This window comes from Exiguobacterium sp. s125, assembly GCF_018618605.1.
Classification (GTDB): Bacteria; Bacillota; Bacilli; order Exiguobacteriales; family Exiguobacteriaceae; genus Exiguobacterium_A; species Exiguobacterium_A oxidotolerans.
Genome location: NZ_JACSMI010000005.1, coordinates 114,703 through 158,810, shown reverse-complemented (window position 1 = coordinate 158,810; position 44,108 = coordinate 114,703). Strand labels below are relative to the sequence as shown.

At 43.3% G+C, this 44,108-nt stretch carries 41 protein-coding genes and 1 pseudogene (1 of these 42 running past the window's edge); 31 read left to right on the top strand and 11 right to left on the bottom strand.

All coding sequences use genetic code 11. The annotated features are described in order from the left end of the window. A pseudogene (locus KNQ05_RS12770) lies at window positions 1-182 on the bottom strand (copper amine oxidase); the annotation flags it as partial. 321 nt (window positions 183-503) lie between these two features. Here KNQ05_RS12770 and KNQ05_RS12765 point away from each other — a divergent pair. The 7 genes from KNQ05_RS12765 (at window position 504) to KNQ05_RS12735 (ending at window position 6,913) form a co-directional block, all read left to right on the top strand. Then, entirely contained in the window at window positions 504-1,877 is a 1,374-nt protein-coding gene (locus tag KNQ05_RS12765; protein ID WP_251132508.1) for a PepSY-associated TM helix domain-containing protein, read from the top strand. Beyond that, window positions 1,874-2,326 carry a hypothetical protein gene (locus tag KNQ05_RS12760; protein WP_214805621.1) on the top strand — a complete coding sequence of 151 codons (453 nt, stop codon included), beginning with the start codon at window positions 1,874-1,876 and terminating at the stop codon, window positions 2,324-2,326. The genes KNQ05_RS12765 and KNQ05_RS12760 overlap by 4 nt, the downstream gene beginning before the upstream one ends. A gap of 125 nt (window positions 2,327-2,451) precedes the next feature. Beyond that, window positions 2,452-3,822 (top strand): copper amine oxidase, encoded by a 1,371-nt coding sequence (locus KNQ05_RS12755; protein WP_214805618.1) that lies wholly within the window; start codon window positions 2,452-2,454, stop codon window positions 3,820-3,822. 250 nt (window positions 3,823-4,072) lie between these two features. Further along, complete coding sequence (locus tag KNQ05_RS12750) at window positions 4,073-4,324, top strand: hypothetical protein (protein ID WP_214805616.1); 252 nt, start codon at window positions 4,073-4,075, stop codon at window positions 4,322-4,324. A gap of 168 nt (window positions 4,325-4,492) precedes the next feature. After that, window positions 4,493-5,530, top strand: a complete 1,038-nt coding sequence (locus KNQ05_RS12745) for a bifunctional transcriptional activator/DNA repair enzyme AdaA (RefSeq protein ID WP_214805614.1) — start codon at window positions 4,493-4,495, stop codon at window positions 5,528-5,530. 7 nt (window positions 5,531-5,537) lie between these two features. Next, the gene (locus KNQ05_RS12740; protein WP_251132509.1) at window positions 5,538-6,443 is read left to right on the top strand and encodes a DNA alkylation repair protein; all 906 of its coding nucleotides are present in this window, start codon (window positions 5,538-5,540) and stop codon (window positions 6,441-6,443) included. Between the two features lie 140 nt (window positions 6,444-6,583). After that, the gene (locus KNQ05_RS12735; protein ID WP_214805612.1) at window positions 6,584-6,913 is read left to right on the top strand and encodes a hypothetical protein; all 330 of its coding nucleotides are present in this window, start codon (window positions 6,584-6,586) and stop codon (window positions 6,911-6,913) included. Between the two features lie 53 nt (window positions 6,914-6,966). Here KNQ05_RS12735 and KNQ05_RS12730 read toward each other — a convergent pair whose 3' ends face one another. Together KNQ05_RS12730 and KNQ05_RS12725 are read right to left on the bottom strand one after the other, a co-directional pair. Continuing rightward, the gene (locus tag KNQ05_RS12730) at window positions 6,967-7,263 is read right to left on the bottom strand and encodes a hypothetical protein (protein ID WP_251132069.1); all 297 of its coding nucleotides are present in this window, start codon (window positions 7,261-7,263) and stop codon (window positions 6,967-6,969) included. A 22-nt stretch (window positions 7,264-7,285) separates the two neighbouring features. After that, the gene (locus KNQ05_RS12725; protein ID WP_214805610.1) at window positions 7,286-7,867 is read right to left on the bottom strand and encodes a DEAD/DEAH box helicase family protein; all 582 of its coding nucleotides are present in this window, start codon (window positions 7,865-7,867) and stop codon (window positions 7,286-7,288) included. A gap of 137 nt (window positions 7,868-8,004) precedes the next feature. On the opposite strand from KNQ05_RS12725, the gene KNQ05_RS12720 reads away from it, so the two are divergent. Continuing rightward, a complete protein-coding gene (locus KNQ05_RS12720; protein WP_214805608.1) occupies window positions 8,005-8,532 on the top strand; it encodes an NUMOD4 domain-containing protein in 528 nt (175 codons plus the stop codon). Window positions 8,533-8,598: 66 nt separating this feature from the next. On the opposite strand, the gene KNQ05_RS12715 is transcribed toward KNQ05_RS12720, so the two are convergent. Then, entirely contained in the window at window positions 8,599-8,778 is a 180-nt protein-coding gene (locus KNQ05_RS12715; RefSeq protein WP_239456898.1) for a hypothetical protein, read from the bottom strand. A gap of 165 nt (window positions 8,779-8,943) precedes the next feature. On the opposite strand from KNQ05_RS12715, the gene KNQ05_RS12710 reads away from it, so the two are divergent. Further along, entirely contained in the window at window positions 8,944-10,035 is a 1,092-nt protein-coding gene (locus KNQ05_RS12710; protein WP_214805606.1) for a GGDEF domain-containing protein, read from the top strand. A gap of 41 nt (window positions 10,036-10,076) precedes the next feature. On the opposite strand, the gene KNQ05_RS12705 is transcribed toward KNQ05_RS12710, so the two are convergent. The 3 genes from KNQ05_RS12705 to KNQ05_RS12695 form a co-directional block, all read right to left on the bottom strand. Next, the gene (locus tag KNQ05_RS12705; protein WP_214805604.1) at window positions 10,077-11,180 is read right to left on the bottom strand and encodes a DNA/RNA non-specific endonuclease; all 1,104 of its coding nucleotides are present in this window, start codon (window positions 11,178-11,180) and stop codon (window positions 10,077-10,079) included. Window positions 11,181-11,432: 252 nt separating this feature from the next. Continuing rightward, window positions 11,433-11,843: an NUDIX hydrolase gene (locus KNQ05_RS12700; RefSeq protein ID WP_214805602.1), complete on the bottom strand. Its 411-nt coding sequence runs from the start codon at window positions 11,841-11,843 to the stop codon at window positions 11,433-11,435. Then, window positions 11,786-12,499, bottom strand: a complete 714-nt coding sequence (locus KNQ05_RS12695; RefSeq protein WP_214805600.1) for a Type 1 glutamine amidotransferase-like domain-containing protein — start codon at window positions 12,497-12,499, stop codon at window positions 11,786-11,788. Before KNQ05_RS12695 ends, KNQ05_RS12700 begins: the two co-directional genes overlap by 58 nt. Before the next feature lie 146 nt (window positions 12,500-12,645). On the opposite strand from KNQ05_RS12695, the gene KNQ05_RS12690 reads away from it, so the two are divergent. From KNQ05_RS12690 to KNQ05_RS12680, 3 genes are read left to right on the top strand one after another with little or no spacing between them, the layout of a single operon-like run. Next, window positions 12,646-13,020, top strand: coding sequence for a hypothetical protein (locus KNQ05_RS12690; protein ID WP_214805593.1), 375 nt, complete (start codon window positions 12,646-12,648; stop codon window positions 13,018-13,020). Further along, window positions 13,017-13,400 (top strand): hypothetical protein, encoded by a 384-nt coding sequence (locus KNQ05_RS12685; RefSeq protein ID WP_214805591.1) that lies wholly within the window; start codon window positions 13,017-13,019, stop codon window positions 13,398-13,400. The genes KNQ05_RS12690 and KNQ05_RS12685 overlap by 4 nt, the downstream gene beginning before the upstream one ends. A gap of 15 nt (window positions 13,401-13,415) precedes the next feature. Continuing rightward, window positions 13,416-13,682 carry a hypothetical protein gene (locus tag KNQ05_RS12680; RefSeq protein WP_214805589.1) on the top strand — a complete coding sequence of 89 codons (267 nt, stop codon included), beginning with the start codon at window positions 13,416-13,418 and terminating at the stop codon, window positions 13,680-13,682. 36 nt (window positions 13,683-13,718) lie between these two features. Here KNQ05_RS12680 and KNQ05_RS12675 read toward each other — a convergent pair whose 3' ends face one another. Beyond that, entirely contained in the window at window positions 13,719-14,108 is a 390-nt protein-coding gene (locus tag KNQ05_RS12675) for a RidA family protein (protein ID WP_214805588.1), read from the bottom strand. Window positions 14,109-14,219: 111 nt separating this feature from the next. On the opposite strand from KNQ05_RS12675, the gene KNQ05_RS12670 reads away from it, so the two are divergent. From KNQ05_RS12670 to KNQ05_RS12655, 4 genes are all read left to right on the top strand, one after another. Continuing rightward, window positions 14,220-14,543, top strand: a complete 324-nt coding sequence (locus tag KNQ05_RS12670; RefSeq protein WP_214805586.1) for a nucleoside triphosphate pyrophosphohydrolase — start codon at window positions 14,220-14,222, stop codon at window positions 14,541-14,543. Continuing rightward, entirely contained in the window at window positions 14,540-16,861 is a 2,322-nt protein-coding gene (locus KNQ05_RS12665) for a DEAD/DEAH box helicase family protein (protein ID WP_214805584.1), read from the top strand. Before KNQ05_RS12670 ends, KNQ05_RS12665 begins: the two co-directional genes overlap by 4 nt. Window positions 16,862-16,955: 94 nt before the next feature. Then, the gene (locus KNQ05_RS12660; RefSeq protein ID WP_214805582.1) at window positions 16,956-17,369 is read left to right on the top strand and encodes a hypothetical protein; all 414 of its coding nucleotides are present in this window, start codon (window positions 16,956-16,958) and stop codon (window positions 17,367-17,369) included. Window positions 17,370-17,583: 214 nt separating this feature from the next. After that, on the top strand, window positions 17,584-19,248 hold the full coding sequence (locus tag KNQ05_RS12655) for a DNA cytosine methyltransferase (protein ID WP_214805580.1): 1,665 nt from the start codon (window positions 17,584-17,586) through the stop codon (window positions 19,246-19,248). Between the two features lie 73 nt (window positions 19,249-19,321). On the opposite strand, the gene KNQ05_RS12650 is transcribed toward KNQ05_RS12655, so the two are convergent. After that, the gene (locus tag KNQ05_RS12650; protein ID WP_214805578.1) at window positions 19,322-20,650 is read right to left on the bottom strand and encodes an IS3 family transposase; all 1,329 of its coding nucleotides are present in this window, start codon (window positions 20,648-20,650) and stop codon (window positions 19,322-19,324) included. A gap of 222 nt (window positions 20,651-20,872) precedes the next feature. On the opposite strand from KNQ05_RS12650, the gene KNQ05_RS12645 reads away from it, so the two are divergent. The 4 genes from KNQ05_RS12645 to KNQ05_RS12630 are packed head-to-tail and all read left to right on the top strand — an operon-like array spanning window position 20,873 to window position 28,026. Then, window positions 20,873-22,276: an ATP-binding protein gene (locus tag KNQ05_RS12645; protein ID WP_214805576.1), complete on the top strand. Its 1,404-nt coding sequence runs from the start codon at window positions 20,873-20,875 to the stop codon at window positions 22,274-22,276. 2 nt (window positions 22,277-22,278) lie between these two features. Beyond that, the gene (locus tag KNQ05_RS12640) at window positions 22,279-25,038 is read left to right on the top strand and encodes a Z1 domain-containing protein (protein WP_214805574.1); all 2,760 of its coding nucleotides are present in this window, start codon (window positions 22,279-22,281) and stop codon (window positions 25,036-25,038) included. Continuing rightward, complete coding sequence (locus KNQ05_RS12635) at window positions 25,031-25,972, top strand: PD-(D/E)XK motif protein (RefSeq protein ID WP_214805572.1); 942 nt, start codon at window positions 25,031-25,033, stop codon at window positions 25,970-25,972. Before KNQ05_RS12640 ends, KNQ05_RS12635 begins: the two co-directional genes overlap by 8 nt. Further along, the gene (locus KNQ05_RS12630; RefSeq protein WP_214805570.1) at window positions 25,972-28,026 is read left to right on the top strand and encodes an AIPR family protein; all 2,055 of its coding nucleotides are present in this window, start codon (window positions 25,972-25,974) and stop codon (window positions 28,024-28,026) included. Before KNQ05_RS12635 ends, KNQ05_RS12630 begins: the two co-directional genes overlap by 1 nt. Before the next feature lie 845 nt (window positions 28,027-28,871). Here KNQ05_RS12630 and KNQ05_RS15835 read toward each other — a convergent pair. After that, a complete protein-coding gene (locus KNQ05_RS15835; RefSeq protein WP_214805569.1) occupies window positions 28,872-30,899 on the bottom strand; it encodes a Z1 domain-containing protein in 2,028 nt (675 codons plus the stop codon). 849 nt (window positions 30,900-31,748) lie between these two features. Between KNQ05_RS15835 and KNQ05_RS12620 the strand changes: the two genes are divergently transcribed. The 8 genes from KNQ05_RS12620 to KNQ05_RS12585 all read left to right on the top strand — a co-directional run bounded on the left by KNQ05_RS12620 (window position 31,749) and on the right by KNQ05_RS12585 (window position 41,369). After that, window positions 31,749-32,762: a LacI family DNA-binding transcriptional regulator gene (locus KNQ05_RS12620; RefSeq protein ID WP_088836158.1), complete on the top strand. Its 1,014-nt coding sequence runs from the start codon at window positions 31,749-31,751 to the stop codon at window positions 32,760-32,762. A 206-nt stretch (window positions 32,763-32,968) separates the two neighbouring features. Further along, the gene (locus KNQ05_RS12615) at window positions 32,969-34,276 is read left to right on the top strand and encodes an ABC transporter substrate-binding protein (RefSeq protein WP_214767279.1); all 1,308 of its coding nucleotides are present in this window, start codon (window positions 32,969-32,971) and stop codon (window positions 34,274-34,276) included. Between the two features lie 60 nt (window positions 34,277-34,336). Further along, window positions 34,337-35,233 (top strand): carbohydrate ABC transporter permease, encoded by an 897-nt coding sequence (locus KNQ05_RS12610; RefSeq protein ID WP_214805567.1) that lies wholly within the window; start codon window positions 34,337-34,339, stop codon window positions 35,231-35,233. Window positions 35,234-35,236: 3 nt separating this feature from the next. Beyond that, window positions 35,237-36,157 (top strand): carbohydrate ABC transporter permease, encoded by a 921-nt coding sequence (locus KNQ05_RS12605; RefSeq protein ID WP_088836161.1) that lies wholly within the window; start codon window positions 35,237-35,239, stop codon window positions 36,155-36,157. Between the two features lie 26 nt (window positions 36,158-36,183). After that, window positions 36,184-37,530, top strand: a complete 1,347-nt coding sequence (locus KNQ05_RS12600) for a GH1 family beta-glucosidase (RefSeq protein ID WP_214805565.1) — start codon at window positions 36,184-36,186, stop codon at window positions 37,528-37,530. A gap of 64 nt (window positions 37,531-37,594) precedes the next feature. Further along, a complete protein-coding gene (locus KNQ05_RS12595; protein WP_214805563.1) occupies window positions 37,595-39,982 on the top strand; it encodes a carbohydrate binding domain-containing protein in 2,388 nt (795 codons plus the stop codon). Between the two features lie 127 nt (window positions 39,983-40,109). Then, window positions 40,110-40,583, top strand: a complete 474-nt coding sequence (locus tag KNQ05_RS12590) for a hypothetical protein (protein ID WP_214805561.1) — start codon at window positions 40,110-40,112, stop codon at window positions 40,581-40,583. A 486-nt stretch (window positions 40,584-41,069) separates the two neighbouring features. Then, the gene (locus tag KNQ05_RS12585) at window positions 41,070-41,369 is read left to right on the top strand and encodes an excalibur calcium-binding domain-containing protein (RefSeq protein WP_088836165.1); all 300 of its coding nucleotides are present in this window, start codon (window positions 41,070-41,072) and stop codon (window positions 41,367-41,369) included. 43 nt (window positions 41,370-41,412) lie between these two features. Here the strand turns inward: KNQ05_RS12585 and KNQ05_RS12580 are convergent, their stop codons facing one another. Next, entirely contained in the window at window positions 41,413-41,736 is a 324-nt protein-coding gene (locus KNQ05_RS12580) for a thioredoxin family protein (RefSeq protein ID WP_088836166.1), read from the bottom strand. Window positions 41,737-42,042: 306 nt separating this feature from the next. Here KNQ05_RS12580 and KNQ05_RS12575 point away from each other — a divergent pair, with 306 nt between their 5' ends. The 3 genes from KNQ05_RS12575 to KNQ05_RS12565 all read left to right on the top strand — a co-directional run. Beyond that, a complete protein-coding gene (locus KNQ05_RS12575; protein ID WP_088838402.1) occupies window positions 42,043-42,912 on the top strand; it encodes a cation diffusion facilitator family transporter in 870 nt (289 codons plus the stop codon). Between the two features lie 208 nt (window positions 42,913-43,120). Then, a complete protein-coding gene (locus KNQ05_RS12570; RefSeq protein WP_214805559.1) occupies window positions 43,121-43,609 on the top strand; it encodes a MarR family winged helix-turn-helix transcriptional regulator in 489 nt (162 codons plus the stop codon). Beyond that, window positions 43,602-44,108: the beginning of an ABC transporter ATP-binding protein gene (locus KNQ05_RS12565; protein ID WP_088836168.1), read on the top strand. 1,218 nt of this gene lie beyond the right edge of the window; only the first 507 of its 1,725 coding nucleotides appear in the window; it begins with the start codon at window positions 43,602-43,604; its stop codon lies beyond the right edge, outside the window. The genes KNQ05_RS12570 and KNQ05_RS12565 overlap by 8 nt, the downstream gene beginning before the upstream one ends.

Genomic DNA, 44,108 nt, shown 5'->3' with positions numbered 1-44,108 from the left:
TGCTCAGAAAGCAATTGGTCGAGTGTCGCACGAAGATCTGCTGCTTTCGTTTTGACCGTGACGTTTTTTGCTTTGTCCTCATGCATCATGTCGTCTGAACCGCCTGATGCAAACGCCGCCGTTCCTGGTAATACGAGTGCTGCTGCCATTGCTGATGCTGCGAATTTTTTAGTGTGTTTCATTTGTAATCATCCTTTCAAATTTGGGTTTTATTTTAACCAATCTGGTAATTCGTTTCCTCATCGTTCTGAACAGCATACGCACCCGGATTTCGTTTGGATTTAAAAAAACAAAAAAAAGTGAAATCTTTTTTAAGTCATTTGTGGAATCTATGAAAAAAGACTCCAGTATGTGTGCATTTTCTTCATAGGGACTACGCAGAAACAACACTGGATTGGCAAGAATTCGCCATAGTGTGTTAAAAGTTGGCTTGATGTAACCGCTTATAATTAAAGACGTGTTCACATGTGGGACATATATAGGAAAGAACGGGGGATATGATCATGAAAGAACGGAATCAAGCTTCGCGCGTGCAGCAGAGCTGGTACCAATCGATGTGGCGGTGGCATTTTTATGCAGGCATTATTTTTGCACCGATTTTTATCATACTTGCCGTCACAGGATCGATTTACTTATTTAAACCGCAACTGGAGGATATGTTGTACCGTGACATGATCTTCACGGAAGAGACAGGGCAACGTCTGCCGCTCGAAGATCAGATGAAAGCTGTCGCGGACAAATATCCAGAGGCGGGTATTTCTTCGCTTGGTCAGTTTGAGCAACAAGACCGGACGACACGGATTGGCGTGACGTTCAAAGAGGAGTCGGGATATGTCTATGTTGATCCATACACGGGTGAAGTGACGGGGAAACGACTCGGGGCAGGACCACTCGGCTTTATTAAAACAATTCATGGGGAATTGTTTGCTGGGAAAGCCGGAAATCTTCTCGTCGAACTTGCAGCGAGCTGGGCAATCATTTTATTGGTGACAGGAACGTATCTCTTTTGGCCACGAGGGAAAACGGGGAGCTTCAAGCGTGTATTTTTCCCGTCCTTCAGACAGAAAAACGGAGCACGTAATTTTTGGAAGGGGCTTCATGGTTCAGTTGCCGTCTGGTCAACGATTGGATTACTCGTGATCATCGGTTCCGGACTCGCATGGTCGGGTGTCGCAGGTCAGTGGATCAATACGATTGCGACGAAAGCCAATTCGAATTATCCACAGTTTGCGTACGGACCGGATGAAAGTATGGCGTCAAAAATCGTCACGAAGGACATTGCGACGGATATTCCTTGGGCGACACAAAACGACGTCGTTCCGAGTTCGGGACCAGCCCGACCGTTGACACTGTCTGTGACGGAAGTCGCGGCTGAAGCGAAACAGTTAGGGATGGGACGCCCGTATCAAATTACACTTCCACAAGGGGAGACAGGGGTCTATACGTTATCCTCTCTTCAAAGTGCGCCGACCAAAGAAGCGACGATTAATCTCGATCAATATTCGGGAACGGTCTTATCCAATGTCTCTTATGCAGACTACGGACTCCTCGCGAAGGGCATTACGCTTGGGATTGGGTTTCATGAAGGACGGTTGTTTGGTTTCTTGAATCAACTCGTCGGATTAGCACTGTGTCTAGGATTAATCTTCATCGTCGTCAGCTCATTTGTTCTATGGTGGAAACGCCGAAATGGCGCGGGAAAACTAGCGCCACCAAAACGGGCGAGTGATCAACGCGTGCAAAAAATCGTTGCCGGTTTGATTGTAGTGATCAGTTTGACGATGCCACTCGCGGCACTGTCGGTCATGACGATCCTCGTACTCGATTTCTTGATTTTCACGCGTCGACGTAAAGGAAATAAGGAGGCGGCAGCATGAAGCGGATCGTATTAACAGGTTTATTCGCCAGTAGTATGGTGTTACTGGCCGGCTGTCAGTTCGAGACAAAAGCGGCTGCGCCTGCGATGAAAGTCGGACTTTACGCACCGGAGAAAATCGCAGCAGACACGAACACGACGGTCGCGCTTGAAATTGAGAACCCGCAAGCCATCGATCAGGTGCATGTTCAAGTTACGCCAGTAGGAAGTGACGAGACAGAAACGTATATGGCAGAACAGAAACAGGGACATTATGTCAGCAGTATTCCTTTTAAAAAAGCCGGTGTCTATCTCGTCAATGGTATGGTCCATGTCGGTTCGCATGTCTACACACCAAAAGCACTCGTTCAAGTGGGGGATGTGTCAGAAAAAGAGCTCGAGGCGGCACAGAGCTTATTGAAACAGGCCGTACCGGCAGGGGAACAGACGGATCATCATGGACATCATTAATGGGAAATAAGGACTTCGCTGCCGAAGTCTTTATTTTTTTGGGAAAAATATTAAAAATCAAAACTATTTGTGAACTTCTTACGTTATCTATGTGTAGTCCAAAAAAATAAAGGGGTGTTTACAAGATGAAAATGAAAAAGTCGTTTCTCGCAGTTCCACTCAGTGCCGCATTGTTGATTCCGGCAACCGGCGTCAGTGCCCATGGTCATGAAGATCACAGCAAGATGGCCAGCTCCGGAAACATGTCTCTCGATGTCTCCTCACCAGCGTCCGACCTCCGGGCGACACTCGATCAGCTTTTATCGGAACATGCCTACCTCGCAGTCGTTGCAATGCAAAAAGGGATTGATGGGGCGGATGATTTTGATCAAGCAGCAGGTGCACTGAATCAAAATGCCGATGATCTCTCAGCAGCCGTCGGATCAGTTTACGGGGATGAAGGCGGAGAAGCCTTTAAAGAAATTTGGAAAAGTCACATCGGTTACTTCGTCGATTACGTGAAAGCAACAGGGGCAGAAGATGAGGAAGCAAAACAAAAAGCGCTCGATGACCTCGATTCGTACCGCGTCGAACAGGCAGCCTTTTTGGATAAAGCAACGGAAGGGCGATTGAAAGCAGCTGATCTCGAAGGTGGCTTAAAAGTCCACGTCACCCAACTCTTGACGTCGTTCGACAGTTACGTTGCAGGTGATTATGACGCCACGTACAGCAATTTGCGAAAAGCAATCGAGCATATGTACATGGTCGGGGAAGGCTTATCCGGTGCAATCGTCGATCAATACCCGGATAAATTTGAAAATACGAAAGTCGATACACCCGCAGCCGATTTACGTGCCGGTCTGAACCACAACTTCTCGGAACACGCGGCACTCGCAATACTTGCGATGCAAAAAGGGATTGAAGGAGCAAAAGACTTTGATGCCGCAGCCGGTGCACTCAGTGAAAACACGGACGACCTGACAGCATCAATCGGCTCGGTCTACGGTAGTGATGCAGCGAAAGAATTCAAAAAAATCTGGTCGAGCCACATCGGCTACTTCGTCGACTATGTCAAAGCAACGGGGGCGGAAGATGAAGACGCACGTGACATGGCCGTCAAAGAGCTCGACGAATACCGTGTCGAACAAGCTGCCTTCCTTGATGCAGCAACGGAAGGTCGCCTGAAGTCAAAAGACCTGGAAGAAGGCTTGAAGATGCACGTTGATCAATTGTTACTCGCCTTCAACAGCTACAATGAAAAAGACTACGATAAAACGTACCCGGCAATCCGTGAAGCTTACGGTCATATGTACGGAGTCGGTGAAGGAACAGCGACAGCAATCGTCGATCAATTCCCTGATAAATTCCAAGGGACGCCAGCAAGCATGCCGAACACAGGTCTTGGTGGAGCCGCTGAAACTCAATCGTCAGCCGGTATCTTATGGTCACTGTTCGGAATTGCAGCCGCTTCACTCCTAGGATTTTTTGCACTCCGCGGTCGTCGTGAACAACAATAAGCCGTCTGACGGAGATGACTCAAAAAAGTCGCCTGAAGCGCGTGCGTTCTTTTAGACGAGAGGAGGGTGGCGGATGTAACATCGGCCACCCTTGCCTCTGTAAAGACTGACGTTTAAGTCAGTTGCATTAGATTGCAGCCTCAATGATTTTGAAGGGTTCAAGATTCGTTCCTACTCCCGCATTCTTCGGGAAACGAATCTCTGTTAGAGGACGGTCACTAGAATAGAAGTCAGGAAAGGAGGAGGAACAATGAAACGAACCAGCGGCGTGGTAGTAGTACTCGTCTTCGTCGTCTTCATAGCTCTCATGACACCAGAACTGCATGCAGTGGCAGTTGAACATCTGTTGCAGGATCCATTGACATCGAGCGAGATCATCCCGGTCGAAGATCGTGCAGTCGAGCCAGGTATCGTCCCGCGTATCTTACCGTGGATTGTCAGTAGTCTATTGCTCAGTGCCTTGGTGACGTTCCTCCTCCTGCGACGTAAACCAAAGCGTTAAATGAAAGCACAATCCGTTTCTCAGCCACCTGCGGCTGAAGAGGCGGATTTTTTTGAAGTGGACACGCGTCCGGATCAGACACGCCGCAAAAACAAAAACATCGATGCCTGATTTTCGGCGACATCGCGACGAAAGAACTCGGTATACTGTAGAAAAGGAGGCGATCGCATGGAGGACCATCAAACAGAAGAGTATTATGCGGCACTCGTCCGCCGGGATGCGACCTATGAAGGGCGGTTCTTCGTCGGCGTCAAGACGACAGGCATCTTTTGCCGGCCGTCCTGTCCTGCCCGGAAACCGAAACGCGAGAACTGTGAATTTTACAAGACGGCGAAAGAAGCCTTACTCGCTTCGTATCGCCCGTGTCTCCGCTGTAAACCGTTGTCGCACCCCGGTGCGAGTGACATCATCAGCCGTCTTGTTGCCGCTGTCGAAGCGACACCGGAAAAACGTTTTAAGGAGGCCGATTTCCGGGAACTTGGACTCGATGCATCAACGGCGCGCCGCCAATTCAAAAAACGCTTCGGGATGACGTTCGTCGAGTATGCCCGCTCACGTCGGATGGGACTGGCGATGAAAGAAATCCGGACCGGGAAACCGGTCATCGAGGCCCAGCTCGCGGGTGGCTACGAATCGAGCAGCGGCTTTCGGGATGCTTTCGCAAAAATCATGGGTGCGACACCAAAACGCTGGGACGGGACTTACTTGCAGGCGAAATGGCTCGATACGCCACTCGGTCCGATGCTCGCGATTGCGGACGACGCAGCCCTTCATTTGCTTGAATTCGTCGATCGCCGAGGACTGGAACGGGAGATCGAACGGCTTCGTCTCGCGGCACGGGCCGTCATCGTCCCGGGGGAATCAATCATCTTTGAGCAAATCGGACAGGAGCTGACCGACTATTTCGACGGGACGCTGAACAAGTTCGCGACGCCGCGCAAACTGTACGGGACACCATTCCAGCGTCTCGTCTGGGCCGAGTTGGAGCAAATTCCATCCGGGGAGACGATTTCCTATCAAGAACTTGCCATCCGGATCGGTAATCCACTCGCCGTTCGTGCCGTCGCCCGGGCGAACGGTGCCAATCAACTGGCACTCGTCATCCCGTGTCACCGCGTCATTCGGGCGAATGGCGACTTAGGCGGATATGCCGGCGGGCTCGCCCGGAAAGCGACGTTACTCGAAACCGAACGACGAAAGGACTGAATGCTGCATGGCACTGATTAAAGATGTTTTTTCAGACGACTGGCTCGACCGCCTGAGTCGGGCGCTGGATGCGCCGCGGTTGCAGCAGGACATCAAACAAGCCGACTGGGAGGAACTCGCCTTCAAACAACGGGTCCGCCGGATTTCGACGTCGCTTGGATCGTATGTGCCACGTGAATTTGATGTGGCGGCGACAGAACTCGAACGGATTGCCCCGGAGTTCACGGGACTCGCCGGGATCGTGTTTCCCGACTATATCGAGCTCTACGGCGACGACTGGGACCGGTCGTTGCTGGCACTCGAACGACTGACGCCGTATTCGACGGCGGAGTTCGCTGTCCGGCGGTTTTTACTGAGCGATCAAGACCGGTACTTGCAACAGGCACTGCTCTGGAGCACGTCGGACGATGAACATGTCCGGCGCCTGGCATCGGAAGGGACACGACCACGCCTGCCATGGGGACAGGCCATCCCGGCGTTGATTGCCGATCCGCGTCCCGTTCTGCCGCTGCTCGACCGGTTGCTGACCGACGACTCACTTTACGTCCGCAAGAGTGTCGCCAATCACTTGAACGACATCACGAAGACGCACCCGGAACTTGTGATTGAACGACTCGATCAGCTCGGGACCGATCCCCGTGTGGACTGGGTGTTGCGTCACGCTTCACGGACGTTGCTCAAACAAGGACACCCGGACGTCCTGAAGGCATTTGGTCTCGTGACACGCGGCGCGGTGACGGTCGATGATTTGACGGTGACACCGTCGCTGCCGATCGGAGGCGAGATGTCGTTTACATTTAGCCTCGCGACGACGGAACCGCAAGTCCTGCGGATTGAATATGCGATTGATTATGTCAAAAAGCGGGGAATGAGTCAAAAGGTCTTTCGGATTAGTGAACGACAGGTGGCTTGACGGGAGACGTTTACAAAACGGCAATCGTTTCGGAACTTGACGACACGCGTCCACTATCCGGGGACGCATCGTGTGACCATCTTAATTAATGGGCAAGCTTACGCGACGGCAACGTTTGACGTGACAGGGGAGGAATGAAGATGAACGGACGCCATCCTGACTTTACGACGTCCCGTCTATTGATACAGGCGACAGATATGCAAGATGGATGTGACTGGGTGTTACGGGAACGACGCAGTAGACGAACTGTCGCGACGATTCACTTTCGGGAGCGGGAACTGACCTATCGGGCAGACGATGTCTTTGACATGGACGGTTATCTCAACGAAGCGTTGACAGTCATCACGGCCTATTTAGCACGGACATTATTGTTACCGTCCGTGACGGGCAGAGGCGGGGAAGCCGTCGTTTGGGAGAAGAGTGGATTTGAGAGAACGGATGACGGATTTTCGTTAGCCTTGACGCACTAAACGAAAAAGAGGACAATCCGCGTCGCAGACTGCGAACGGCTTGTCCTCTTTTTTTAAGGTTCCGAGATGCCGTTCGCGAGCAGCAGGAGATAAACCCAAATCACGAGCGGGAGCAACAGCATCAGAGTGGCAAGCAGGCTGAAGGTCTTGATGACAGTGTTTTTCAACCGGAGCGCAATCAGGAGTGACATCACATAGCCGACGCCGACGAGCGAATACAGACTGATCGGGACCCAAAGGCTCATATTCGGGAACGTCCGTCCGTTCAGCCCGAAGAACAGTAGGATGCTGACAATCAAGAGGATGAAAGTCAGGATCAGAGAGTGGTATTCGTTCCGGTGCGACTTCAAGCGGCATTCCCCTTTCATGACGTTACCTGACGGGTGTGTAAGACCAACCGAAGCGGGCACAGATTGCTTCGGCACTTGCAGCGGCAGAGCGTCCTTCCGTATCCAGGCGGAAGTAGTTCGGGTACGGCAGTTCTCCTGGCAGGGAGGACGTCCGGTAGCCGTCTGCCGTCTCGAGCAAGTCGTTTTCGGAAGCGGCGAGATCCCGTTTCGTAAACTTATGGGCAAGCCGGTTTTCCGTCTTGTTTCGCGCGAGACGTGTCGCGACGGATGCTTCGAGTTCGACGATATAGACGTCGGCACCCGCCTCTTCAAACAATGCGACCGTTTCCTCAATGAACTCAATCCCTCCGCCTTCGACCCCGAACAGGCAGAGGAACGTGAAGAGGACACCTTCGAGATCACTGATCGCCATCTCCTTGAACATCTCCCGGCGGATCAAGTCCTTCAGCCTGTGATGGGCGGGCTTTGAAAAGTCAAAATAGGGCAACAGCAAATCGATCGTCTGGTGGTTATGAAACAACTTCATCCCGGTCAACCGTTCGAGTTCCTGACCGATCGTCATTTTTCCGACCGCCTGCGGACCGAGCAATAAAACAAATTTCATCAAAAGACCCCGTTTCCTTTTTTTGTTAGATTACCATACCGGTTCAGCACGTTGGAGTTAGAACGTTTGTTCGTAAAATGATATAATGGAGATAACAACGGATGGCGTGTCACAACGAATGGAGGGTGTTCGGGCAGATGGAACATTGGAAGATGGTACAAGGATATGAAGGGAGTTATCAAGTGTCGACGTCGGGAAATGTTCGTTCGCTCGACCGGATTGTCGAGACGAGCCGTGGCGTCAAACAGCGGCGCACAGGTGTCCTCCTGCGTCCGCGCATCAATCAGGAAGGTTACCGGAAAGTGACGTTGTATCAGCACGGACGCGGTGAACGGTTTTACGTCGGCGAACTCGTCGCCCGGGCGTTTCTTGACCCGACTGCCTGCCAGGAGCGTCTCGTCCGGGCGGATCATGACCGGTTGAACGACCACATCGATAATCTGTCGGTCAAGCCTTCGCCGAGTCAAGCCTATGCTTCCTTGCTCGCTGAATTCGATCTGCTGTTGACGGACCATGTCGAATTGTCGGCGTGGCAGATTCGGGAGATCCGGCGGCGCTACCGGACGGGCGAAGCGTCGATTCGAAAGCTTGCGCTCGTGTACGGGGTGACTGAAAACCGGGTCCGCAATATCATCGATAAGAAAGAGGCACGGTATGTCATGTAGGCAGAAGGAAAGGGCAGTCCGAAGAAAATCGGTCTGCCCTTTTGGTTGAAAAAAAGTAAGGTGTCGTTAGCCGGCAAGTGGTAAGTACGGCGTGATTTGGCTCACCGTCAGTTGGAGGAGCTGTTGCGTTTCCTCTTTCGGTTCAGACGTGACGTAGATGATTAACGCAGCGGCGACGATTAAAAAGATGACGATGACGAGCCCGATGAAGAAAGGCATTTTACTTTTTCGTTTTTCTTCGTTCATGTCCACAGGTAGTTCCCCCTTTTACGAATTAACAGATGCATCTGTCATAATGATTCCCCTTTAAGAAAATGGAAAACCTGCAAAACGTCTAGAAAAAGGGTGCCGGTAAGACGATAAAGAAGATATAGACAGAAAAAGCTATTTTTTGAAGGGATGTCGATCGTCGTGTTGAGTCAGTTCAACCAGTTTCTATTAAACTTTTCCCTTTTGATTACGTCCCTGCTGTTCGCCTTCTTACCGATGCGCAACATCAAACGCATTTCACCGCACTCCTCAATCCGGATCCGACTTGCCGTCGGATTGATTGCAAGCGTGATCGGGGCACTGCTCGTCCTAAACAGTATCTCCTACGATGGAGCGAAGATTGATTTACGACTCGTCGCGCTCGTCACGGCGTATTATTACGGCGGCTGGATCAGTGGCGCATTGACGACGGTCGCCGTCATCGGGGCCCGTTTTCTCGTCACGCCACCCGGTGTCTACCAAGGTTTGATTCTCGCGACGCTGATTTGTCTTGCTTTACTCGTCACGGCAAGTATTTACCGTCGCTTTGCTGCCCAGACGTTCAAAGACTACCTTGTCCTACTGAGCATCGGGATCGGCTACAGCTTGCCGGCCCTGTACTTATTGACGGATACGTTCATTCGGTTTTTCGAGATGTCATTCGTCTACATCATCTTCAATCTTCTCGGAGGGTACGTGACGTTTCGTTTCCTGCAGGAGTTACGGAAACATTTCCAGTTCGTCCAAGCCCAGCAGGAGCTTGCCTTGACGGACAGTCTGACGAATCTCGCCAATCGGCGGAAACTCGATGAGACATTGGCCGACTATGACAAACACGGGTATGCCTTCTCGGTCCTGATCGTCGATATCGACTTCTTCAAGTCGGTCAATGACGAATACGGACATGATGGCGGGGATGTCGTCTTACGGCAACTCAGTCATCTGTTGACGACGTTTTGTCCGGGAACGGGACTCGTCACCCGGTATGGCGGCGAGGAATTCGTCGTCGTCCTGCCGGATATCTCGCACCGTGAAGCGGAGCGACTCGGGGAACGGATTCGGACGGCGTGCGCCGATCAACACTTCATCTTCAAACCGTATCCGGCTTTCCATGTCACGCTTTCAATGGGGGTCGCATCGTCCGACCAAGCCAAGACGGCGTTTGAAGTCGTCCAAAAAGCCGATCAGGCGCTGTATCAGGCAAAGCAGACGGGGCGCAACAAAGTCGTCGGTTATGATATGACACATAATTAAAAAAAAGGCGGCTCCGCGGAGCCTGCCTTTTTTTCGTGTTGTCATTCACCGACCATGCCGTCGTGATCGTTGTCCCGCATGTACGGATAGAGCCAGTGGTCACTCCGGATCGGCATGCTGAAACCGGCATCCTTCGCTTCCTGGATCGTGACTTGTCCGTTTCCGTTCGCATCGACGCTTGAGACGTCACCGCCCGTTTCCGGCGTCGTGCTTGGTGTCGAAGCGGCAGGCGTTTTCGCCTTCGGTTCAGCTTTTGGTGTTGCTTTTGGCGCTGCCTTTGGTTCAGCCTTCGGTTTACTTTCCGGACTCTCGGTCAGACCGAGCGACGCGTTGACACCATCCGGGTTGACGTTATCGAACTTGTCGACGATGACGTTGCCTTTGATTGTGTACGTGTACTGATAACTCGAAGGAATTTGCGTTTTCGTCGTTTCATAACGGATGATCGCTTCGAAATTCGTCGCACCACCGGCTTTACGGATAGTATCTTCCATGTACGCTTGATCGCCGTGGCGATTGAGCGTACTGTCTTGTGGTGTGATGTTGTAGGCGTTCGAGACACCGCCAAGCGAATCGGCGATGACATGTCCTTCATCAAGATCACGGTGTTCGACACCCGGGACCTTCGCTTCATCATGATAGTAGCGACCGGCTGACGTCACGTCTTCCGTTTTATCATTTTGTAAGGTGATCTTTTTGGCGATGACTTTGACGAGTTGTCCATGCTTGTTCGTAAATGCCCAGTACTCGCGGTCCCCGAACCCGATATCGACGACGACGTTCGCCTGACGCGAGCCGGACTGGTCGCCGCCATCGACTTGAATCTGTTTGTATCCGGCAAACGGATCATTGCTGGACGCCGTGACCGAGGGCTTGTCTTCTGTTTCTTTTTGATCCGTTGTCGTGTCTGATTTTTTTTCGGTCGTCTCTTTCGCAACCGGCTCTGCAGGAGGCGTCTCCTGTTTCGCGTCTTCTTTAACGATGTCCGCTGTCGGTTCTTTGACGTCGCTCGTCTGCGGCGTCTCTTCTTTTGGAGCACGTTCCTCCGTCTTCGTGTCTGTCGAAGAAACTGTCTCCTCGTCGCTCGCACATCCCGTCAGTAACAGGGCCGCTAGCGGTAATGCAAGGTACATTCGTTTTTTCATGCCGCACTCCTTTCACTTAAGCACACCCGTCTGTTTTCTCAACATCCCTGAAGCTGGCGCTAAGCTGATTTTCAATATATAACAATCTTAATATATATTTGGGAGCAATTAAACAAATATGTAAATTTACTTAAGGAATGACGACGTCAACCTCGTGACGAGATGCATCAAGGAAGTTGCATTTCAGGAAAAAGACGATCTGTCCTGGTGGGCAGGACAACAAAAAAACACGCCACTTCACGTGACGTGTTTTCAAGTCGAGACGAGCTGAGGAAATATCTGATACCGCTCAAAGTCCGTTAAGATGTTCGGTGCAATCTGTTTTCGAATCATTGCTTCGTCAGCCCAAAGATAGGCGTCGTGTTCGTCCGATAAGCTGACAGCATCGGTTTCCGCCGTACAGAAATAGACGAGTAAGATGACTTGACGGCCTGGATGGGTCAGGAAACTGGAGGTATACGCAATCCGGTCGACCGTGACTGAGAGTCCCGTTTCCTCCCGAACTTCACGGATCAGACTCGCTTCCGGTTGCTCCCCGAAATCAATCTTCCCGCCCGGACATTCCCAGGTCCCGCCACCCGAGTCGGCAGCGGCACGCTGGACGATCAGGATTCGGTGATCTTGCCGAATGATGCCTTTGACGGCGGTGACGATGGTTGGCATGTGTGTTCCTCCGTTCGCTTGAGCACGACAGGCATTGGTCCTTCCTGTCGTACGAGTTGATTGTTTTTGAGGTAAATCCCTGTCCGTTCCGGTAAACCGTAGCCGGACAGGCTTCCGGTCGTAATAAATGCCTGTTGTAAATTCGCGGCTTCATCCCAAGTATCGTAATGGACGGAGAGGACGGCGTCCGGTAAGAGGCCGAGCCCTTCAAGGACTAAGTCCCGGCCGTCCCGCTGATCAATCGCCGGAATCCGGCACTGGCCCGGCGCGAGTAAGACTCCGGCAGAAAAACCGGCGACCGGGACACTAGACCGGTACCGTTCTTGGATGATGGCGCCGATTGGTGTGTGAACGATGAACTGTTGATACCGCTCCGTTTCACCACCGGCGATGATGATCCCGGCGCTTTGTTTCAGCGTCGCAAGCTGAGACAAGGTCGGATGCCCGGAGAGCGGGAAGTGGAAAAAGTCCGTCTTCCCGTGCGCTTCGAGCGGACCGGTCAAGACGGGGGCGTAGGACATCCATGACGTACCTTCGCGCGGGACGTACAGTAAAGCGATGGGACCGGCCGATGCGCAAACGCTCGCGAAACGACGGGCGAGTCCTTCCGTAAACGGTGGACCACCGCCGAATAAGAAGAGATGTTGATTGGTCATGGGAAAGACCTCCTTCAAAAAAAGTATTCTTTTATCGTATTAGAAATATACGACAAAGGGTACCTGTTTATTTTTTGTGATAGGTAGAAAACGGAAAATGAATTACAATGGGAATACCAGGGAAAGTACAGCGAGGAGAGCTGGATATGAACCAAAAGCAGATAAATCGATTTCGCTACCGGGAGTCCGGGATGGGGCAAGGGCAAACGTTCTTCTGGACTAGGGCGACCGGGGAATTGCGATACGAAGAGGACGAGCGGGAAGAACCTAAAATCAAGCGGCTCTCGTTAAAGCAACAAGCGGTGCTTGAACAACGGTTGACGCAAGCAAAGGTAGCCGACTGGAAACCGATTTATGAGACGGAGTGGCTGATTCTCGACGGGACGGACTGGGAAATCAGTTGGAGTGGTCCAGGTGGAGACGGGGCATCTCGCGGCAGTAATGCCTTTCCAGAAGAGTGGGAAGTGCTGCGGGACTGGCTCTATGGACAATGTACAGAAAGCGGGGAGGAAACGAGATGAAAAAAGGGCTGGTCGGACTGATCGTCCTAATCGGGTACACGGTTCCGTTCGTTTATTTTGCATTATTGGAAGATTTCAAAACGGGAACGTTACTTGGTTATTTGCTGTTACTGGTCATGTTTACGGCACTCGCCTTTGTCGGACAACGTTTTAGTCATCTGTTGTTTGTAGTTTTCGGCAATCTCGTGTCTTATTTCGTCTCGGTTTATTTTGCGGGACAGAGGAACGACTTCGGCTGGGACGGGTATTTTAAACCGCTGACAGCAGAACAACTGATTCTGTTTGTCAGTCTGTTGATGCTCATTCCGCAGTTGATTGCGGTGGTCGTCGCGATGTCACGAGGAGCAAAACGACGGATGAAAAAGCAGATAACTGAATGAGTGGAGGAGACCCCGATGACTGAAAGCAGTGAAGCATTATTAGAAACCATCATCGAAATCCTGGAGACGGGACGCCAAATGGAGTTGACAGAGCTTTACCAGCGTGTACGAGAGCGGAACGATTTAGATTTGTCACGTTTTTCGACGGAAGCCGGACTCGATGCCCGCATCCGAAAATTAATATATCTTCATGCGAGTGAGTGTGAGTTATATAAAGGAACGAAGGATTTGTTCTACAGTGAGACAGGCAAAGGGACAGGACGTTGGGGATTACGGAGGTAAAAAAACACGCCACCGAAAATGACGTGTTCCAAAATATTAGACTAACCCTAAAATCTCGACCTCGACCAAAGCACCTTTTGGTAACTCTTTAACGGCAATACAAGAACGGGCCGGGAAATGGTTGTGCGGAGCAAAGTAATCCGAGTAGATATCATTAAAGGCAGCGAAATGATCCATGCTCGTTAAGTAACACGTCGTCTTGACGACGCGGTCCGGTGTCAGACCGGCTTCTTTTAAGATGGCATCGACATTTTTCATGACCTGTTCCGTCTGTTCCGTAATCCCACCGGCAACGAGTTCACCGGTCGCAGGATTGATCGGGATTTGACCGGAAGCATAGAATGTACCGTTGGCGATGAAGCCTTGGGAATAGGGACCGATGGCAGCAGGTGCCTGGTCTGTGTTGATTTTTTTGAATGCGTTCATGATAAAACCTCCTATGATTTTGGATGGTGAATAGGGATATGGCGTGCGATTTACGGTCAACTGTAGGATAGTTGTGACAACGTTACTATTACATACAAGGAGTGAAGCAAAATGCCTCTTTATCATAAGTTAGTCCGAGACGAAATTCCAACCATCATTGCGAAAACCGGAAAACAGGCGACGTTCCGTACGCTTGAGACGAAAGAATTTTTAGTGGAAGCAAAACGAAAGCTCCATGAGGAAGTCGCGGAATATGAAGCTGCGGTGACGGACGCGGATGCAGTCGAGGAGCTGGCTGACCTGCTGGAACTGATTCAGGCACTAGCGAAGACGCATGGAACGACAGTCGAAGAACTGGAAGCCGTCCGACAGGCGAAACAGCAAAAGCGAGGCGGCTTTGAAGAACGGCTTTATCTTGTCGAGGTAGAAGATTGATTCCGGAAGCGAAGCTGACGACACACCATTTATATGACTCACTCGTCGATGCCATTGACCAGGCGGAGGAAGTCTATATTGTCGCAGCGTTTGCCCAGAAGTCAGGCGTCGCCTTGCTCGTCCCGGCGTTTCGGCGCGCTTTGCAACGGGGCGCCGAGATTCGTCTGTTGATTGGCGACTATCTACATATCACCGATCCAGAAGCACTGGCGCAGTTGATTGCGCTTGACGGGTTATCGGTCCGCTTTTATCGGTCAGGCGGACGCTCCTTTCATCCAAAGGCGTATCTGTTTCGAAACGCGGAGACCGGCTTATCGATCGTCGGTTCGTCGAACATTTCGAACAGTGCGCTTCGGTCCGGTATCGAATGGAACGTCCATCTACCACAAGCTGTCGCTCCACAGATCCTTGATGACGCAATTGATGCCTTCATGGATCTTTACCTCAGTGAGTCGGCAGAAGAACTGAATCCGGTCGTCTTAGAAGCCTATCGTCAAGCGTACGCTTCACGGCAATATGTGGCGGAACCGGAAGTCGAATATGACGAAGGGACCGTCGTCGTTGCTCCGGAAATCCTGCCACACCGGGTGCAGGAAGAAGCGCTGCACGCGTTACGGGAAACGATGGAGGAAGGACGGACACGTGCGTTGACGGTGCTCGCGACAGGCTTAGGGAAGACTTACCTTAGTGCATTCTTTGCGGGAGACTTTACCCGGGTCCTGTTCCTGGCGCATCAAAAAGAACTGTTGCTGCAGGCAGAGCGTTCGTTTAAAAAAGTCAATCCGGCGTGGCAGACCGGCTTCTACATCGGAAGTGACCGGACCGTCACAGAGACGACGGAGATCGTCTTCGCGTCCGTCCAGACGTTGGCGCAAAAGCGTCACTTGGAGCGGTTTACACCCGACCAGTTCGATCTCATCATCGTCGACGAGTTCCATCATGCGGCAGCGACGAGTTACCGGAAGATCATTGATCATTTCACGCCCCGTTTCCTGCTCGGTCTGACAGCGACACCAGACCGGATGGACGGAGCAGATGTCTATGCAATCTGTCATCATAACGTCGCTTTCCAGATGCACTTCACGGCAGCGATTGCTGAAGGGTTTTTGACACCGTTTCATTATTACGGCATTCATGACACGATCGATTATTCCCAGATTCGGCGGATTGGTCGGACGTATGATGCGACGCAACTCGAGCACCGTCAACTCGATTGTGAAGTTGCGGATAATATTTATCATTCGTGGGAGAAATACCGACAAACGAAGACAATCGGTTTTTGTTCGTCGATCAAGCAGGCGGAATATTTGGCGCAAGTCTTCCGGGATAAAGGAACGACGGCGTTTGCACTGACAGGACAGACGACCAATCGTGCGCAGTACATGCGAGCGTTCGAGCAAGGCGAGATTGAAGTACTCTTTACAGTCGATTTATTCAACGAAGGTGTTGATATTCCGAAAGTCGATACACTCTTGTTCTGTCGTCCGACAGAGTCAATAGCTATCTATACGCAGCAAATCAGACGCGGTTTACGCTTGGCGCAAGATAAATCACACTGCGTTATCATCGACTTGATTGGGAACTACCGTAACGTCGAAACGAAACTGAAACTGCTTGGGACAATGAAAGAATCATTCAAGCGTGGGGAGACAGAACCGATTGAGCCACCGCCAGGCTGTGTGATTGAGTTCGATACGCGAGCACTAGAATTGATTCATCGACTGCGGCAACCAAGTCAGCGGAAGTTACGATTGATTGAGCAATACGAGCAAGTCAAATACGAACTCGGTCGTCGACCATCCTATGTTGAGATTGGCGAGTATGCAGCAATTCCGCAAGGCTATAAACAAGAATGGGGCTCTTATACTGGTTTCTTGAAGGAACAACAGGAGTTATCAAAAGAAGAAGTCGAGGCGTACGACGCAAATCGGGAACTGATCGAGCAGGTCGAAAAGACGATCATGAATCGGAGTTATAAGATGATTGTCTTGCTGGCGATGCTCGAGCGGGGAGAAGAGCGCTGGATGGAACCGATTACGGCAGCGGAGGTCGCACCGTTTTTCTATGAGTATTTGCATGCGGAGAAGTATCGGGAAGTGAAAGATGCGCAAGGTAAAGTATTTGAGAATGGTTATAATGAATCAAAAATAGGAGCATTGTTGATTAAACAACCTTTTTCAAAAATGGGATATCCATTCGAATACAATGAGAATAAAAAAACTTTATCAATTCAAACGGATCTTACTATAAACAGTATAAATATCAAAATATGGATAAAAGATATTGTTTTATACCGAATAAATAATTATTTTTTCTAAAAATATGTAAAGGTGATAAAATAGAAATATATGTATTTGGATTTTCTTTATTGATTCTGTCTGTAATAAATAATTCATAAGGGGGATTTTAAAAGTGAAGATATTAGAAAGAGAAACTATAGTCAAAATGATGAATGATAGATATGAATATGATCTTCAAATCATGCCACAAAAGAAAATTATGTACCATGGTTTAACGACAAGTGGCAAATCAGTCACTTTATGTACTCCAGAAACTAAAATACACAATGAAGAACATGGCTGGTTTGACTTATCTATGAAGCAAGTTGAAATTTTAGATTGTTCAGATATAGCTATGATGGTCGTTCGAGTCGAAGGGAACAAAGCATATTTTGTGGAATTTAAAAATTTGCGAAGACTAATGACTAAAGATATTACGTTAGATTATTCGAACGATGAAAAATGGAGATTTTATATCTGGGAAGACTATATTAAAGTGCGTGGAAATGATGAAAAGTTTTATGTAGTTGGTGAATCAGTTAAGTAAGCAAGCATAAAATCATTAGAATGATATAAACTAAAGAAGAGTATTTTATTGATTTGTTTAAGAGTTGTGAAGACTTTTAAACGATTTAATAAGTACTTTTTTTTGTTGAATCAGTGCAGTTGTGTGACAATTATTAAATTTTCAGTTGTTGATATAAATAAATTCATAAGGTATGCTGCTATTAAAGAATCTGGAGAATTAGTAAGGAGAAAACATGGGACATAAATATAAAGTATTAGATTTATTTGCCGGTGCAGGCGGTTTGAGTAACGGTTTTGAGCAAACAGGAAAATTTTCTGTAATTGGTGCTGTGGAAATAAATGAAGCAGCTCAGCAGACATATATTAAAAATCATGAAAATAAAGATGTTATTATCAAGTCTTCTACAACAGGAATAAGTGATATTACTAAAATCGACTTTAAAAATTATAGTCGAGATTCTGAGAACACAGTTATTATTGGTGGACCGCCATGCCAGGGATTTTCTAATGCAAATCGCCAAAAAAATTATTTGATTTCAGGGAATAATAAACTCGTGAAAGAATATGTAAGAGCAGTACGAGATGTAAAACCAATTGCCTTTTTAATGGAAAATGTAAAATCTATGAATTCATCTGTGCACAAGTTTTTTGTAACAAAATACAAAGCAGATAATCAAAATGATTTTAGTTCAAGACATCATTTAGATCAAATTACACAAGAAGATAATAAACTTTATAACAAGGACACCATAGAGCTGTTGAGTACCGATAGTGAAAGCTTGAAGACGGTATCAGGAAAATATAAATCTTTAATAGATGTTCCAGCTCCACTTATTATAAAGCCACTTTTAATAACAAGATTAAGATTATTAGAAAAAGCACTTGATAATAATAAAGAGTTGAAATTGACTAAGAAATCAACGGATGAAATCTTAGAGATTATCAATCAATTGAATAATCAAAAAATAACTGATGAAAATCAGCAATACATTGTTCAAGAATCTATTAAGGCATTAAAAAATCTTCTTGATAATGAATCCTTAAATAATTTTAATCATCAGGCCATAAAAGATTTAGTGAATTTAAATCGATTTTTAACTAGGTGCCAAGAACTAAAAGATGAAGATATTGAATGTCTTGACTTCATTGTTGAAAATAAAACAATATATAAGTTATTTGTTCAAGTGTATTCATATAACGTAGTAAAATATCTAGAAGCCATATTCAAGTTCTATGGTTATAGCATAACGAGTGGAGTGTTAGACGCTTCTCGATTCGGTGTACCTCAAAAAAGAAATCGTTTCATGATGCTTGGTATATTAAATAGTAGTAACACTATTGAATTGCCTAAAGGTGATGATGAAATTCATAATGTCGTACGAGATGCAATCGAAGACCTGGAAAACATCCTTCCTCAAACCAAAATAGATTCTTACAATTCAAAAGTATATGTTTCAAGTAGTAAGGAAGGTTTGAATAAGTATTACAGAGAAGGGATGGAACCGAACGAAATTTATGATCATATTAATACGGAAAGTTCAAAGTTAATACTGGAGCGGTATAAAAACATTTTAATAAATGGTGGGAAAAACTTCCATAGTTTGCCTGACGATTTAAAAAGTACCTATGCTGATGCTTCTAGAACTCAAAACACAGTGTATCTTCGATTAAATTATGACGAACCATCTCCGACAGTAATCAACGTTAGAAAGTCGATGTGGCAACATCCTACAAAAGCTCGAGCTATTAGCATTAGAGAAGCTGCGCGTTTACAATCTTTTCAGGATAAGTTTATTTTCGAAGGAAGAAAAGATGAACGTTATCAACAAATTGGAAATGCGGTTCCTCCCTTATTAGCTAAAGCTATTGCTGAAAAAATATTAGAATATTTAATTTAAAAAAGCCACCTTTAGTCTCTTTATGAACTGAGCCCTAGAGTTTGGACAGTTTAATAAAAGCACCCTTAACGTATTAAGCTGCTATGAGATGGCTTCGGTATTGTACCGGAGTCATCTTTTGTAGTTTCCATTGTCTTCGTTCGCTATTGTAATAATCAATGTAAGCATCGACCATGGCACAGACCTCATCGAGGTCAGATGCTAATTTATAATCGACATACTCTTTCAAGTGCCCAAAGAACGATTCCATCGGGGCATTATCTAGGCAGTTTCCTCTACGAGACATGGATTGAAGCATTCCCATCTCACGGATGCGTGTTTGATAAGCAGGATGCGTATAATGGAGTCCTTGATCGGAATGTATCATGGCTTCTGGGTGTATATTCCCTTGAAGTCGTTCTGCGAGTTTATTCGTTGTATGAAGGACTAGTTCCATATGGAGGCTTGTAGATAGATGATGTGCCATAATTTCACGTGTAGCGACATCCTTCACACAAGAGAGATAAACAGTTTGGCCAGATCCAATACGGAGATAAGTGATGTCTGTGACGAATACCTTACCAGGCTCATCTTGATCGAAACGACGGTTCAAGTGGTTCGGTACAGTCTTATGTTCATATGTCGCTTTAGCGATTTTACGATAAGCGTTCTGCCTACGGATTTTCGTCACGATTCCAAACTTCCTCATGATACGCAAAATACGTTTATGATTCATCGGTCCACCAATAACATCAAGCATCTCCATGTAAAGACCACGATAGCCGATTTTTCCCTTGTGACGATCATGAACACGTTTTAGAAGTAGGTAGTCCGCATAGTCGCGTTCTTCCCGAAGGGAAACACTATCCGTACGTGCGAGCCAGGCGTAATAACCACTGCGGCTCACTTCAGCGAGCTTACATAGGTCCGTCACGAATCGGCCCGATGATTGTTTCCGTAAGACAATATTGATTGCCTGATAGCGCTCAGATGCGGTTAGTTTCGATACTTCGCCTCTCTTTCGAGAGCGTCGAGCTTTTTTTAGTAATTCGTTCTCCGCTGTGAGGTACTTGATTCGTGCTTCAGCTTTCGCAAGGCGTCGTTCGATGGAATCATCTTTTTTCGGTCGACCTCCAAGATTTGATTTTCCACGTCTCTCATTCAAGAGTCCTTCTTCTCCATAAATGCGATAGGTCTTCCGCCATCGTTTCAACGCTTCGTTCGTTGTTCGCTTACCGATCATGTCCAGGTCAAAGCCGCTTTCCTCAAAGATTTGTATCGGTCGCTTACCAGCTAAATTCTCACGTACAGCGTGAATCTTAAATTCTCCTTTATATTGAATCGTACGATCTGATACCGAGGCTACGTGAAGATTCGCTTCAAGTTGTCTGATTTGATCTGGATTGAAGGTACGTCTGTTCATGAATAATTCTCCCGTCTAAATTGAATAGATACAGTATATCGATATCTTTAAACACAAAAAACCCCGAATGGGGTCTTTTATCAAGTGTCCACCATTCAGGGTTCAGTTCATTAAAGCTAAAGGTGGCTTTTTTAAACAAATTTCATTAAACCGTTATCTTTTATCAAATTTAAATTATAATATATACATAAATAGTTAATTAATTGATGGTGGTGATAATTTATGGATGAGATTGTAAAGCCTAATTTAAGTAATTTTATTAAGTCGTTAAGAGATTTTGGATATAATTTTTCTATAGCTTTAGCAGATATTATTGATAATAGTATTGCGGCAGACTCCAAGAAAATATCGATAGAAACAAATATGAATCCAGAAATAAGTCTGAGCATTTTAGACGATGGTTTTGGAATGACAGAATTAGAATTGATTGAAGCTATGAGATTAGGAAGTAAAGATCCAGAAGAAGAACGGGAAAAAAAAGATTTAGGTAGATTTGGATTAGGTCTAAAAACTGCTTCTTTTTCACAATGTAAGTCCTTAACTGTGATTACTAAAAAAGAAAATAAAATGTCATTTAAGAAATGGGATTTAGATTTAATTGAAAAAGAAAATGAGTGGCTATTGATTACACCTAATTTAAATGAATTTAAACATATATCGTTACTAGAAAAGTTGAATGCTCAAAAATCTGGGACTTTAGTGATTTGGGAAAAAATAGACTCTATTCAAAAAGAAAATTATTATGAAGAATTAAATTTATTGAGAGAACATTTGGCTTTAGTATTCCATAGATTTCTAGATGGAAGTATTAGAGGTCGAAAAATATTATTGGATTTAAACAACAATTTAATTAAAGGATTTAATCCTTTTAATGAAAGTAACACTGCAACACAGACTTTACCTGAACAATTAATAAAATTCGAGAATAAAACGGTAAAAATAACACCATATATTTTACCTCATCATAATAAGTTATCAAACGAAGAATATAATAAATATGCTACTAATGACGGATATACTAAATCTCAAGGTTTTTACTTATATAGAAGCGGACGTTTATTAATACATGGAACGTGGTGGGGACTAAATAAGATATCTGATGCGCATCGACTAATTCGTATCAGAGTAGATATTTCAAATGATCAAGATGAAATTTGGAATATTGATGTGAAAAAATCAATTGCATCTCCAAATATGTTTATTAAAGGTGAATTAAAAAAAATCTTAACCTCTATATTAAATCGCGGAAAAAACGTATATACAAGACGTCCAAAAGTTTTAGAAGATAAAACGATAATTCCTTTTTGGGAAGTATCTCATAGTACAGATTCTATTAAATTTTTGATAAATCAACATCATCCAATATTAGTACATATAAAAAAAGAAATGAGTGATCAAGAAATTTCTTTTTTTAGTACTTATTTAAAAGGAATAGAAGCATATATCCCTATTAGTGCAATTGAGGCTTATGCAATAACAGATCCTCAAAAGATAAAACAAAAAGAGTTAATCGAAGAGACTGAAAAAAAGGAGTTACTTGATGCGTTACTAAATTTAAATCTAACTAAAGAGCAAATTGATGAACTTTTGAAAACAGAAATTTTTAAAGGAATGAAGGAGAGGTAGTTATGAAAAAAAATGCATATCAAATCTTTAAAGAGCAAGTACTAGAAAACTTAGAAAATAAAGAAAAGCCTTTAAAGGAAAACCAAATTGAAGAAGAGGTTAATCTATATCAAACGTTACAGGAAGTTCCTGAGATTTTAAAAATGTTTGAACGTAAACATAATATAGAGAAAATGGATAAGCTAGACAAAAAACAATGGGAACTTATGGTTAGAGAATTAGAAGTTGAATTTGATGTACAAACAAATTTAGGGATAGTTGTTATGGGAGAGGAACAAAAGCAGAGAGATTATACTTGGTGGACAATGAAAGAAAAAATTGAACGAGAAAATTATTATTCAGATAATTATAAAAAATTCATAAGTAATTCATTGCCCAATGAAGTTATAAAAGTAATCGAAGAAGATACAGATGCCATAATGAATCATTTAGGAAACCCTAGTGATGATCAATTCGAGAGATATGGAATGGTCGTAGGGCATGTACAATCAGGAAAAACAGCTAACTATTCATCACTAGTATGCAAAGCAGCCGACGCTGGATATAAATTTATAGTCATAATTGCTGGAGCTATGAACAATTTAAGAAATCAAACGCAGGAAAGACTTAATGCCTCTTTTATTGGGAGAGATATAGATAAAAAAATTGGTGTAGCTAATTTAGCTGGGTATAGAGAAGACAAGAGACCGATAAGTTTGACGTCAAAATTGAAAGATTTTAATAGGGCTGACGCTAATCGGAATTCACAAGGAATTAGCTTAGATAGCATTACTAGTCCGGTAATCGTAGTAATAAAAAAAAATACAAGCACATTAAAAAACGTTATTCAATGGATAACTACGCACTATTCACAAGGAGTAGAGAATCATGCAATGTTATTAATTGATGACGAATCAGATTATGCATCTATTAATACAAAGGATGAGGAAGACCCTACAAAAATAAATGAAAAAATAAGAGCATTACTAAAATTGTTTAAAAAAAGTTCATATGTAGCCTATACAGCAACTCCTTATGCAAACATATTTATAGATCATAATACAGATACTGAAAATTTGGGGAAAGACCTATTTCCAGAAGATTTTATATATTGTTTAAGTGCACCTAGTAATTATTTTGGAGCAGAAAAAATATTCTTAGATAAGAAAAAAACGCATTTTTATGAAGTAGAAGATGTAGAAGATATTATACCTTTTAATCATAAAAAAGATTACAAATTACCCTGTTTACCAGAGAGTATGAAAGAGGCAATGAGATCATTTTTGATAAATATTGCAATTAGACATCTGAGAAATCAAGAAAACAAACATAATAGCATGTTAATTCACGCTACAAGGTTTACAGAAGTTCATAAGAATATTGCAGGACATGTAGAAAAATATTTTAAAGATTTAAGTGAAGTTATAAGCATTGACGGACTAAAAGAAAAACATTATGAAAAAAATGAACATTTAGAAGACCTTAAAAATACTTTTGAAATTCACTATAAAGATAATATTGAGTTTGAATGGGAATCTATTATTAAAAAAATTGCAAAATTCATTTCTAAAATTTTAATTGTTCAAGTTCATAAAGATACAAAAATAAAATTAGAATATCGAGATGACATTGCTAGTAACGTAATTGCAATAGGAGGCACTAGTTTAGCACGAGGGTACACTTTGGAAGGACTATCAGTCAGTTATTTCTTAAGAAATACAATTTTTTATGACACATTGATGCAAATGGGTAGATGGTTTGGTTACCGACCTGGGTACGAAGATTTGTGTAAAATATATACAACTAACGAGATTTTTAATCGATTTAATACTATAACTGAAGCGACTCTAGATTTAGTAAGTGATTTGAACGATATGGCTCGAAATGAAATGACTCCAAGAGATTTTGGTTTAGCTGTTAAGCAACATCCAGATAGTGGATTACAAGTAACAGCTAAAAATAAACTGAAAAATTCTGAATCTCTTTATTATGAAATGAAATTAGATGGTCATTTAAAAGAAACATCTTGGATAATCAAAGATAAAGAAAAAAACGAACAAAATATAAATCTAATTAAGAATTTAATAGAAAATAAAATAAAACCTTACTATACGCAACCAAAACCAAGATACTGGATTGATGTTCCTAAAAATGTAGTCTCAGAATTTATAAATAACTTCTCTATTTATGAAGTACCAGATGACGATTTTGGAATGAGATCTAAGATGCCAGTTAAATTTATAAAACAGTACATCGAATCGGTAGATACTTTTTGGGATGTAGCTATTTATTCAGGTAATAGTGAACAAAGATTAGATATAGAAAATTTAGAAGGCTTCTATCAAGAGAGAAAGATAAACGATAGAGGGCGCTTTTATGAAATTGAACATCGGCAAGTTTCTTCAGGTAATGCTGAAAATATCGCAATTACTGTTGAAGAGTATAATGAAATAAAAAATATAAAAAGAAAAAATAAAGAGAATCGAAGAATTGTTAAGGAGCAAAAAAAAGAGAACGAGTTGAATGAAATAGAACTTTACAGCGTTCGTAAAGCTGTAAGGAATATTATGAAAAAACCTTTACTAATGCTTCATATAATTGACGGACATTTAGTTGACTCTAAAATTAAAACGGACAAGGCTGAAAAAGTTAATCTTGCAGCTTTTGGGATAAGTTTCCCGGGTGGAATAAAAAGTATGACGAGAAATGTAAGATTGCAAGTTAACTCGGTATACCTTAGAAATATGAAAAACATGCTTGAAGACGAGGTATATGATGATTAAAAATCCTTGGAAAGATATGGCGAGAGGTAGTCAAAGAAGAGCAAGTTTGTATCATGATATTTATTGGATCAAAGAAGAAATGGAGGGTAATTACGGCTTAAAGTTGTCATTAAAAAATAGCGAAGAAAATTTGAAAATCAAAGAACTAAAGCTTGAAAATATTGATATTTTTGAAAATAAAAATGAGGATAAAACGGATTTATATTTAATGCTCAATAGTTTATATGATTATGATATTTTTAATAGTTTATGCATGGATTTAATCGAGGAATGTGAAAATTATAGTGAAAAAGTAGAGATCTATATTGTAGTTTTTAATAGATTAACAAGATGGAAAAATCTTCTTTTGAATAATAAAGAGAAATCTCTTCCGATAGAATTGCAAATGGGTCTTTTCTCAGAATTAGATACATTGTTAAGTATTGTTTTAACTAAAAAAACTTCTTTAAAAGAAGCAGTGTTATCTTGGGGAGGACCGGATTCAGATAAGCAAGATTTTATACTAGATAAACTAGCTCTTGAAGTAAAGTCTCATAAAACAGGAAAAAATGAAGTTATACATGTATCTAGTCCGCAACAGTTATTTTCATTTAAAAATCGTCTTGTTTTAAGAGTATATTCATTGGACATTAAAGAAAATGGAGATACTGTAGAAAATCTTATTCAGCAAATTAAACACGAGTTAAAGAATAATAATTTATTCAATGAAATGTACATTTTTGAACAAAAGATCATTCAGTACGGCTATAAGGATAACTTCCATAAGGACACTCTTTATAAGTTTCATATTGATAAAATTTCTAATTTTGATGTTAGAAATGACTTTCCTAGAGTCGACTTAGAAAGTATTCCGAGTGGAATTATTAATATGAAATACCAGCTTAATTTAAACAACTGTAAGGACTATTTAATTGATGATTGGAATGAAGTATGATGACAACACTTGAAGATTTTCATGATGATTTAATTCAAACTACACTATCAATTGCCGATAGTAGAGGTTTATTAAACTCGCAAGCTTTTTTTGAATATGTTTGTGAAGAGCTAAGTTCAACAGGTGAGTTATCCGTAAACTATAGCGAAGCTGATATAAGAATTTTGAAGGGCAGAAATCCAGTTGAAGCCTATGGATATGACTTTGATGATGAAAGAGGAGTTCTCTCGATTCTAACACACGAGTTTTTTCAAGAAGATCAAATACAAACTCTTACTTTAGATGCAATAGATAAAAAAATAAAAAGACTTAAAAATTTCTTGATTAGGTGTATGGATGGATTCTTCAAAGAATTAGAAGAAACTTCACCAGCTTATTCTATGGCTTATCAAATTTATTGTAGATTTAAAGATAAAGAAATCAATAAAGTTAAATTCTTCCTTTTAAGTGATGGTCAAATAAGCAAAAATTTTAAAGGGAAAAAATTAGATGAAATAGATGGTATTTCTGATTTAGAACTTAGAATTGTAGATGTCGATTATTTATTTAAAAATTATAGCTCTAAAAACGTAGACACTACCTTCGCTGTTGATGTAAAAATACCATATTTAAAAATACCTTCAGATTCTCAGGTATATACATCCTACTTAACTTATTTGAGCGGAGATCAACTGTTTGAAATATATGACCAATATGGGAAACGTTTGTTAGAACAAAATGTTCGTACATTTTTACAATTCAAAGGATCTGTAAATAAGGGGATAAGAAACACAATTAGTGGGGCTCCGAGTAATTTTTTTGCTTTTAATAATGGTATAACTGCGACGGCGTCTAGAATATTGATTGAGGATGATCATATCGTCAAACTTTTTGATTTTCAAATCGTGAATGGAGGACAAACAACTTCTTCTATATACGCTGCAAAGAAAAAAGAAGGATTAGATGTAAGTCAAGTTTCTGTTCAAATGAAATTATCTGTAATTGAAGCAGGTGAAGAACATAGCGAATTTGTATCAAAAGTTGCTGAATATGCAAATACACAAAATAAAGTTAATAAATCAGACTTTTTCTCAAATAGTCCATTCCATAAAGATATGAAAAAATACTCATCACATACTTGGGTGAATCCAATTAATGGTAGTCAGAAAAAGACTAGATGGTACTATGAAAGAGTTAGAGGTGAGTTTCTAAATGAACAAATTTATTTAAGTAAATCGAAGCAAAAACAATTTTTATTAGAAAATCCTAAAAATCAATTGATTGATAAAACATTTTTAGCGAAAAGTGAGAGCTCATGGCTTCAAAAACCTCACATCGTTAGTAGAGGAGCACAGTACTGTTTTAGCGACTTTGCTACTTACATTTCTGAACTACTAGAAAAGAATAATTTAGCTATTACAGAAAAATATTTTCAAGATGCTGTATCTAAAATAATACTATTTAGAACTATTGAGCGCATGATTTCAAATTCAGATTGGTACACTGGCGGGTATAGAGCTCAAACAGTAACATATACCATTTCATATCTTGCTCACTATATTGCAGACTCGAAACAGAATTTTAATTTTAAGATTATCTGGGATGAGCAGGCTGTAGATAATGATTTATTCGAAGAAATTGAGAAGGTAGCTAAAAGAATACATTTTGAAATCATTAAACCACCAACAGGATACTCAAATATATCTCAATGGTGTAAAAAAGAAGGATGTTGGACACAAATAAAAGATTTAAAAATAGATTTAAAGGTACCAAAAAGATTTTATAAAAATCAAGAAGAAGTAAAGTATGAAAAAAGACAAGAAAAATCTTTAAAAAAGGTAGATTCGATTATTGAAATACAAACTTTTATTTTCGAATTACCAAAAGATCAGTGGAAGCAAATATTTAATTACTGTAGTAAAGTTGAAAATAGAAAAGGAATATCTTCGTTTGCATTTACGGCGTTATCGAAGTTCTCGAATACAGAAGGATATTTTCCTACTGAAAATCAGTGTGTAGAATTATATAAAATATACAAACGTGTAGTTGAAGAAGAAAGACTAATTTTAGAGTGAAAATATACATCATGACAAAAGGTATTATTATTTGAACTAATTTTATAAATTAAAGTAATAAACTGAGTTTTATTTGTGATAAATTTCAAATATTTTATTAAAAATACTTGAAGATAATCCTTTTATTGATTGAATAAAAATTTATATGAACTTTAGAAAGGCGCTTAGGTATTAAACTGTGATTGTCCTAAGTGTGTTCAAATCAAGTGATCGATAATCATAGGTTGAAATGCTGAAACATCTGTGGTTATTACGAAAGAAAAAAGCCATCCCTTGCGGACAAATGAGTCACAAGTTATGAGAGGAAATACTGCTGATTGTTCAATAATCTGAAATTCAACATACTTCTAATCTAATTGCGCTCATGAATATTTCGCCATCAATCATAGTTTGTTACAGTCATAGATGATTTTATGAAGAATATCTTCTGAAATTATCTTGTTCTCTAATCGAAAATGCTATTAAACTATGCACTTGGATCAATTTAAAAACAACAAATAACGAAAAAAATCAAAAAAGTTTAGAAATTCAAAGAAGAATTGTCGTCAATTCCGTTTTCAAGTTAATCAAAAGAGACTCGTCTAGAACAGATAGAAATGTACTTCAACTTATCAAGTTAATCAGAGGCTTGATAAGCTAATGCGTATAATAGCTGTGTCTTCTCATTGATGTCTTTTAAAAATGTATCGTAATAATTTGTGATGTAATTGCTGAAGACAACATTAAGAAGTATTCTTTTTTGTAAAAAAAAAAAGGACGAATTCCTAAATAAATAGGGATTCCGTCCTTTTATTCTTAAAAACACTTGTAAATAATACTTACGCTTGTTTCATATAATTTTATTATTAGATATTGTTTAGATTAAATAGAATACTATTTTCGTTTATCGGGAATCTAAGCAAAGGAATCCAGAAATCTTCACCATCCCATCCTTCTTTTTCGCCTTTATTTCTTATAAGAATTGCTAATGGCTTTTTGATGTCTACTCCATTTACTATACTTTGCATGCTAGATGAAAGAACAGATCCAATTTCTTTACTTCCCCTACTTTTTGACAGACCTATGTTAGTGTCAATATCAAATAGCACATTGATTGAGATACCATGATTTGCTTTGTACCATTCTAAATATTGGATAATTACTTTAGTATGCCATCCACCACTAACTAATACTGGTATTTTATCGAAAATATTAATAATTATATCAACTTCGACCACTATCGAATTACGAGGCACCCCGAGCGTCAGGACTTTCTCATTTATATATTTAGTTATTTCTTCAACTTCGCCTTTACGAAACTCAGGGACTTTAGGAAACTTTAATTGTCCAGGTTTATAAGCTCCTACAGAATTTGGAATAACATTAGGCCTTGTAGGACTTAAGTTGTCTCTGTTTAAATATAGTGTACTTTCTATATTGTGATTTTTAATTATATCTCGTTGTATTGTATCATGCTCGCATATCTCTTCAAATAATTCTGCTATATCCTCAGGAATAAATATTCTTGTTACAGATAAATCCTTTGAACGATAACCACACATTCTCGAGTGTTGCATCAATGTATCGACTTGTGGTCTCGCAACTACTCTACCGTAATAAGTAACTAAGAGCCGAGGAATAGTTAAACCACGACCTAATTTATTACCACCAATAATAAAATTGTACTTTTTGTTTAATCTAATGTTACTTTGAGAATCCGGTGCTGCGTTAAGCACTATAACATCATGACTATTTATATTATCACTTAAAACTTTTAATACGTCCGGGAATACAGGTATTTCTGGATTAGTGCTTTGTAAATCCTCATAAGCGTTTGAAAGATGATTCATAATAAACTTTCTTTTATCTGATTCTTCTGGTCTTTTTAAAGCTTTATATACATCTGCAATAAATTTTTTAGTTAACTTTTTTATTCTGCTATGAATTAGTTGATATGGACTAATATGACAGAGGAATGTGAATTTTTGTTCGTTTTTAGGTTCAGTATTTTCAAGTAATCGAATCGAAGCACCGACCAAAAAATTAGATAGAGCACTCAATAATCCATCAGGAATATCAGAAATATCCTCATCATTCGACTGCATATTAGCTAGTTGTTTTATTTCCTCTTCGTTTACATTTCTAATATGTCTATCGACATTTTCTTGGAAGAAAGTATGAATTCCCGTATAACCTCTTCCTGCTTCAACTACTTCTATAAATTCTGGATAAAAACCTGTTTCCTCTTTATTTTGAAGAATTATGGCTTGAGGAGTTGCTGTTACCTGTAAATATAGTTGTGTTGAAACCATTTCACGTAAATCTAAAAGTTGCTGATTAATCGTACTTGGATCTTCACCATCGATCCGCTGATTTGTATTTAAACCTATAGCATCCGCTTCATCATCTGCAATTAAAGTTGCTATACTAGACAAATCTTGCTCTATTAAAAATGAAAATAATTTTTCAAGGTCAGCAGGATCTTTTTTACAAATCAATACAATTCCATCTGTATCTAATACAGTTTTCAAATATTCTGGGTCTTCTTCATTTATTTCATCAATTTTTCTTACTAATATTCCTGATAGTGCTGAGTCTGATCTATCAAAAGTTTGATCTTGAAGGGAATTATTCCTATCAGTTAATACCACAAATAGTTTAAAGCCATTATCAGCAGCTAAAGCGATTGTCATGTTTATTATATTGGTTTTTCCACTTTGAATTAAACCATATAATAATCCTAAAACTTTTTCACCACTATTGACTTCTGGAGCTTTGGTCAATATGTTTTCAGATGTTTGTAATACGTTTAATGCTGCCGTTTCTCCAATTTCAGAATTTAACTCCGAAAGAAAATTGGAAACGCGCTCTCGATCTTTAATTAATTCTCTCACATTTATTTCCTCCTAATTTTTTAGTGCATTATCGAAAGTTAAAATAAAATATTGATTCTATTTATTTGTATAATAAATTCTTATCGCATTAATAATAAAGTAGCGAAAGTATTTAAATTATATATATCGTACTTATTTAATCATATTCCTATAATATACTTTAATAATTATAAAAATTCAAATAATTGGTTTGAAATAATTACTATTATGTTTAATGAAATTAATTATATCTTTATTCTTTATTATTTCCATTTTTATATTTTTTATATATAATAATTTTACATTATTATGTTATTGTGGTTTTACATTAGCTTTCATTTATACCGGATTATTCCGAAAAAGCATAAAAGAACAGTACTATGACCCGATGTTTTCAAGTTTTGTTCAAGGATACGAGCTTTTCTAACAAAAATGGATATATTAATACTTTCTGATGGAATCAATAAATATACGACAAATATCTTTGATGATGAGTTTGTGACGAGAAAACGATCATTACTTCTCATATATATGATTGTGCCGAAAAGGACACTACTTTTCTATGCAAAAAAAAGTCTTTTTCACATAGTGTACAATGAATTTGATATACAACAGTAATTACGATAAGTATGTGGAATTTTTGGTTGGAAGACAATTTTGATTTCAAGAAGATCTAAAAGTAAAATAACTAATATGATAAACTGATTTCGCTTTTTTTCTGAATTCGACTTATAAATTTATAAGTTTTATATATCAATTGTACCTTTTAGTTACGGACTCTAAAAAATTGAAAATAATAGTTGCATGTTTCCAGGTCCCAACTTATACTAAATTTATCGAAAGCGCTTTCGGTGAAATGAGGTTTTAACGATGGGCACAATTTATGACTTAGCAAAACTAACAGGTTTTTCGATTACGACAGTCTCAAAGGCATTAAACAACTATTCCGATGTCAGTGAGAAAACGAAAGCAAAAATCATTCAGGCGGCAGCGGATATGGGGTACTTACCCAATGCGCATGCTCAGTCCCTTTCGACGAAACGGTCCTGGACGATCGGGGTCATGTTCTCGGAAGCGAACGAAGTCGGGATGATGCATCCATTCTTCAACGCGATCATCGAAAGTTTCCGTCAAGCGACGGAGCAACAAGGATACGACTTAATCTTTGCTTCACGTAATCTCCGCAACCGCGACATGAGTTACCTCGAGCATTTTCAGCACCGGGCGGTCGACGGTATCGTCGTCATCTGTTCCGATCAAATGGACCAGCACGTCCAAGAGTTGATTCAGAGCACGATTCCAATCGTCGTCGTCGATATGGACAGCGCGGATTGTAGCGTCGTCTTCTCGGACAATCTGACAGGCGGAGCACTCGCTGTCAATCACTTGCATGAACTCGGTCATCGCCGAATCGCCCATATCGCGGGAGATACGACGATTGACGCAGGAAGTGCACGGATTGCTGGGTACGAACGGGCAATGGCTGAACTCGCACTACCGATTTTAGAAGGTTACTTAATCAACGGTGGTTTTTTCTCGGTCGAAGAAGGTAAACAAGCGATGCAGACGTTACTCGCCTTACCACAACGTCCAACGGCAGTATTCGTTGCCGGTGACCAAATGGCGATCGGTGCGATGGAAGCAATCCATGAAGCCGGGTTACACGTACCAGCAGATATTTCAATCGTCGGCTACGATGATATCGAAATGTCGAAATACGTCACACCGAAGTTGACGACCGTCCGGCAAGATACGGAACGGATCGGACAACATGCAGCGGATTTATTGATCGAACAAATCGTCAACAAGCAACGTCTCAAGACGACGGACATCATTCCCGTCGAGTTGATCGTCCGCCATTCAACGGGACCCGTCAACGACTAACAATCGATTTCGAAATCGCTCTCGCAGGTGGAAGGCGAGGACAAGCGAGAGCGGTTTCGAAACAGTATATTTTTTTAAAGCTTTCCGAAAGGGCTTTCGGAACTTTTTTCTAGGAGTTTTCGAAAGCGCTTTCGATATTTTTGGATAAGAAATGAAACCGCTTACTAAATTAGTGAGCGAGTACATCAGAAAAAGGATGGGATGACATGCGTAAGAAGTTAGTCAGTGTTTTGACAGTCGGCGCGTTAACAGCAAGCGTTTTAGCAGGATGTTCAGATAGTAAAGAAGCAACGACAAGTGATGGGAAACAAGTCTTGAAAATCTGGTCATTCACGGATGAATTAAAAGAACCGATCAAAAAGTTCGAAGAGAACAATGATGTCAAAGTCGAATTGACGATCGTTCCGATCGCCGACTACCCGACGAAATTAAAACCGGCACTTGAAAGCGGCGTCGGTGCACCGGATATCTTCACTGGTGAAATCGCCTTCTTGAAACAATGGGTCGATGCCGGTTACTGGGCGAACCTATCTGAAAAACCGTTTAACGCAGACGAAGTCAAAGATGACTACATTCCGTACGTCTATGACATGGGGAAAGACAAAGACGGTAACGTCCGTGCCCTGTCATGGCAAACAACACCGGGTGGTATCTATTACAAACGCAGCATCGCCAAAAAAGTCCTCGGCACAGATGATCCAAAAGAAATCGGCGCGATGATGAACTCGATGGACGGCGTCTTCGATGTCGCTGAGAAGATGAAAGGCAAAGGCTACAAAATGTTCCCGGATGAAGGTTCAATCCGTTGGTTCGCACAAGGTAATGATCCGCAGGCCTGGGTCAACGATAAGCAAGAGCTCGTCTTGACAGAAGACAAGAAGAACTACATGGATTACGCGAAAGAGCTCCGGACGAAACAATACACAGCACTTGCACCGGAGTGGTCACCATCATGGTTCGCAGGGATGGATAAGCCGGTCAAAGTCAAAGAAAACGGTAAAGAAACCGAAACAGAAATCTTCTCGTACGTCCTTCCGACATGGGGCTTACACAGTGTCTTAAAAGAGAATGCAAAGAAATCAGCCGGTGACTGGGCAGTCACAAGCGGACCGAGCCCATACTTCTGGGGCGGTACATGGTTAGGTGTCTACAAAGATTCGAAGAAACAAAAACTTGCGTATGATTTCGTCAAGATGATGACGCAGGACGAAGAGTTCCTAACGGATTGGGCGAAAGAAACAGGTGACGTCCTTGCATACACACCGGTTACCGACAAAATCAAAACAGACTTCAAAGATGAGTTCCTCGGCGGACAGAACAACTATGAGTTCTTCCTCGATCAAGCGGATCAAATCACACCGGGTATCGTGACGAAGTACGACCAACAGCTCGATACATTATACGGTGCGTCAGTCATGGAATACGTCCAAGGCAAAAAATCAAAAGACGAAGCACTTGCTGAATTCTACAAAAAAGTCAAAAATGCGTATCCGGACGTCAAAGTACCGGAATAAGGAGACTGGGTGGGGCGGACCTCGCCCTACCTCTTCTTGTTTAAGAGAGGGGTTTGACCTGTGAAAAAACTCGATCGCCATGGTTATCTGTTCATCGCACCGTTTTGGATCGTCTTCTTAATCTTCAGCATCTATCCGGTCGCGTTGACGTTCTATTACAGCTTCACGAACTATACAGGCGCAGAAGGCGAACAACTCGTCGGACTCGCGAACTATACGCGTTTGCTCGGAGATACGTACTTCATTGAAGCCTTCTTCAATACAATCAAGATTTGGGGACTGAACTTCATCCTGCAAATTGGTGGAGCGTTGATGCTCGCCTTACTGTTCTCAGACTTACAACTCAAGTTAAAAGGACTTGCTTTCTTCCGGGCGACGTTCTACTTACCGAACTTAATCACGATCAGCTCGGTTGCCTTGTTGTTCGGGATTTTACTCGACTGGCAACACGGATCACTCAATATGATGTTGATGAAAATCGGTTTGATTTCCGACCCGATCAACTGGTTGACACAACCGGTCACAGCTCAGATTTCCGTTTCGCTCATCCTGACCTGGATGTGGCTTGGTCACTCGTTCATCGTCGTCATGGCCGGCGTATCCGGCATCTCGAAAGATTATTTCGAAGCGGCCTTGATTGATGGTGCGACACGCTGGCAAATCTTCTCGCGGATCACGTTGCCGCTGTTAAAACCGATTTTACTGTACATCATGATCACGTCACTGATCGGTGGACTGCAACTGTTTGATCTCCCGATGTTGATTACGGACGGTGTCGGTGCGCCGGATGGTGCCTTGAACACGATGGTCCTCTATCTCTACAATCAAGCCTTTAAGTACAACAACTATGGCTACGCTGCTGCCGTCGCCTATGGATTGTTTGCTATCACGCTCGTCTTTTCAATCATCGTCTTCAAAGGGATGTTCCGAAAAGAACGTTCACCGAAAGGAGCCTGACCGATGGAACGAAATGCAGAAGCACGGCGGATCGTCCCGCAAACGGAGGAACAACCGGAGCGTTCAGAACGTCCGCTGAAGTTGGCACCACCGAAACAGAAAAAAGCCTGGTTCGGCAAGAGCCTGATTTATGTCAGCCTGATTGCCTTGACCATCGCCTGTATCATTCCATTTTTAATGATGATCATCAACGCGACCCGGTCGAACGAAGAAGTCCTGTCCGGTTTCTCCTTGATTCCCGGGAACTCGCTCGCTGAGAACTATGCGGCGTTAAGCTCCTACGTCAACATCTGGTCCGGCTTCAAGAACAGTCTGATCATCGCCATCCTCGTCACTGTCTTGTCGGGTTACTTCTCAGCGATGACAGCGTTCGGATTTGCTTTTTATCAGTTCAAAGGAAAAAACGTCCTGTTCGTCTTCATGCTCGTCATGATGATGATTCCGGGACAACTCGGATTGATCGGGTTCTACGAACTCAGTAAGAATTTAGGTATTCTCGACAGCTTCATCCCGCTGATCGTTCCGGCGATTGCCAGTCCATTCACGGTCTTCTTCGTCCGTCAGTATTTACAGACCGTCATGCACCCAAGTTTGATTGAGGCGGCGCGGATGGATGGCGCAAGCGAATGGCGTATCTTCCATACGATCGCCTTGCCAATGATGATGCCGGCGATCGCGACGATGTCGATCTTTACGTTCATCGGTTCGTGGAACAACTACATCATGCCGCTCGTCCTATTGTTCTCACCAGAAAAATACACGTTACCGGTCTTGATGGGCTTCTTGAAAGGTTCACAAGTCGCAGAAAACTTAGGGGCACTTTATCTCGGGATCGCGATTTCTGTCGTCCCAATCATGATCGCTTTCTTGTTCCTATCAAAATACATCGTCAGCAGCATCTCAGCTGGTGCCGTCAAAGAATAATCTGTTAGTTAAAGGGGAGTACGCGTATGAAATTTGCATCAAACTTCGTCTTCGGAACGGCTACGTCTTCGTATCAAATCGAGGGCGCACACGACGAGGGGGGACGGACACCATCAATTTGGGATACGTTCTGCGATACGGACGGAAAAGTTTTTGAAAAACACAATGGCGATGTCGCCTGCGACCATTACCACCGGTTTGAAGAAGACATCCAGCACATCAAACAGTTAGGCGTCGATACGTACCGCTTCTCGATTGCCTGGCCACGGATCTTCCCGGCGAAAGGTCACTACAACCCGGAAGGCATGGCGTTTTACCGGACACTCGCGACACGCTTACGCGAAGAAGGGATCAAACCGGCCGTCACGCTCTACCACTGGGATTTACCGATGTGGGCATACGACGAAGGGGGCTGGGTCAACCGTGACTCGGTCGACTGGTTCCTCGACTTCGCCCGTGTCTGCTTCGAAGAACTCGACGACATCGTCGATTCGTGGATCACGCACAATGAACCGTGGTGTGCCGGTTTCCTCAGCTACCACCTCGGACACCATGCACCCGGTCACACGGACATGAACGAAGCCGTCCGTGCCGTTCACCACATGTTGTTGTCACACGGAAAAGCAGTCGAACTGCTCAAAGGGGAGTTTAACTCGGCGACACCGATCGGCATCACATTGAATCTCGCACCGAAGTACGCGAAGACGGATTCCGTCAATGATCAGTTGGCGATGAACAACGCTGACGGGTACGCCAATCGCTGGTTCCTTGATCCAATCTTCAAGGGACAGTATCCGGTCGACATGATGAACCTGTTCTCAAAATACGTCCATACGTACGACTTCATCCAAGAAGGCGACATGGCAACGATTTCAGTTGCCTGTGACTTCTTCGGGATCAACTTCTACAGCCGGAACTTAGTTGAGTTCAGTGCCGCGAATGACTTCCTGCACAAAGATGCGTACTCGGACTATGACAAGACGGGCATGGGCTGGGACATCGCACCAAACGAATTCAAAGATTTGATCCGTCGTCTCCGCGCGGAATATACGTCACTCCCGATCTTCATCACGGAGAACGGGGCGGCGTTCGACAATCAACTCGTCGATGGTCGTGTCCATGACCAAAACCGGATCGACTATGTTGCGCAACACTTGCAGGCAGTCTCCGACTTGAACGACGAGGGAATGAACATCGAAGGCTACTACCTCTGGTCCCTGCTCGATAACTTCGAGTGGAGCTTCGGGTATGACAAACGATTCGGCATCGTCTACGTCGATTTCGAAACACAGGAACGGACATGGAAAGACAGCGCGCATTGGTATGCCGATGTCATCCAGACACATAAAGCAACACTCTCACAGGAAGCGTAACTCAGTCGCAGGCAAGGTCGAATTACATCGGTCTTGCCTGTTTTTTGTCAAAGGAGGATTACAGATGAAGAAATGGCTCGCAGTCGCCCTTGGGACAGGCTTAGTCTTAACTTATGCCGGGACAGGGCATGCTGAAAAAGCAGACAAACAGGACAAAACGAAATGGAAAATGGTCTGGTCGGACGAGTTTACGAAACAACAACTTGACCGGACGAAATGGAACTACGACACGGGAAACTGGATCGTCGATGCGGACGGCAACGGCGTTTCATCCGGGTGGGGAAATAACGAAAAACAATATTATACCGACAAAAAAGACAATGTCTTCATCCGTGACGGAAAACTCGTCATCCGCGCAAAACAGGAAAAGACGACGGACACCTTCGGAAGTTATGACTACACTTCGGCAAAATTGAAGACAAAAGGACTGTTCAGCAAGACGTACGGCCGTTACGAAATCAAGGCGAAACTGCCGACCGGTAAAGGACTGTGGCCAGCATTTTGGATGTTGCCGGAGCAGGACAAGTACGGTGCCTGGGCATCATCCGGTGAAATCGATGTGATGGAATCTTGGGGCAGTCAGCCTGAAAAGGTCGCGGGGACGATCCATTACGGCGAAAACTGGCCGAACAATAAATACACCGGCAAGGATTATCATTTCCCGGACGGTGAACGGATTGACCAGTGGCATACATATGCCGTCGAGTGGGAGCCGGGTGAACTCCGTTGGTACGTCGACGGAAACCTCTATCAGACACAAAACGATTGGTACAGCAAAGGAAAAAATACGGCGACGAACTACAGTTATCCGGCACCGTTCGACCAAAACTTCTATCTCGTGATGAACCTCGCAGTCGGCGGCTGGTTCGACGGGGAAGTCGACGCGACGACGAAGTTCCCGGCTGAAATGGAAGTTGATTACGTCCGGGTCTATGACCTGAAGAACCGCGCCTACCGGGATCCGGTCGAGCCGGTCTATGAAGACGTGACGTTACCGGACGGGGCGAAGCAACCGCTTGAAGACGGCAACCTCGTTTATGATCAAGCGTACGAAAAAGCGATTAAGACGATTAGGGACGGCGCGCAGACCCTTGATCCGACCTACTGGAACTATGTGACGTTGCCTGACTTTGGCGGCACGGGATCGGTCGACGTGACGGAGCAGGACGGAACACGTTTTGCTGACGTGATGATCACAAAGCCTGGGGCACAGACGTACTCGCACCAATTGATTCAAAACGTTTCGCTCGCACAAGGTGGCCGTTATCAAGTCAGCTTCGACGCGAGTAGCGACCAGGCGCGGAAGATGGTGGTCAAAGTCGGTGGTGGTGCTGAACGCGGTTATACGAAATACTCGAATGAAGAATCAATTGATTTAACGACGACCGTCAAGCCGTACACGTTTACGTTCGACATGACGGGTGAAACGGATCTTGCGGCACGACTCGAATTCAATTTAGGTCTCGCGCAAGCGGGCGTTAAAATCGGTAACGTCCGTGTCGAGCAGGTTCCACGCGGTGAAATCGATGAAGCGGCAACAAAACCGGCTTTACCGGACGGCAATCAAATCTATAACAGAACGTTTGACCAAGGGGCGATGAATCGCCTGACGTATTGGCAGTTTGATGCTGGGAAAACGAAGGGGACGGGAGTAGTCGATCCTGTAACACGCGTCTTCACATTCAAAACGAATACGAAAAAAGGACAAAACGCGACACTGTCGCAACAAGGCGTACAACTCGTAAAAGACCATCAATATGTGCTGCGTTTCAAAGCAGCAGCAAAACGAGTGAACAAGATGGACGTTCAGTTGACGGATGCGACAGGAACGATGGCTTACTTGCCGAAACAACGGATTGCGCTGAGCGGTAAGATGGAGACGTTTGAAGTACCGTTTACGATGACAGAAGCGACGGATTTAAAAAGTCGTCTCCAGTTCATTCTTGGATCAGAGAAAGGGGAAGTGACCATCGATGATGTTGAACTCTTTGACACGACGCCGATCGAGATTGACAAGTCGCCGTTAAAAAACGGCTCGTTCACGGAAGGGCTGAACTTCTGGAGTTCCTACGTTCATTATGATGCACAAGCGGTCGTCTCGACGGTGAATGAAGCTGCAAAAATCGCGATTGCTTCAGAAGGACAGGAGCCATGGAGCGTTTTACTGGAACAAGGGAACTTAGCGCTCGTCAAAGGACAGACGTACCAATTGACGTTTAAGGCATCGTCGACGGTTGCACGGCCGCTCGAAGTGACGGTCGAAAATGCGGCGTATACACGCTACTTCAGTCAGGTCGTAGCAGTCAGTCCGACGGTGAACACGTACCAGTACGAGTTCACGATGGGACAAGACGATACAGCTGGTCTAAAGTTCTTGCTGGGAAAAGCGGCAGGATCTCCGTTTGCGGCACATGACGTGACGATTGATGATGTGAAGCTGGGAGTAAAATAAACCGGACGAGCCCTGACCTGTTAGGGCTCGTTTGTTATGTAATTAAATATTTTTACTTTTTATGGAAGGTTTGACGAAAGGAACGTCGAATACTAGTTCATATCAAAAGTAATGGAGGAATTTGAAAATGCCGAATGGAACAAAGTCTTATCTCGTACTTTTTTGTACGCTAGTACTCGTTTCGATTGCGTTGAACGGCTGGCCAGCTGGAATTTATCCGGATGGCTCGATTGGTATAGTACAAATTCTTACGTCGATTGGCTGGTTTGCTTTCTTAATGGGATCAATCCTCATCCTTAAAAACACATCACTCATCCGTTTTCTGTTTAACTACCTTCGTTTCGGTTTCATCGGCGGGATGGTCGTCTATTTGATTACATTGTTTGAGAATCACCTTTGGGATCAGACGTGGTTTGACATGATGTCAGGAATCCAATATCCACTGTATGTTCTGTTTGTCGTGCCGATGTTTGGTTGGAATGCCTTTGCTGCAATTCCGTATGGTGATTTTTCATTTTTAATTGGTTTCCTCTATCTTTTGATCGCCTTTGGTCTAAGCCTACGGTATAAGAAAATCAAGATTGAACGGTTGCGTTACTGAATGGTAATTACAAGTAGGGCCTGCTTCATTATGAAACGGGTCTCAGACTGTAGACAACGTACGATGTGCTATCGGGAGAGAAAGCGTCTCTTTTTTCGTTGCTTTCCTCGGGCGAGGCGCAAGCCGTTGCTCCTTGATCCTCACGGACAACGAGCAGGGTCTTGCCTGCCTCTGGCAAGTCGCGTTAAAAACGCACTTTTTCCCGTAGGAGTCAACGAGACGTGACGCTTTTTAGGTAATACCGTGACGGAAAGCCGGGCATGCAGACAGTTGAGCGCAATCTGTCTCAAATCGGCATGTTCACACTTAATAAGCGTTTGTCTACACGCTAGGGCCCGCTTCATAATGAAGCGGGTCTTTTTTTGTCTTTTAAACTGTCAGATAAGTCATATCTCTAAATTTTAAAAATAGGAAACTATTTCTAAAGAAATCTATTATAATCAAATTATCACTAAGATTTGGTTTTTTAGAAACGGAGGTAACCTGATGAAAAAAGCATTAAAGATTGTCATGACAGGTGTACTTAGTATTTCATTACTTAGCGCTACATCTGGTCAAAGTGACGCAGCGACTAAGGCGAAGGCATTTAAAAACTGTACGGAGATGCAAAAAACGTATAAAGGTGGCGTCTCGAAGAAAAAGGGTTTGAAAAACCGAACGGGTTACGATAAAAATGGGAAAGCCATTTATAAGAAAACAAAGTACGCCCAACATGTCAGCTTAGCGACGTATAATCTCAATAAGTCAAAAGACCGTGACAAAGACGGCATCGCCTGCGAACGCTAAAAAAAGCCCCGCTCTCCTAAATGGAAAGTGGGGCTTCATGCGTTTAGTTGAAGTTCTTTTTGAGGAAGTCTGTCACTTCTCCTGGTGTTTTTGCGTTGGCGCTATGCAAGTGACCAAGCTTCTCGCTGTTTTGGAAAACGAGTAAACTTGGAATTCCCATGACGACATTATCGGATGCGATTTCCGGGAACTCATCTTTATCGATCGTATAGATTGGAAGTTCTTTAAATTGTGACTCGACGTCCGGCATGAAGTAGTCCATCCGTTTGCAGTCCGGGCACCAGTCGGCTTCGAACTTGATGATGACCGGTGTTTCGCTTGCGATTAGTTCTTTAAACGTGTCTTCACTCTTGATGTAGTTACTCATGTGTAAATCCCCCTATAGTATGATTGTTTGTCTTTAGTCTACTGACTCTGGTAAGAAGATGCACGGATTATGCTTTTTTTGTTCAATAAATTTCCGCAAAAAAGTTGGTTGTTCAAGAGATGTAAGCGGTTTTTCTGTTCAAGAATGTTGGATTACTAGGGCTTGATCTATTTTGCCTATAGAAAACAAAGTTGGTCATTTATTAATTATCTAGTTATAAACAAAATGATTTCTCTAGACCCACTTGTATTGAACTGCTACGATAAGTTTTCGGAATTAAGCGAGTAAGTGGGGGCGGGCGGAATGATGGACGAACAAAAATTCGATAATCTAAAACGGGGCGAACGCGGTGCGATGATTAGCATTGCAGCCTATATCCTATTATCCGTAATTAAATTGCTTGTCGGCTATTCAGCGGATTCTGCCGCTTTACGGGCAGATGGTTTGAACAATACGACGGATATCATCGCATCGATTGCTGTGTTAATCGGATTACGAATTTCCCGTCGTCCGGCAGATGACAATCATAAATACGGTCACTGGAAAAGTGAGACGATTGCGTCGATGGTCGCTTCTTTCATTATGATGGCAGTCGGTCTCCAAGTGTTGATTGATACGATTTCAAGCTTATTTGAAGGAAAACAAGAATCTCCAGATATCGTAGCTGCCTATGTCGGAATCGGTTCGGCAGTCGTCATGTATTTTGTCTATCGGTATAACCGCAAACTGTCTGAAGAAATTGACAGCAAGGCTGTCATGGCAGCGGCGAAAGATAATCGGTCGGATGCCTGGGTCAGTATCGGAGCGTCGATCGGAATCATCGGTTCCCAGTTCGGGATGCCGTGGCTTGATATCGTGACGGCGATCATCGTCGGTTTCTTAATCTGTAAAACGGCATGGGACATTTTCTCGGAAGCTTCCCACGAACTGACGGACGGCTTTGATGAACAAAAGCTGAAGATGTATGAGGACGTGATTTTTGACCTCGAAGGTGTCAAAGGAATCAAGTCGATTAAAGGACGGAACTACGGCAATAATGAAGTCGTCGATGTCGTGATTCTCGTCAATTCGACACTCAACATCCACCAAGCCCATGATATCGCGACACGAGTCGAAGATACGTTGACGGACGAATATGGCGTCTACGACATTCATGTCCATGTGGAGCCGGAGTGAACTATAGAGAACGACCATTTCTAGGTAGAGAAATGGTCGTTTTTTTGTGTATTCATAATCTGTGGTCACTCTTTGAATTTGCTAAAAATATTATGTGCATTTTCACATTGTTATTTAGTTGACTTTACGAATGAATCGGCGTAGTTTAGTTTACATAGATAATCATTCCAAATGGAACGATTCGAAATTGAACAAAGGAGTTGAATCCATGGAAACAGAACAGCAGGAAAATTTACGATCGGCAACGATGATGAGATCGTTTTGGAACATCCAGCGTCACTTGATGCGTTTTGCCCATCAGACGGCACAGGAAAATGGACTCAGTATGCCGCAATTTCATAGTTTAATGACGATTGCACCGCGCGGACCGATTACCCAAAAAGATTTGGCAGCACAGACCCACTTACCGAAAAGTACGCTCAGTCAATCGATCGAAGGACTGGTGCAGTCCGGCTGGATTATCCGCGAGACGAACGAACAAAATCGGCGCGAAGTGATTTTGTCGCTTAGTGAACAAGGAGAACGTTTCGTTCAAGAGATGAAACAACAAGAAACTGGGATGCAACAACGCCTCGAGAAAATTTTGGAAACGATTGATCCGGAAGCCTTCGAGCAGATGCTTGCGACCCATGACATCATTGCCCGTGGCATGAAAGAGATTCTCCCGCCAGGAAACGGAGGTTGTACACGTGATTAAGTTACTCAAAAATCTAAAAGTCTATAAATGGGCGGTCCTCGCCGTATTGGTCCTCGTCTTCGCCCAGTCGATGTCCGATTTGTATTTACCGACTTTGATGGCAGACATCATCGATAAAGGCGTTGTCGTCGGGGATACAGGCTACATCTGGAAAATCGGTGCGGTCATGCTGGGCATCACGGCACTCGGTGCGACGGCTGCAATTGCTGCAAGTTATTATTCGTCAAAAGCGGCGATGGGGCTTGGACGTGACATTCGCCGGAAAGTTTTTAACCACGTCGAACGTTTTTCACTACAGGAGTTCGACCAGGTCGGGACAGCGTCGCTGATCACACGGACGACAAACGACATCACACAAGTCCAACAGGTCGTCATCATGATGTTGCGGATGGTCGTCAGTGCGCCGATCATGTTCATTGGTGGTCTAATCATGGCGGTCTCAAAGGATGCCAAACTGTCACTCGTCATCGTCGCCGCGATGCCCGTCCTCGTTGTCTCG

Excerpts from the sequence above, each read along its gene's own strand:
- KNQ05_RS12765 (WP_251132508.1), top strand. The coding sequence starts at position 504 with ATGAAAGAACGGAATCAAGCTTCGCGCGTGCAGCAGAGCTGGTACCAA.
- KNQ05_RS12760 (WP_214805621.1), top strand. The coding sequence starts at position 1,874 with ATGAAGCGGATCGTATTAACAGGTTTATTCGCCAGTAGTATGGTGTTA.
- KNQ05_RS12755 (WP_214805618.1), top strand. The coding sequence starts at position 2,452 with ATGAAAATGAAAAAGTCGTTTCTCGCAGTTCCACTCAGTGCCGCATTG.
- KNQ05_RS12750 (WP_214805616.1), top strand. The coding sequence starts at position 4,073 with ATGAAACGAACCAGCGGCGTGGTAGTAGTACTCGTCTTCGTCGTCTTC.
- KNQ05_RS12745 (WP_214805614.1), top strand. The coding sequence starts at position 4,493 with ATGGAGGACCATCAAACAGAAGAGTATTATGCGGCACTCGTCCGCCGG.
- KNQ05_RS12740 (WP_251132509.1), top strand. The coding sequence starts at position 5,538 with ATGGCACTGATTAAAGATGTTTTTTCAGACGACTGGCTCGACCGCCTG.
- KNQ05_RS12735 (WP_214805612.1), top strand. The coding sequence starts at position 6,584 with ATGAACGGACGCCATCCTGACTTTACGACGTCCCGTCTATTGATACAG.
- KNQ05_RS12725 (WP_214805610.1), bottom strand. The coding sequence starts at position 7,867 with ATGAAATTTGTTTTATTGCTCGGTCCGCAGGCGGTCGGAAAAATGACG.
- KNQ05_RS12720 (WP_214805608.1), top strand. The coding sequence starts at position 8,005 with ATGGAACATTGGAAGATGGTACAAGGATATGAAGGGAGTTATCAAGTG.
- KNQ05_RS12715 (WP_239456898.1), bottom strand. The coding sequence starts at position 8,778 with ATGAACGAAGAAAAACGAAAAAGTAAAATGCCTTTCTTCATCGGGCTC.
- KNQ05_RS12705 (WP_214805604.1), bottom strand. The coding sequence starts at position 11,180 with ATGAAAAAACGAATGTACCTTGCATTACCGCTAGCGGCCCTGTTACTG.
- KNQ05_RS12700 (WP_214805602.1), bottom strand. The coding sequence starts at position 11,843 with ATGCCAACCATCGTCACCGCCGTCAAAGGCATCATTCGGCAAGATCAC.
- KNQ05_RS12695 (WP_214805600.1), bottom strand. The coding sequence starts at position 12,499 with ATGACCAATCAACATCTCTTCTTATTCGGCGGTGGTCCACCGTTTACG.
- KNQ05_RS12690 (WP_214805593.1), top strand. The coding sequence starts at position 12,646 with ATGAACCAAAAGCAGATAAATCGATTTCGCTACCGGGAGTCCGGGATG.
- KNQ05_RS12685 (WP_214805591.1), top strand. The coding sequence starts at position 13,017 with ATGAAAAAAGGGCTGGTCGGACTGATCGTCCTAATCGGGTACACGGTT.
- KNQ05_RS12680 (WP_214805589.1), top strand. The coding sequence starts at position 13,416 with ATGACTGAAAGCAGTGAAGCATTATTAGAAACCATCATCGAAATCCTG.
- KNQ05_RS12675 (WP_214805588.1), bottom strand. The coding sequence starts at position 14,108 with ATGAACGCATTCAAAAAAATCAACACAGACCAGGCACCTGCTGCCATC.
- KNQ05_RS12670 (WP_214805586.1), top strand. The coding sequence starts at position 14,220 with ATGCCTCTTTATCATAAGTTAGTCCGAGACGAAATTCCAACCATCATT.
- KNQ05_RS12655 (WP_214805580.1), top strand. The coding sequence starts at position 17,584 with ATGGGACATAAATATAAAGTATTAGATTTATTTGCCGGTGCAGGCGGT.
- KNQ05_RS12650 (WP_214805578.1), bottom strand. The coding sequence starts at position 20,650 with ATGAACAGACGTACCTTCAATCCAGATCAAATCAGACAACTTGAAGCG.
- KNQ05_RS12645 (WP_214805576.1), top strand. The coding sequence starts at position 20,873 with ATGGATGAGATTGTAAAGCCTAATTTAAGTAATTTTATTAAGTCGTTA.
- KNQ05_RS12640 (WP_214805574.1), top strand. The coding sequence starts at position 22,279 with ATGAAAAAAAATGCATATCAAATCTTTAAAGAGCAAGTACTAGAAAAC.
- KNQ05_RS12635 (WP_214805572.1), top strand. The coding sequence starts at position 25,031 with ATGATTAAAAATCCTTGGAAAGATATGGCGAGAGGTAGTCAAAGAAGA.
- KNQ05_RS12630 (WP_214805570.1), top strand. The coding sequence starts at position 25,972 with ATGACAACACTTGAAGATTTTCATGATGATTTAATTCAAACTACACTA.
- KNQ05_RS12620 (WP_088836158.1), top strand. The coding sequence starts at position 31,749 with ATGGGCACAATTTATGACTTAGCAAAACTAACAGGTTTTTCGATTACG.
- KNQ05_RS12615 (WP_214767279.1), top strand. The coding sequence starts at position 32,969 with ATGCGTAAGAAGTTAGTCAGTGTTTTGACAGTCGGCGCGTTAACAGCA.
- KNQ05_RS12605 (WP_088836161.1), top strand. The coding sequence starts at position 35,237 with ATGGAACGAAATGCAGAAGCACGGCGGATCGTCCCGCAAACGGAGGAA.
- KNQ05_RS12600 (WP_214805565.1), top strand. The coding sequence starts at position 36,184 with ATGAAATTTGCATCAAACTTCGTCTTCGGAACGGCTACGTCTTCGTAT.
- KNQ05_RS12595 (WP_214805563.1), top strand. The coding sequence starts at position 37,595 with ATGAAGAAATGGCTCGCAGTCGCCCTTGGGACAGGCTTAGTCTTAACT.
- KNQ05_RS12590 (WP_214805561.1), top strand. The coding sequence starts at position 40,110 with ATGCCGAATGGAACAAAGTCTTATCTCGTACTTTTTTGTACGCTAGTA.
- KNQ05_RS12585 (WP_088836165.1), top strand. The coding sequence starts at position 41,070 with ATGAAAAAAGCATTAAAGATTGTCATGACAGGTGTACTTAGTATTTCA.
- KNQ05_RS12580 (WP_088836166.1), bottom strand. The coding sequence starts at position 41,736 with ATGAGTAACTACATCAAGAGTGAAGACACGTTTAAAGAACTAATCGCA.
- KNQ05_RS12575 (WP_088838402.1), top strand. The coding sequence starts at position 42,043 with ATGGACGAACAAAAATTCGATAATCTAAAACGGGGCGAACGCGGTGCG.
- KNQ05_RS12570 (WP_214805559.1), top strand. The coding sequence starts at position 43,121 with ATGGAAACAGAACAGCAGGAAAATTTACGATCGGCAACGATGATGAGA.